The 56775-nt window shown below is 51.0% G+C and carries 45 protein-coding genes; 19 read left to right on the top strand and 26 right to left on the bottom strand.

Translation table 11 applies throughout. The features are described 5' to 3' along the window. On the bottom strand, positions 1 to 259 hold a 259-nt coding region (locus H8L32_RS22780; RefSeq protein ID WP_186949704.1), incomplete at its 3' end, for a DUF4214 domain-containing protein. A gap of 713 nt (positions 260 to 972) precedes the next feature. Further along, positions 973 to 2373, bottom strand: a complete 1401-nt coding sequence (locus tag H8L32_RS22775; RefSeq protein ID WP_186949702.1) for a FecR family protein — start codon at positions 2371 to 2373, stop codon at positions 973 to 975. A 438-nt stretch (positions 2374 to 2811) separates the two neighbouring features. On the opposite strand from H8L32_RS22775, the gene H8L32_RS22770 reads away from it, so the two are divergent. From H8L32_RS22770 to H8L32_RS22745, 6 genes are all read left to right on the top strand, one after another. Continuing rightward, on the top strand, positions 2812 to 4701 hold the full coding sequence (locus H8L32_RS22770; RefSeq protein ID WP_230412371.1) for a CHASE2 domain-containing protein: 1890 nt from the start codon (positions 2812 to 2814) through the stop codon (positions 4699 to 4701). Next, on the top strand, positions 4698 to 5936 hold the full coding sequence (locus tag H8L32_RS22765; RefSeq protein WP_186949700.1) for a tetratricopeptide repeat protein: 1239 nt from the start codon (positions 4698 to 4700) through the stop codon (positions 5934 to 5936). The genes H8L32_RS22770 and H8L32_RS22765 overlap by 4 nt, the downstream gene beginning before the upstream one ends. A gap of 16 nt (positions 5937 to 5952) precedes the next feature. After that, positions 5953 to 6312: a VanZ family protein gene (locus tag H8L32_RS22760; protein ID WP_186949698.1), complete on the top strand. Its 360-nt coding sequence runs from the start codon at positions 5953 to 5955 to the stop codon at positions 6310 to 6312. A 390-nt stretch (positions 6313 to 6702) separates the two neighbouring features. After that, positions 6703 to 7512, top strand: coding sequence for a Crp/Fnr family transcriptional regulator (locus H8L32_RS22755; RefSeq protein WP_186949696.1), 810 nt, complete (start codon positions 6703 to 6705; stop codon positions 7510 to 7512). A 49-nt stretch (positions 7513 to 7561) separates the two neighbouring features. Continuing rightward, positions 7562 to 9085, top strand: a complete 1524-nt coding sequence (locus tag H8L32_RS22750; RefSeq protein WP_186949694.1) for an MBOAT family O-acyltransferase — start codon at positions 7562 to 7564, stop codon at positions 9083 to 9085. A 12-nt stretch (positions 9086 to 9097) separates the two neighbouring features. Continuing rightward, a complete protein-coding gene (locus H8L32_RS22745) occupies positions 9098 to 10072 on the top strand; it encodes a hypothetical protein (RefSeq protein ID WP_186949692.1) in 975 nt (324 codons plus the stop codon). Positions 10073 to 10102: 30 nt separating this feature from the next. Here the strand turns inward: H8L32_RS22745 and H8L32_RS22740 are convergent, their stop codons facing one another. Together H8L32_RS22740 and H8L32_RS22735 are read right to left on the bottom strand one after the other, a co-directional pair. After that, the gene (locus H8L32_RS22740; protein WP_186949690.1) at positions 10103 to 13462 is read right to left on the bottom strand and encodes a glycosyltransferase; all 3360 of its coding nucleotides are present in this window, start codon (positions 13460 to 13462) and stop codon (positions 10103 to 10105) included. A 1-nt stretch (position 13463) separates the two neighbouring features. Next, positions 13464 to 14819: a class I SAM-dependent methyltransferase gene (locus H8L32_RS22735; protein ID WP_186949688.1), complete on the bottom strand. Its 1356-nt coding sequence runs from the start codon at positions 14817 to 14819 to the stop codon at positions 13464 to 13466. 330 nt (positions 14820 to 15149) lie between these two features. Between H8L32_RS22735 and H8L32_RS22730 the strand changes: the two genes are divergently transcribed. From H8L32_RS22730 to H8L32_RS28220, 3 genes are read left to right on the top strand one after another with little or no spacing between them, the layout of a single operon-like run. Further along, on the top strand, positions 15150 to 16604 hold the full coding sequence (locus H8L32_RS22730) for a mannose-1-phosphate guanylyltransferase/mannose-6-phosphate isomerase (RefSeq protein WP_186949686.1): 1455 nt from the start codon (positions 15150 to 15152) through the stop codon (positions 16602 to 16604). A gap of 23 nt (positions 16605 to 16627) precedes the next feature. After that, positions 16628 to 17422 (top strand): ABC transporter permease, encoded by a 795-nt coding sequence (locus H8L32_RS22725; protein WP_186949684.1) that lies wholly within the window; start codon positions 16628 to 16630, stop codon positions 17420 to 17422. Then, on the top strand, positions 17419 to 18663 hold the full coding sequence (locus H8L32_RS28220; protein WP_186949682.1) for an ABC transporter ATP-binding protein: 1245 nt from the start codon (positions 17419 to 17421) through the stop codon (positions 18661 to 18663). The genes H8L32_RS22725 and H8L32_RS28220 overlap by 4 nt, the downstream gene beginning before the upstream one ends. A gap of 60 nt (positions 18664 to 18723) precedes the next feature. On the opposite strand, the gene H8L32_RS22715 is transcribed toward H8L32_RS28220, so the two are convergent. The 7 genes from H8L32_RS22715 to H8L32_RS22685 form a co-directional block, all read right to left on the bottom strand. After that, complete coding sequence (locus tag H8L32_RS22715) at positions 18724 to 19848, bottom strand: glycosyltransferase family 4 protein (RefSeq protein WP_186949680.1); 1125 nt, start codon at positions 19846 to 19848, stop codon at positions 18724 to 18726. 12 nt (positions 19849 to 19860) lie between these two features. After that, a complete protein-coding gene (locus H8L32_RS22710; RefSeq protein WP_186949678.1) occupies positions 19861 to 21051 on the bottom strand; it encodes a glycosyltransferase family 4 protein in 1191 nt (396 codons plus the stop codon). Further along, positions 21048 to 21944: a GDP-mannose 4,6-dehydratase gene (locus tag H8L32_RS22705; protein ID WP_222619465.1), complete on the bottom strand. Its 897-nt coding sequence runs from the start codon at positions 21942 to 21944 to the stop codon at positions 21048 to 21050. The genes H8L32_RS22710 and H8L32_RS22705 overlap by 4 nt, the downstream gene beginning before the upstream one ends. A gap of 8 nt (positions 21945 to 21952) precedes the next feature. Continuing rightward, the gene (gene gmd, locus H8L32_RS22700; RefSeq protein ID WP_186949674.1) at positions 21953 to 22990 is read right to left on the bottom strand and encodes a GDP-mannose 4,6-dehydratase; all 1038 of its coding nucleotides are present in this window, start codon (positions 22988 to 22990) and stop codon (positions 21953 to 21955) included. Positions 22991 to 23232: 242 nt separating this feature from the next. Then, complete coding sequence (gene pyrE, locus H8L32_RS22695) at positions 23233 to 23898, bottom strand: orotate phosphoribosyltransferase (protein ID WP_186949672.1); 666 nt, start codon at positions 23896 to 23898, stop codon at positions 23233 to 23235. 78 nt (positions 23899 to 23976) lie between these two features. Further along, positions 23977 to 26979 (bottom strand): glycosyltransferase, encoded by a 3003-nt coding sequence (locus H8L32_RS22690; RefSeq protein ID WP_186949670.1) that lies wholly within the window; start codon positions 26977 to 26979, stop codon positions 23977 to 23979. A gap of 15 nt (positions 26980 to 26994) precedes the next feature. After that, a complete protein-coding gene (locus tag H8L32_RS22685) occupies positions 26995 to 27276 on the bottom strand; it encodes a hypothetical protein (protein ID WP_186949668.1) in 282 nt (93 codons plus the stop codon). A gap of 135 nt (positions 27277 to 27411) precedes the next feature. On the opposite strand from H8L32_RS22685, the gene H8L32_RS22680 reads away from it, so the two are divergent. Continuing rightward, positions 27412 to 28185, top strand: coding sequence for an exodeoxyribonuclease III (locus H8L32_RS22680; RefSeq protein WP_186949666.1), 774 nt, complete (start codon positions 27412 to 27414; stop codon positions 28183 to 28185). 127 nt (positions 28186 to 28312) lie between these two features. Here the strand turns inward: H8L32_RS22680 and H8L32_RS22675 are convergent, their stop codons facing one another. The 13 genes from H8L32_RS22675 to H8L32_RS22615 all read right to left on the bottom strand — a co-directional run bounded on the left by H8L32_RS22675 (position 28313) and on the right by H8L32_RS22615 (position 43349). Further along, positions 28313 to 30025, bottom strand: a complete 1713-nt coding sequence (locus H8L32_RS22675) for a bifunctional metallophosphatase/5'-nucleotidase (RefSeq protein ID WP_186949664.1) — start codon at positions 30023 to 30025, stop codon at positions 28313 to 28315. Positions 30026 to 30136: 111 nt separating this feature from the next. Continuing rightward, complete coding sequence (locus H8L32_RS22670) at positions 30137 to 32542, bottom strand: TonB-dependent receptor (protein ID WP_186949662.1); 2406 nt, start codon at positions 32540 to 32542, stop codon at positions 30137 to 30139. A 531-nt stretch (positions 32543 to 33073) separates the two neighbouring features. Further along, positions 33074 to 34003, bottom strand: coding sequence for a M48 family metallopeptidase (locus H8L32_RS22665; protein WP_329605222.1), 930 nt, complete (start codon positions 34001 to 34003; stop codon positions 33074 to 33076). 139 nt (positions 34004 to 34142) lie between these two features. Further along, positions 34143 to 34745 (bottom strand): methionine biosynthesis protein MetW, encoded by a 603-nt coding sequence (metW, locus tag H8L32_RS22660; protein WP_186949660.1) that lies wholly within the window; start codon positions 34743 to 34745, stop codon positions 34143 to 34145. Continuing rightward, on the bottom strand, positions 34742 to 35893 hold the full coding sequence (metX, locus tag H8L32_RS22655; protein WP_230412370.1) for a homoserine O-succinyltransferase MetX: 1152 nt from the start codon (positions 35891 to 35893) through the stop codon (positions 34742 to 34744). The genes metW and metX overlap by 4 nt, the downstream gene beginning before the upstream one ends. A 260-nt stretch (positions 35894 to 36153) precedes the next feature. Further along, positions 36154 to 37929 (bottom strand): phosphoenolpyruvate--protein phosphotransferase, encoded by a 1776-nt coding sequence (gene ptsP, locus H8L32_RS22650; protein WP_186949656.1) that lies wholly within the window; start codon positions 37927 to 37929, stop codon positions 36154 to 36156. Between the two features lie 373 nt (positions 37930 to 38302). Next, positions 38303 to 38572 carry an HPr family phosphocarrier protein gene (locus H8L32_RS22645; RefSeq protein ID WP_186949654.1) on the bottom strand — a complete coding sequence of 90 codons (270 nt, stop codon included), beginning with the start codon at positions 38570 to 38572 and terminating at the stop codon, positions 38303 to 38305. Between the two features lie 17 nt (positions 38573 to 38589). Then, positions 38590 to 38997, bottom strand: a complete 408-nt coding sequence (locus H8L32_RS22640) for a PTS sugar transporter subunit IIA (protein ID WP_186949652.1) — start codon at positions 38995 to 38997, stop codon at positions 38590 to 38592. 94 nt (positions 38998 to 39091) lie between these two features. After that, positions 39092 to 40051 (bottom strand): glutathione synthase, encoded by a 960-nt coding sequence (gene gshB / locus H8L32_RS22635; RefSeq protein ID WP_186949650.1) that lies wholly within the window; start codon positions 40049 to 40051, stop codon positions 39092 to 39094. 32 nt (positions 40052 to 40083) lie between these two features. Next, positions 40084 to 41382: a glutamate--cysteine ligase gene (gshA, locus tag H8L32_RS22630; protein ID WP_186949648.1), complete on the bottom strand. Its 1299-nt coding sequence runs from the start codon at positions 41380 to 41382 to the stop codon at positions 40084 to 40086. 206 nt (positions 41383 to 41588) lie between these two features. Then, positions 41589 to 41891: an antibiotic biosynthesis monooxygenase family protein gene (locus H8L32_RS22625; protein ID WP_186949646.1), complete on the bottom strand. Its 303-nt coding sequence runs from the start codon at positions 41889 to 41891 to the stop codon at positions 41589 to 41591. 43 nt (positions 41892 to 41934) lie between these two features. After that, positions 41935 to 42963, bottom strand: coding sequence for an AI-2E family transporter (locus H8L32_RS22620; protein WP_186949644.1), 1029 nt, complete (start codon positions 42961 to 42963; stop codon positions 41935 to 41937). Beyond that, on the bottom strand, positions 42960 to 43349 hold the full coding sequence (locus tag H8L32_RS22615) for an MAPEG family protein (protein WP_186949642.1): 390 nt from the start codon (positions 43347 to 43349) through the stop codon (positions 42960 to 42962). Before H8L32_RS22615 ends, H8L32_RS22620 begins: the two co-directional genes overlap by 4 nt. A 286-nt stretch (positions 43350 to 43635) precedes the next feature. Between H8L32_RS22615 and H8L32_RS22610 the strand changes: the two genes are divergently transcribed. After that, the gene (locus H8L32_RS22610; protein ID WP_186949640.1) at positions 43636 to 44187 is read left to right on the top strand and encodes a glycine zipper 2TM domain-containing protein; all 552 of its coding nucleotides are present in this window, start codon (positions 43636 to 43638) and stop codon (positions 44185 to 44187) included. Positions 44188 to 44631: 444 nt separating this feature from the next. Continuing rightward, complete coding sequence (locus H8L32_RS22605; RefSeq protein ID WP_230412369.1) at positions 44632 to 46092, top strand: sensor domain-containing diguanylate cyclase; 1461 nt, start codon at positions 44632 to 44634, stop codon at positions 46090 to 46092. Here the strand turns inward: H8L32_RS22605 and H8L32_RS22600 are convergent. After that, a complete protein-coding gene (locus tag H8L32_RS22600; RefSeq protein WP_186949636.1) occupies positions 46077 to 46907 on the bottom strand; it encodes a Rossmann-like and DUF2520 domain-containing protein in 831 nt (276 codons plus the stop codon). The two genes, H8L32_RS22605 and H8L32_RS22600, sit on opposite strands and share 16 nt — an antisense overlap. Further along, positions 46904 to 47626 carry a Crp/Fnr family transcriptional regulator gene (locus H8L32_RS22595; protein ID WP_230412368.1) on the bottom strand — a complete coding sequence of 241 codons (723 nt, stop codon included), beginning with the start codon at positions 47624 to 47626 and terminating at the stop codon, positions 46904 to 46906. Before H8L32_RS22595 ends, H8L32_RS22600 begins: the two co-directional genes overlap by 4 nt. 379 nt (positions 47627 to 48005) lie before the next feature. Here H8L32_RS22595 and H8L32_RS22590 point away from each other — a divergent pair, with 379 nt between their 5' ends. The 7 genes from H8L32_RS22590 to H8L32_RS22560 all read left to right on the top strand — a co-directional run bounded on the left by H8L32_RS22590 (position 48006) and on the right by H8L32_RS22560 (position 56769). After that, positions 48006 to 49958, top strand: coding sequence for an AMP-dependent synthetase/ligase (locus H8L32_RS22590; RefSeq protein ID WP_186949632.1), 1953 nt, complete (start codon positions 48006 to 48008; stop codon positions 49956 to 49958). A gap of 9 nt (positions 49959 to 49967) precedes the next feature. Further along, a complete protein-coding gene (locus H8L32_RS22585; RefSeq protein WP_186949630.1) occupies positions 49968 to 50756 on the top strand; it encodes an ABC transporter ATP-binding protein in 789 nt (262 codons plus the stop codon). Positions 50757 to 50944: 188 nt separating this feature from the next. Further along, positions 50945 to 51841 (top strand): branched-chain amino acid ABC transporter permease, encoded by an 897-nt coding sequence (locus tag H8L32_RS22580; protein ID WP_186949727.1) that lies wholly within the window; start codon positions 50945 to 50947, stop codon positions 51839 to 51841. Positions 51842 to 51891: 50 nt separating this feature from the next. After that, positions 51892 to 52950: a branched-chain amino acid ABC transporter permease gene (locus H8L32_RS22575; RefSeq protein WP_186949628.1), complete on the top strand. Its 1059-nt coding sequence runs from the start codon at positions 51892 to 51894 to the stop codon at positions 52948 to 52950. A 138-nt stretch (positions 52951 to 53088) separates the two neighbouring features. Beyond that, the gene (locus tag H8L32_RS22570; protein WP_186949626.1) at positions 53089 to 54390 is read left to right on the top strand and encodes an ABC transporter substrate-binding protein; all 1302 of its coding nucleotides are present in this window, start codon (positions 53089 to 53091) and stop codon (positions 54388 to 54390) included. A gap of 86 nt (positions 54391 to 54476) precedes the next feature. After that, complete coding sequence (locus tag H8L32_RS22565) at positions 54477 to 55328, top strand: ABC transporter ATP-binding protein (RefSeq protein ID WP_186949624.1); 852 nt, start codon at positions 54477 to 54479, stop codon at positions 55326 to 55328. A 193-nt stretch (positions 55329 to 55521) separates the two neighbouring features. Further along, on the top strand, positions 55522 to 56769 hold the full coding sequence (locus tag H8L32_RS22560; protein ID WP_186949622.1) for a phenylacetate--CoA ligase family protein: 1248 nt from the start codon (positions 55522 to 55524) through the stop codon (positions 56767 to 56769). The last annotated feature ends 6 nt before the right edge of the window (positions 56770 to 56775 follow it).

Genomic DNA, 56775 nt, shown 5'->3' with positions numbered 1-56775 from the left:
TGACGATCTGGCCTGCCCAGTAGGTCAGACCTGCTGGATCGGCTTCGTGGCCGAACAGGTTTTTATAGATGGTGTTGACGGTTTGCGCTGTGGTCAGGTTGGCATACGTGTCTGCGTATTCTTTCTGTACGGAGAAGCTTTGCGCGATGTCTTTGAGGGACAGGTTGGACGCTGTCCAATAAGCCAAACCCAGTGGGTCCGCTGGACGGTTGAAATAAGCGATGTAAAGCTTTTGGATATCACTAGCTGCATTAGCCATTTAGAACTCCTAATTTATGATTTAAAAAGTGCGAAGCTTGCTTTTTAGGCACCTACTCGCGTTACGGCAAGCAGATAGTCGCAGATGCACCTTGTCAAGGATGTGACGCAAATCACATTCTCAAAAAAAAGCAAAGCAACACAACATTTGGCGCTCATCTTTCCCGGGTTTTCGATTTGTTCTGCAGAAACAGCTTTCAAATGGAAAATCCGGATGTGACTTTGCCAACCTATTATTATAAGGGGAGCTTCTTGGTAAACCCAAATGAATATTACGTTACAGGAAATGCAGAAATCATTTACCCCTTTGCCATGCAGTAGCAATGAGCAAATCGGGATGATTCTGTATTTTTAACAATTGGGGACGCTTATATAGAGGGAAAATGGTAATACTCACATCTATATAGACGGTACAAGGCCAGCATCAACCTGCTATTGAATGTCCCTGGAGTGATACTTCATCACATATGAAGTTACGTTTGCTCACAAAATTATTTGACGACCATTCATTCATTTAAGCTTCTGACATTCGCCGTAAAAAAATCATGCTTACAATCTCGAAAATTGACTATTTACAAGAGGCATGATGTAACGATGCGAAAAAACAACAAAAAATACCAACAATACCAAAGAAAATTGTTGACGCAAACAAAAAAGCTCCGTTTTATCGGAGCTTTTTCGCAGATTGCTACTAAAAGGACTTACTTTTAGGGCTTACTTTTTATTCCAGTAAGTCACGCCATAAGCGTAACGATTACCTGCATTGTCTAGTCTGGAAGAGAATACATAGGCAGCAGTACCACCTTTTTCTGCGGTGACCGCACCATTCACCTGCATATTATTAGGGTAAGTATTTTGATCTCCCCCAGCCAGAGTCCCGTTAGCACCAACGACTCCTTGCGCCTGCAATGCGAAACGCTCACTACCACTTAACAAATCAAAGCTGGTGGCAAAACTGGATTTTGCAAAATCCAGTTGTAATTTCCCATTCTCAAGCTTGGCGGCAGCTTCCAATCCTTTTTGATCCACGACAACTGCCTGACTATCCATCAGGGAAAATCCCATAGTTCCCGTATTGGGAACCTGCCATTCAGCCCCTTTGCTAACAGATACCTGATACCTGTTATTCAGCCCCACCGTGGTAGCACCGCTTTTTTCAAGTTTGATCACATCAAACTGTGCACTTTGGCCCAGCACATCAATCCAGCGTCCCCATACTATAGTATTAGTAAGTACAGCCCCCGCACCATTACCACTACCCGTCGTGCCATTGCCGGTACCCGTACCACTACCGTTGCCAGTTCCGTTATTCGTAGCTGTGTTGCCGACAGCAACAGTCTGCTTGACTCCACCAACTTTGGCCGGATCGAGGTTGGGATCAACAACAGCAGGAGCAACCGATGACGAAGTACCACTAACAACTGCCTTGACTCCAGGTTCATCTGGACGTGGTGGCGCTACAGCGTCAGGCGCAAGGCCAGCTGCTGCCTGCAGCAGTTGTGGCTTATTCTGGCCTTTGTTAATTTGAAGCAGCAAGCCCTGCTGACGGGCAAATAACTCAGTTGCAGCACCGCCCTCACAAGGACCACGTCCCTGTGGAGAACAGGCTCCATCAAAGCCACTGACCACAACACCGCCCTCAACCACGGCAATACGAGTTGTATCAGCCGTAGTAAATACAGTAAAGTCGGTACCACGCACACCGATTGCAGCTACAGGCGTGTTAAACCGGAAATTCTGTCTTGCCAATTTAACTGCGCTGCCAGAAACACTGCGCGCTACGCCATTCAGCAATTCCAGTTTGATACTGGTATTTGCCGGATCTTTTTTATCCACGTGATAAGTCACTATGCGTGCTTCACTGTTCGGGCGCACGATCAACAGGCCATCATCAATGGTTTTCATATAGATGTAACTGTCAGCTCCTGTCTTGATGCTGGAACCTTCTTGTACAGCACTATCCATTGCCGCAGGTTTGCCGTTAATTTCAACCTTACCCCATATGGCAGTCACCTTCGCGGCTTCGCCGGCGAACGCCATTGCAGGAATCGCCAGCAGTAGTACCAAGCTCCATTTTGCCAACAGGCGCATCACATTTACCGTGTCGCTTTTCATATTTCATCCTTACTTGCCCATGTTCTGGCAAAGTTCTTTCTCACCGGACACCCATTGTTCCAGTCAATATCAGCACTTATTTTGTTATTATCCTCTGATATTCAAATATTATTGTGACGACGGTCACAATTTACGATTTCCAGCTACTATATCATTTTTTAGCTAAGCCATTGAAAATAGAAGGATTATAGTAAAAATCAACATCATGACAGTCTCGAAAAGCCAGGATTGCAGGTGAAAATGAGGCAAAGCCGATTTATGATGGATTTTTCGAATACCTGCTTTCACACAGAATTTATTGTCTTGCACAAAAATGATGCGAAAAATTGACACAATTTAAACATTTCAGATTATCATGCAGCCGAATTAATTTTGATCGGCCCAACAATCAAACGCCTCTTGCACAGTGAATAATTCAACGGCCATTCTTACACTATCATGAGGCATGCGCTTGATTCTTTTTTGCGCATCCCGGCAAAAGCTTATTTATGGCTGATCATCGCGGCAATGGCGGTTGGCTTATGCGCTGTCAATCAATGGTTGCCGGAAAGTCATCGCCTGTTCTCTGGTGATGAATGGCTGCGGGATCACTATGTCCGCTTCAGCGCAAAAGAATTGCCCGAACAACGACTGGCCCTGATCGACATTGATGACCACAGTATTGATGTTCTGGGCGCTGCGCCGTGGCCGCGTACCCGTATTGCGGACCTGATAGAAAAACTGATTGTTGAATTTGACGTGCGTGGCGTTGCGCTGGATATCTATTTTGAAGAACAGAAGGATACCGTCGGCGACCAGAGGCTCGCTATGCTGGCAACCCACGGACCAGTAGTGCTGGCACAGGCCTTTGATTTCAGCAAAGATAAATTCACACCTGCACGCAACGGTCAGTTAATAGGTGGAAAATCGCTGGCTACGGCCAAACCCGGCGCCCCGCCCAGAATGGCGCATGCAACAGGTTATATTGCCAATCATGAAGGGCTGAACAAGGCGCGATTCATCGGCAATATCGGCTTTGTCCCGGACAAGGATGGAACTTTACGACGAATTCCGGTTCAGACCCGCTTTGGCGACAAAGTGTATGACGGCCTGTCGCGGGTCTTGCTTGAATGTTGTTCGAAAATACGATCTGATCAGTTATTCAAGACGAAAAGTCGCTTTTCGGATGTCGATGAAAATGGTTTTTCACGGGTAGAGTACAGCCGCACTTTGTCGTCATATGCCGTGGTGCCTGCTTTAAGCGTTTTGCAGGATACCGTGCCGCTCGAAACTTTACGTGGCAAATACATTATTATTGGCTCATCATCACTGAGTCTGGCAGATCGTGTACCAACGCCGCTGTATCATTTGACCAGCGGCTTTTTGGTGCATGCACAAGCGTTAACCACCCTGCTGGACGAACAAGAAGGGCGCGAGTATGTAAAATGGCCAGGTGGCCTGATTGCCCTGCTGTTCAGCATGCTGACTGCGGGAATTGCGGTGTTCATGTTTCCCCGCTTTTCGGCATTGTCGAATACCCTGATGCTGGCGATAGCATCAGGGCTCTGGATAGTGCTGGCATACAAGGTCGTTCAACATGACATGTGGTTTTCACCTGTCGGCCCACTGATGGCAAACTTTTTTTTACTGGCGGTAGCGGTTCCTTTTGGCTGGCAGGCAGCGCAACGCAAATCGCGCCGGCTGCTGGGAACATTGCAGCAATATGTGGCCAAGGCGGTGGTACAGGAATTATTGCGCAGTGACTTGAAAGATCCTCTGGCACCGCGCCAGCTTCATGTCACGACACTTATTGCTGATATGGAAGGCTATACCAGCCAGGTAGAAAATTTGCCGATGGAACAGGCGGCCAGTCTGACCCGTGAATTTCTGGAGTGCCTGACAGCACCGGTACTGGCCAAGGGTGGCACCCTGGACAAGTACACCGGCGATGGCCTGGTCGCCTTTTGGGGAGCCCCTCTGCCGGTTGAAAACCACGCCGACCTGGCAGTCGATGCGGCAATAGAGATCGTCAGAAATGTCAGGAAATTAAGTGCCCAATATGAGCAACAAGGGAGAAAAAAGATTAGAGTCCGAATTGGCATAGAAAGCGGCATCGCCATCGCAGGAGATTTTGGAAGTTCGTTCCGCAGCATCTACACGGCAGTCGGAGACAGCGTGAATACCGCGTCCCGGCTGGAGGATGCTGCACGCCATTACCCTTATGACATCATCATCGGCAAAGGCACGGTCGATGGTTCAACCAGACACCATTTCCAGTCTTTGGGAGAGCGCTTGCTAAAAGGTAAGGAAAAACCCACTGCTATCTATACGGTAGAGGTTTCTGCATGAGGGGTTTCAAACTGTTGTACCAACTACCATTATGCATATTGATCGCCCTGCTGACACTGCAAGTAGCACATGCCGACGATGGCACAGAAAATGACGCCCTCTACATTGATGCACTGAAAGCCATCAGTGAAAAACGGCATGATGACGCCAAAATCATGCTCGGCAAGCTCATAGAAAAAATGCCACAGCATGGCGGTGCACTGCTGGATCTGGCAATGCTGCAATGCGAACTTGGCAACAAGGAAGAAGCAGATCGTTTGTTCCAAACCATGAAGGCAAGCCTGCCACTGTCTGGTGAGCAATTGCACAAACTGGAATTATTACAGCCGAAAAATTGTATTCCACGCAATCCGGACAGAAAATTCGCGGTAACACTGGAAGCTGGCTATGACAGCAACGTCAACCAGGGCGCCAGCAATCCTAACTTCATTCTGGGCAGCGGCGCGCAGCAAATTGAATTGCAACTCTTGCCCGAATACCAGCCCAAAGCAGACCGTTTTGCGACAGTATCAGCCAATGCTTCGCAAGAATTCGGTCAGGCCAGTACGCTGGGTTATACGCAGTTGCGCTTACGCAACTACGAATCACTGTCGGCATTCAATACTGCAGCCCTTGCGGTTGGACTGGAACAACCCTGGAATTGGCAGGATTATAATTTCCGGGCCACCGGTCTGTTCAGCCTGCTGACCCTGGGTGGTCAGCTGTATCAAAAGCAGGAAATTGTGCAGCTGCGCCTGACACCACCGGCACGCCAATCCAGTCCATGGCGTTTCGGCACGATTGTCAGCTACAGTAATGTCAAGTACCCGACCTTGTCCAATTTTGACGCGCATACCTGGGAGCTACGTGGTCTGCTCTCTTATGAGACTGAAAAATTCCTGTTGCAAGGCGGGCTGGCCTACCTGGCTGATCGCGCCCATGCTGATCGCCAGGGTGGGCACCGTCAGGGTTATTACAGTTTCCTGAACCTCAGAAGGCAGTTATCACAGCGCTACGAGCTTGAGCTGGGCTGGAACCGGCAATTATGGCAAAGCCAGTCCATTTACTCTCCGAATCTGATAGAGGTTGCACGAAGCCAGGACACGCAAACACTGAAAGCGGCACTGAGCTGGGTAATGGCAGACCGGCAGACACTGCAACTGGAATTCAGGGCCACAAATAACAAGGAAAATATATCCATCCTTCAATACAATGGCAAAACTCTGCAATTGAACTGGCAGTGGCAGAATTTTTAGCAAGGATGCGGTATAGATGGAGTTATCAGTTTTTACCAGCGAGGCAGTGCTTTGGCTTTTTGCCCTGTCGGCAATGCTGGTGTGTGTAGGCAGTTTATTGCCGGCCAAATGGATGCCGCCGATCAAGCACGACAAATTTGCACATTTTGTCGCATTTGGCGGCATGGTCCTGATTGCGCGCGTACTCGTGGAAACTCTGCATGAGTTAGCGGTCTGGTCCGTCGGTTTGCTGATCGCCGGATTTTGCATAGAATTATTGCAAGGTTTTGTACCAGGTCGTAATTTTTGCTGGAAAGACCTGCTTGCCAATGCCGCCGGCATCACTTCAGGGATGCTGTTTTGCCTGCTGCTGGAATATGCTCTGGTAGCCAATTAAACAGAAAATACCTGTAGAACAGGCATATTGAAGGGTATAAACATCGCCGAAACCGTGAATAAAGACTGTACACATACGGACTTCAGCCAAAATCACAAAGAATCGGCGAAAATAAGCAAAATAAAGAGCGATTGCTTTGAAATGCAATCATTCATGGCAGAAAATGATGGTGCCCAGGCAGACTTTGCAGACTTGATTTGATATTGTACGCAGTCGTCACCATGTACTACGAAGATCATCATGCGATGCATGGATGCAAAACAGTCAACAGTTGCATGAAGCGAATGACAAATCCATCGTCAAGTCAGACTGCGTGCAGGTACAGCAATCGGTGCTGTAATCAATGCCGTAGTTGACACTGAATAGTTGCCGCTGTAATCGGATTAAGCAATGACAGTATCAAATAATGAAGTCGCTGTAATCAATAGCAAGGCCCCGGCTACGGAGCAGGCTAGTGCGTTGCCCGGGCAGTTGCAGATCAAGATCCCCATACAGACCAAGGTTCAGGTCAAAGTCAATCAAATCACCGTCAACCTGCGGAATATTCCGCTGCTGATGGGCCTGAACGATGAAGACATGAACAAGGTCAAAGTCGATATGCGTGTCCGCCACTTCAACAAACGGGACGTGGTATTGCAAAAAGGAGGGATCGGTGACAGCCTGCTGTTTTTGCTGTCTGGACAGTTACAAGTCGTCGATGTCACGGAAGATGGCCGCGCCATAGGGCTACGCATGCTCAAGGAAGGCGATTTTTTCGGCGAAATTGCCATCATCAACGGCACCCCGAGATCGGCCTCCGTCGTCGCCTTAAGTAATGTACTGGTAGGTTTTTTGCCCAGCGTTACGGCGCTGCATCTGTTCTCCCATTCGCCGGCCATGGCCAACATGATGCTGCGACATCTGGCAGAAAAAATCCAGCGTGATTCAGAATTCCGGGCACTGCTGAGTATCAGCAATACTTCACGGCGGATTTATGCCTTTATCGCCCTGTTCAAGAAGATCATGCCCGGCAATCTTGAAGTCATCGAAAACCTGCCAACCCACCAGGACATTGCGATGATGATCAATACCAGCCGCGAAACCGTGACCCGGGCGTTGTTGCATCTGGCCCAGCAAGGCATTGTCGAAAAAGACCTGCACCGCCTCATCATCCGCAAGCCGGATGAACTACAGAAACTGGCCCTGGGTGCCGGTCTTTGAAACCGTGCATCAGTTGCGCTCTCAGTGACGCTACATCGCCTGGCTGACGATGCTATTTAACTCATTTGGTTTTTTGTTTGCCTTTTTGCCAGTCACACTGGCCGTCTGGCTCTTCCTGCAAAAAAGGGCTGGCCTGCGCATCGCCCTGAGCTGGCTGGTCATCGCTTCCCTGTTTTTTTATGCAGTCTGGGATGTCCGTTATTTGGCAGTATTGCTGACCTCCATCAGTATCAATTTCTGGCTGGGCGGCCGTATTTTACATGCCCGTCAGCAGGCTGCCGAGGCGCGTGCCGGGCTATGGTTAAAGCTTGGCATAGGCTTCAATTTGCTGGTACTCGGGGGTTTCAAATACACGTATTTTCTTGCGGCAAACCTGTTTGGACTGTTTCAGGCGGCACCACCCTTCGACCCTATCGTCCTGCCGCTGGCGATTTCATTCGTGACTTTCCAGAAAATTGCCTATCTGGTCGATTGCCGGCGTGGGCAAGTGCAAAGGCATGACGCACTCGACTACCTGTTCTTTGTTTCCTTTTTCCCGCAATTGATCGCAGGCCCCATCGTGCATCACAAGCCACTGATTGCACAAGCCAATACCGACAGCAATCCCCTGTTTTCACAAAAAGAAGCACTGGTAACCGGCTTTTCTTTTCTGGCACTGGGCTTGTTCAAAAAAACCATCCTGGCCGATAGCCTGGCACGCTATGCCAGCCCGGTATTTGAATTGGCAAAACAAGCTACTCCTGGTGGTGAGGCGGCCTGGCAAGCCATGCTGGCCTATACACTGCAATTGTATTTTGATTTTTCAGCCTACTCGGACATGGCCATTGGTCTGGCCCTGATGTTTGGCTTCAAATTGCCGGTCAATTTCTTTTCTCCCTATAAAGCGACATCCATCATCGATTTCTGGCGCCGCTGGCACATGACACTCTCGAGTTTTTTGCGTGACTATCTGTATATCCCCCTGGGCGGTAATCGCCATGGTGAATTCAAGCGTTATCGGAATCTTTGGCTGACGATGCTGCTGGCAGGCATCTGGCACGGTGCAGGCTGGAACTTCATGTTGTGGGGCGCATTGCATGGCAGCATGCTGCTCATCAATCATTTCTGGCATCATTTGCTGAAAAGCAGACCCACACTGGCAAAAGCATGGCAAACCCTGCCGGATGCCATCATGACCGTCCTGACATTTTTACTGGTCGCATTTGCATGGATACTGTTCAGGGCCAACGACATGAACAGCGCATGGCACATGTATGCCGCCCTGTTACAACCCTTCTCTGGCAATCCCATGCCTGCCCTGCCCTGGCATGCCCCGGCACAACTGGCAGAAGGCTTGCTAAGTGCCTCCCCAGACCTGGCGTGGGCATGGATAGGCATAGGACTGCTGACCGTCTGGTGCCTGCCAAATTCGGTGCAACTGCTTTCTTATGATGCCAATGCCAATGTCCGCCTCAAGACCATAGGTGCAAGAATGCAGATCGCACTAGGCATAGGCTGCGGCACCTGTTTCTGGCTGGCGCTGAAATGGATGGCCGTGCGGCCCGCCACAGAATTTCTCTACTTCAATTTTTGAGGAAGTCAGAGCATGAAAAAATTCTGGATCAGTGCCACAAGCATCTTTCTCATATGGTCGGTTGTATGGATCATAGGCATTAAATACCAGCTAGGTTCAGGCACTTCCAGCTCACGCTGGGTATTCGATGCCTATCAGCACAAAATACACGCAGCACAACAAGCCAGCGGGCCGCGTGTCCTGATCGTGGCTGGCTCAAATGCCATGTTTGGCATCGATTCGGGCATGCTGGAACAAGACTGGCAGCGCCCGGTCATCAATCTTGGCGTCAATGCAGGGCTTGGCCTGCCTTACATACTGGACGTCTCCAAACGGGTGGCCCGCCCGGGTGACATTATTCTGATGCCCATGGAATATGCTTTGTATCTGGATGAAGGTAAAGCCAATGCCCAGGTAATTGACTATGTCATGGGCCGCGATCTTGATTACTGGCGCAGTCTGGACCGTACAGGTCAATTAAAATTTGCAGCGGGCCTGAGTGCAGAGCGTTTGCTGAATGGCTTGCGCCATCTGCCAGACCTGCCCGTCACCAATGGCACTTATGGTGCCCACCATCTGGACGCACGAGGCGATCAGACCCACACCAGCCCGGCTGAGCGGTCACCCGGTGACATCGCCGCTGTCAAGGCAGCCAAAGCCTGGAATTACGGCCGCAGGGCCGATACCGAAACCGGTGGCTGGAGCAGCATCGCAGACTACGCCCTATGGGCAAAGAATCAGCAAATCTGCCTGATTGCCGTACCAACGGTACTGTTACACCATGCGAAATATGATACTGACCCTGAGGACCAGGTGTTCTACACGCAATTGCCAAACCGGCTGAAACAACTTGGCCTGGAATTTCTAGGCAAACCACAAGATTTCATGTACCCGCCAGGCTGGTTTTTCGATACCGATCATCATTTGCAGGATTGGGCCAGAAGCAAACATACTGCCCGGCTGATACAACTATTGCACTCAAGACCACAAACCGCCTGCGGCCACTGACCGCAGGCATAATCGCCAGTATCAAGCGGCTTACAACCTGCCAATTTCGATATCCAGCGTATTTGCCACGCCGTCGATAATATTCAACAAGCGCTGCGACAAAGCCGGCCATTGCCGCGTTGCGGTCCATGCCTGAGCCTGAGCCGCTTTCTCACTCAAGGCCTGCTGGTCATCCAGAATCGCCGTAATGCCGCGTGCAAGATCTTCTGGCTCAGTTCCTGGCAGGATGTGTACCGCCTCTTTCACATCGTCAAAAATTGACAACGGTGTAACCGCGACAGGACACCCGGATGCCAGCCCCATACGCACGGCAGCACTGGAAGACTCCTGTGTTTGCTGGTAAGGATAGACAATCAGGTCGGCCTGCTGTAACCAGGATTGACTTACTTCATCCGTCAGGTAGTCTGTCAGGAAAGTAACGCGGTCCTGTATGTTCAGTTCATGCATCAGGTGACGGCATTGCTGATATTCATGTTGCGAAATACCCCCTGGATACAGGGAAGTCACCAGCAACAAATGATAATCCTCATTGTCCTTTGCCAGCATGGCAAACGCCTTGATCAGGGGCTGTATGCCTTTATGCGGCAACAAGAAGCCATAGGCAGCAACAACCCTCTTACCTTCAAGATGCCGTGCGTCTATCAGTGAAGATGCACGCGCCTGGGCAGGCATCAGTCCCTGCGGAAAGAAAACCAGATTATCTGTTATTCCAAAATCCTTGAGTCTGTTCAAATCACCAATGCCGTGCACGAACAAACGCTCCGCCATTTTCAATTCGGGCACGATATTTCGCAAAGAAATCACTTCCTGTTCATAATTGACATCTGCAGTGGAATGGAAGAAAACATATACCGGAATATGTTCTGCATGCAGACGCGTTATCAGCCTGGCCAAAGCGGATAAAGGAAAGAAACCGAAATTGTATTGAATCACGATGGCTTCGAGCTTTTGTTCCTGAATATTCAGGTAAGCGTATTCCAGTGTCTCTTCCATACTGGCTTCCCAGCAACGAATGACATTATCTGCATCGCGGGCCGTTCTTTCCGGGATATAACTACTCAGGAACATCAGCCTGTCTGCCGGCATGCCGGAAGAAAGAAATGAGGAATAAGAAGCAATACCGCAGCGTGCATTCCAGCTACTGATCCAGCCTATGCGAGGCTCCTTGCGCAATAGTGGCTGCTGTTCAAGTGCGGCAATCGCCTGCCGCGTCCGGTCAGCAACATTCGCCCAGGCATAGTGTTGAGAGATGTAATCATAGGCGGCCCCTGTCCTGGCAGCAATCAGACCGGCGGGGCTGGCATGCACTTCTTTCATCAGGGCAGCCAGATGATCAACATCCGGATCAGCCCAGGACGAATGCGAGGAACTGAAATGCGATGTCGATTTGGCGAAATGATAGTTGCATAGCCAGGCCTTGCCCTCATCGCAGAAATCCATCTGCCCACTCCAGGCCGTGGTGATGACGGGTAATTTCATCAACATGGCTTCTGCTACCGGCAAACCGAAACCTTCACCACGGCTGGGGGCAACGACGGCATCACATGCCTCGTACAGGGCCCGTATCTGTCCCTGGGAATAATCCTCCATAATCACGCACACATGTGGATAGTGAGCATCATCTTGCTGCATTTTAAGCAGTTGTTCAGCGACATCATTGTGCGGATTGGGAAAGGTCTTGATGACCAGACTGACATCATCCGTATCCCGGAAAATCTGGCCATAAGCCGCCAATAAAGCATCCACACCCTTGCGCGGAAAAGCGGAGGAAATATGCAGGAAACGATAGGTCTTCAGCGCAGATAACAGGTCTGGGGCCAGCGGTTCAGCAACGATATTGAGCAAATGATCGACGCCATTGCCAACCGCAGCAATCGGTACCCGTACACCGCTGTCACGCAACACCTTGCCGACAAAGCGCGATACCACCGTAATCAGATCCAGCTTGCGATTGAATTCATTCACAAATCCGGCCGGGAAACCGGTTTCTTCCCATCCATAAGAATGCACTACCCGCACTCTGGCCTGCATGTCATCCAGTGTCGGCGGATAGCAGTTACGCAACACCAGATCGGGCATATCCTTTGCGTTCAGGGTGACCATTTGCATGGCAGCCAAATCGGGGTTGGCTGCGAGAAAACTCTCAGATGCGGCGAAATCACCATACCCTTCACGGCTACGCAGGCCAAGGCGAATCGGTTTTTCCATTTGCGGCGACAATGCACGAGCCAGTTCCGCATTCACAATCGCCAGGCTGTAACTGGAATCAAACGGCCCCTCCATCTGCCATCTGGCAGCAGAACTGGTCGCTGAAACTGCATTCAATTGAGGAATGGACACATCCATTCGCTGCAAGAATGTCTGTAAAGACTGCTTTATCTGCTCTCTGGAAAAACGTTGTATATTTTTTCTTTGGGCTGCGATGATATGGCGGCGCAATGCAGGTTCGCTCAACACCATGTGCACATGCGCGGCACAGGTTGTCGGGCTGACATCCGCATCCAGCAGGATGCCTGCGGCACCCATGGTGGCGCTGACACCGTCCGTAGTACGGGCAATCACGGGCACATCATGCAACATCGCTTCAATCAACGGCATGCCAAAACCTTCATGCTCGCTCAGGCTCACATACACATCGGCACTGCGGTACAAGGCCAGCAAATCAGCCTCATCCACTTTTCCGGTAATCACTACCTGTGCGTTCAGATCCAGTTGCTGGATGCGCTCGCGCACCTGCTGTTCATAAGGCATGCTGGTGACACCACCGGCCAGAATCAGACGTACCGGCTGACGCGAAAAATAGCGCAACTCCTGCAACATCTCGACCAACTGCAGTTGATGCTTGTGCTCACAAAAACGCCCGACAAACAGGATATTGTGCGCGCCACGCAAACTGTTGATCCGTTCAACATGGTAGCTATGCCCCTGCCACCGCGTCACATCCACCAACAAAGGTATGGTCGCAATATTCAGGTAATTGGCATCACGCAGTTCAGCGCAATTGATATCAGAATCTCCAATCGCCGCCTGAAAATCAGGCATCCACAATTTTAGTTGCTCGCGCCCAAGAATACTCAGTTCAGGCAAACCGTTTTCTGGCAAAAACTGAGGCGGGGTAATATTGTGATAGACCAGCACCTTGCGGGCTTTCGTTTCTGCCAGCCATGCGCAGTTTTCATATCCCAGACTGTGATGCACCAGCAAGATATCGCTGCTGTCCAGTTCCAGTTCACTCATGTGCCGGACTTCGTCCCGCACTTCATCCTGCACCAGATCGCAAAAAATATCTGATTCAAATCCCATTTCCCGCAACAGACTGCGGGTAAAAAACATACCATTGCTGACGCCGTCACCTCTCCCGCAGGAAGGGCTGAATTGATGTATTTGCATCTTATTTACGACCTATGACTGCATAATCCTGAGCACCGAACAACTCTTTGTTGATCACTGCTTCTACTGCTGTTCCACCGTGCAACAAGTGGTCATCCGGGTAGGGATGCAAACGCAAAATCTCGGCATGAGAAAATCCACGTTGACGCGCCATGAATTCAGCCACTTGCGGCACAATCGGATGCAAATGCGTAGGATCAAAATAAAAATTGCACGCGCCGACTTTCAGATTTTCCGGATTCGGCGTTTCAAAAATAATGACACCACCAGGACAAAGAGCGTGACGGGCAGCATCAAACAAGGCAATCAATTGCTCAAATGGCAGATGTTCGATAATCTGAAAACCGGTCACGGCACCGATACTGCCTGCCTCCTGTTCGCGCAAGTAAGCGATGGCATCGGCATGACGTACCAGAAAGCCACGATCCAGACAGGCATTGACCATGGAATGATTCATATCCACGCCCATGGCCGGGATGCCGTGTTCGTCCAGCAGTTCCAGCCATTCGCCACGACCACAACCGACATCGATCACCATTTTGCGCTGATCTTTGGGTTCCGCGCTGATATGTGACAGATACGGTAAATACACCTTCAGCCTGCCCTTGATATCTTCGCGTGAACCGCGGAACAAGGCTTCAAATTCCAGATAAAACTGATCCTGATCAAAATCGCTGGCCATGACCGGACTTTGTATCGCTGGTTTTGGCAGTGATACATTTGCTGGAACAGCTGTCAGATCAGGCACCGTATTGCTGATATTGCCGACCTGGTTGCGCTCATTTTGCAGGCTGGTACGCATCATCAGATTGACTGAGCGCAACTGCCGCCCAATTTGCAAACGATCAAACTGCATCAGTCGGTTACCTACGTCCAGTGCATCATACTGATCCATGCGCATCGCAAGCCTGGGGGCTTCGAGTTCCGCAATGCGCTGGCTTTGCACGTGCAGTTGCTGCTGCAAATCAGCATGACGCTGCAATTGCTCATGGATTTGCTGTTGCAAATTATCTATGCGTCCGTGTAATTGTGTTAATGCGACCTCGGTCTGAAATCGCGTCCGGGGAAGCCGCAATAAAGCATTACACCAGGCCAGCGCGTAGCCAAGCCCCGGTATGCGACGGATTTTTTGCCTGAATCCAGAGGAAGAAGGTACTGGTGCCGGTGCTGGCTGCGGATTCTGATTTTCTGCGCTGGCGTCCGGATTCACACTGCCTTCCCTTGCTTTTGATGGTTTCGGTGCCACTTGTGCGGTGATATCTTGCACAGGAGCGCTATGTCTTCTGCGATGCTGTATGACACTGGCCTTTTCAGCCAGTTGCTGCGTTTCGGATTCGGATTTGTTCTGTATCGCCATATAATCAGAGTGTTTTATTCATAATTGGCGGCAAATGATCAGTTTTTGAACCGCAAAAAGGGGTAGAAGTATAAATGATGATGTAAACTGCGACGAATTTATCGACGCCAGCTTTACTTCTACGAAATGTCTGTCGTGCTGCAAGAAATCCTGTTGTGCCAGTGCAGCTATTGCTTAGTCGTGGTTTAGCCGCGCGGATGCCGCCAGTTTAGCTTATTCAGCGCCAGCCCACATCCGCGGTACCCTGAACCACAGGCGCGGGCTTCGTATTGCAAAAGATTTATATTTTATAATTATCTGCCAAACGGCAAAGAACACAAGAAAGTTAACATGTTATTACAGCCTGTCATTCTCTCCGGGGGTTCCGGAACCCGGTTATGGCCGCTATCTCGTGAAAAGCACCCAAAACAATTGCTCGCCCTGATAGGCGAAGAAACCATGCTGCAAGCCACCGCCACGCGTGTGCGCGACTTCGATGGCAGTATAGGTGTTGCCCAGAGAATGATCGTGGTCTGCAATGAAGAATACCGCTTCATCACGGCAGAACAACTGCGTGTAGCCGGCTTCAACAACTGCGCACTGTTACTGGAACCGGCAGGCCGTAACACAGCACCAGCACTGACACTGGCTGCTTTTTCTGCCGTTGCCAGCGATAGCGACGCCGTGTTGCTGGTCATGCCCGCAGACCATGTCATCAATGACAAACCTGGCTTTCATCAGGCAATACAAAACGGCTTGCAGCAGGCGCTGGATGGTGCCATGGTGACTTTCGGGATTGTTCCTGACCGCCCTGAGACTGGTTACGGTTATATCCAGACTGGCGACCAGATGGCAGATACGCAAGTGCGCGAGTTGCAGGCTTTTGTAGAAAAACCGGTGCTCGAAGTCGCCCGGCAATACCTGGAAGGTGGGCGTCACTTATGGAACAGCGGTATCTTCATGATGCGCGCCAGCACCTGGCTGAAAGCCATACAGCACTTCAACCCGGCCATGTACACTGCCTGTCAGGCATCCATGCAGAAGGCCAGCCTGGATTGCGATTTTGTCCGTGTGGACAAAGAAGCCTTCCTGTCCTGCCCCGCCGACTCCATCGACTATGCGGTCATGGAAAAACTCGGTAATGACAAGGACCTGAATATTCCCGGCTATGTCGTGCCATTTGATGCTGGCTGGTCGGATGTAGGCGCATGGGATGCCGTATGGCAAGTATCTGACAAAGATGACAACGGCAATACCGTGCATGGCGACGTCTTGCTGGAAGATTCGCGCAATTGCCTCGTCATCTCGGACAGCCGTCTGGTAGCATGCCTGGGTCTGGAAGATGTGATCGTGATAGAAACACCGGATGCAGTACTGGTCACCAACAAGGCCAATACCCAGAATATCAAGCGTGTCGTGACAAGACTGAAAGAAGAAAACTACACGCAAACAGACAATCACCGCAAAGTCTACCGCCCCTGGGGTCACTATGACTCCGTAGACAGCGGCGAGCACTTCCAGGTGAAACGCATCGTGGTCAAACCGGGTGGTCGCCTGTCAATGCAAATGCACAATCACCGCGCCGAACACTGGATCGTGGTCAGTGGCACTGCCCTGGTAACCCGGGGTGAGGATGTCATGACCCTGGTGGCCAATCAGTCCACTTATATTCCTCTGGGTGTCAAACACCGTCTGGAAAACCCGGGTGACACCGATCTGGAATTGATCGAAGTACAATCTGGCGCCTATCTTGGCGAAGACGACATCGTCCGTTTTGATGATATCTATGGTCGTGTCGCGGGTTAATTACCGCTAAGGAAAGTAACGTTTTGAAAGCTGTACTTATCTCACTGTGGCACTACCGCCACTTTATTCTATCGTCCATCAAGGCCGAATTTTCTGGCCGGTTTGCACGCAGCAAACTGGGTGCCATATGGATGATACTTAATCCACTGGCGCAAGCCACGATCTTCGCCATCGTGTTATCCGAAGTGCTGGCAGCCAAGATGCCAAACATCGACAACAAGTCTGCCTACGCCATTTATCTGATGGCAGGCATGTCTGCCTGGGGCCTGTTTTCGGAAATCATCACACGCTGCACCACGGTCTTTATCGACTATTCCAATACACTGAAAAAGATTGCATTTCCGCGCATGTGTCTGCCCATGATTGTTGGTGGCAGCGCCCTGCTCAATCATCTCTTGCTGCTGGCAGCGATAGCCGTGGTCTTCCTGTTCTTTGGTCATATGCCTACCATGGCCTGGTTAGCCTTACCGATTGGCATGCTGTTGATAGTCATGTTTGCATTTGGCCTGGGAATCTTGCTGGGCTTGCTGAATGTGTTCTCCCGCGATGTCGGCCAGGTCATGGGCATTGTTCTGCAATTGTGGTTCTGGTTCACGCCTGTAGTCTATTTAAGCGATACCCTGCCGAAACAATATGCCGCCATGCTGAGCCTGAATCCCATTACACCGCTGGTCAAAATTTATCAGAATGCGATGTTGTACGGCACACATCCTTCCCTGCATGATCTGCTTACTCCTTTCCTGTTGTCATCAGGTTTGTTTATATTTTCTTTCTGGATTTTCCGGCGTGCCAGCGCAGATCTGGTGGATGCGCTATGAGTCAAATTGTATTGAGTGTCACTGGCGTAGGTAAACGCTATACAAAATTCGGTGGCCTGTTCTCACGCCTGATGCAATGGGCCGGCCTGCCGGTCAAACCGGCCTATGAATACTGGGCCAATCGCGATATCAGCTTCAATGTACCCGCCGGACAGGCCGTGGCCATCATCGGTCAGAACGGTGCCGGTAAAAGTACACTGCTGAAAATGATCACCGGGACGGTACGTCCTACCACAGGCCATATCGCCGTCAGTGGGCGTATCAGCGCCATGCTGGAACTGGGGCTGGGCTTCAACCCTGAATTCTCGGGCCGGCAAAATGCCTATATGGCGGGTGGCCTGATGGGCCTTAGCGGCGAGCAACTGGATCAGTTGATGCCGGGCATAGAAAGCTTTGCTGAAATCGGCGCTTTCTTTGACCAGCCCCTGCGCGTCTATTCGAGCGGCATGCAGGCACGCCTGGCTTTTGCCGTCGCGACGGCAGTACGCCCGGATGTACTGATCGTGGATGAGATCTTGTCGGTGGGCGACAGTTATTTCCAGCACCGCAGTTTTGACCGCATACGCCAGTTCAAGGAACAGGGTACCTCCATCATCCTGGTCACCCATGGCATGAGTGACGTGCGCAGCTTATGTGATCACGTCATCCTGATCGACAAAGGTTGCGTCATCAAGCAGGGTGCGCCTGATGAAGTCGTGGATTTTTACAATGCCATGATTGCACGCAAGGAAAATGAAAAGCTCGACATTGAACAGCAACGCAATGAACAGGGCTGGCTGCAAACCCGTTCAGGCACAGGACAGGCTTCAGTGACCAGGTTGAGTCTGCGTGATCAGGATAGCGATCAGGTTCTGGCCGCAGCCCAGGTCGGCCAAAAAGTGAAACTGGTGGCAGAAGTCCAGTTACGTGCCGATATCCCGGAACTGGTGCTGGGCCTGATGCTGCGCGACAAACAGGGCAGTGTTATCTGGGGTAGCAACACCTGGCATACCGGCCAGGTACAACATGGCTTGCTGGCCGGAGATACCGTAGAATTTGTACTGCCATTTGAATGTACTCTGGGACCGGGGTCTTACTCAGTCACCACGGCACTGACCAAGGCAGAAACCCATCTCGATGAAAACTATGAATGGTCAGATAATCTGCTGGTGTTTGATGTCATCAATGTTGAGCATACGCAATTCATAGGCAGTACCTGGCTGCGCGGTGAATTCCAGATCAATAAGCAGGAAGCTGCCTGAGATTACCCAATTACCCACTTATCCGCCAGCAGTTGGCAACTGCTGGCAGCCAGCATACTTTTATCGGTGACGGTGCTGGTCAATGACCTGTTGATAAAGGCGGGCATAATTGCTCGCCATTTTGTCCGCAGTAAACAATTCGGCATAACGCTGCTGGGCACATTGCCCCATTTGCGCCGCTTCCTGCGGATGATCCAGCAAATATTCCATGGCCTGACGAAAAGCAGCCGGATCACTGGGGGGCACTACCAGCCCGGTCTGGCCTGCCACGTTGATATAAGTCGTGCCGGTGCCGATTTCGCTGGAAATCATGGGCTTGCCGAACATCGCCCCTTCCAGCAGAGAAATACCAAATGCCTCTGAACGCAGGTGGGATGGAAAAGCCAGGGCATAGCACAATGTCAGCAAGGCGACCTTGTCCGGTTCTGGCAAGGCACCCAGGAAATGCACATTCTTCAGATTCAGGCTTTCGGCCTGGCGCTTCAGTTCGATTTCTTCCGGGCCATCACCAACGATGACAATGGGAATATCAGTACCGGCTGCCGCTTCCAGCAAAATATGCAAACCCTTGTAGTAACGCAGCATTCCCACAAACAGGAAGAATTTTTCACCAACTTTCTGACGCCAGTGCGCCAGCAAATCAGGTGCAGGAACCGGATAGATATTCTTGTCCAACCCATAGGTAATGACTTCGGTTTTATCCTTGTACAGCTCCAGTGTCGGGCTGGTGGCAAGATAATTGGGAGAAGTGGCAACGATACGGTCAACATCACGCAAAAACTGATGCTTAAGCGGCGCATACAGCTTCAGCAGATATTTTTGCCGTACGATATCCGAATGATAAGTCACGACGCTGGGTTTTTTGATACGCCCAAGAAAATGGGCGATGTCCATGAATGGCCAGGGGAAGTGATAATGCACCACATCAGCCTGCGCAGCCAGCTCGACAAAGCGAGACAGGGCAGACCATGAAAAACCGGTAGAAGCGATTTCAAAATTCAGGTGGGCTCTATGTACTTTATGCCCTTCAAATTCGATCAGCGGATGGCCCGGCTCGCGCGTTAGCGTCAGCACTTCGTTTTCCACACCCAGCCGCGCCGTCCCTACAGCCATCTGGCGTATGACTTGCTCCACGCCACCAAAGGTGTCGGGGTAGTAGGTGCGGTAGAAGTGCAGAACTTTCACTATGCGCCGTCCTTATCCGGATTGAACCAGTTGATACGCGGCAACCGTGTTGCGTACACAGGCATCCCAGGTCAGCTCTGCGGCACGCTGCAAACCGCGTGCTTTTGCCGTAGCCCGCCAGTCCTCATCTTCCAAAGCCTGACGCAGGCCATTCCGTATGGATTCCACATCTGCCGGATCCACCAGCATGGCCGCGCCACCGGCAACTTCCGGCATGGACGAACAATTTGAGGTCAGTACCGGCACGCCACTGGCCATTGCTTCGGCGATCGGCAAACCAAATCCTTCATACCATGATGGATAGGTAAACAGACGGCAGCCAGCATATAGTATAGGCAGCAATTGCTGATCGACAAAACCCAGGTATTTCAGCCAGCCTTCACGCTGCGCCTTTTCCATCTCGTCGTGTATGGCCTTGCTTTGCCAGCCCTCGCCACCGACCAGTACCAGTGGCCAGCGGTCACGAAGCTGTTGCGGCAGTCCACGATAGGCTGCCAGTAAATGTGTGAGATTTTTGCGCGGCTCTATGGTCGAAACAAAAAAACTGTATCCATCCGGCTGCAAGCCAAATTCTTTCAATATGGGAGCGATATCTGTCGCTGTATATGGATGAAAAACCTCATCCACCCCCAAGGGCACAGCCTGCACCTGTTCTTCTTTCAGGCCAAATTCTTGTAAGACTTCCAGACGGGTTGCCAATGAATCCGTAATCACCAGATCGGCACGTGCGATGGCTTCCGGTATGGCAGTACGCATACGTACTACCCTGGACTTTGGGTGCCAATCCGGATATCGGTACACCGACAGGTCGTGTATGGTCACCAGACTGGGTAAGCGACTTTCGGGAACGAAATAATTCGGGCTGTGAAACAAGCTGTTGGAGGAAACACGATTCAACTGATAACCTGTCAGTACCGGCAGGATTTTCCCGTACAGGCGCGAAAATGCCTCCATTCGCCCCAATTGCTGACGCAGACGATCTTTATATCCAGGTCTGGCGGGCTGGACTGATCTGGCGCTGACAACCGGCAGTTGTGTATGTCCCTGTTCGATACGCGGTAACTCGCGCCAAAAGCCATCCGACAAATATCGCACGGACGTAATGCCAGGTTGTGCAGGCAAACGTGTCGCCAGTTCCCACGCATATCGGCCTATCCCCGCCAGCGGCGGTCGTATGGCTTCAATGGAGAGAACGATGTTCACGCGGCATCCTTTGCCTGAAGCATCCAGGCCAAAGTATCGCGCAAGGCGATCTGCGGCAACTCACCAATGCATTCGCGCAAGCGACGACCATCACCCATCAGTTTATGTACTTCATTGGCACGTACAAATGCAGGGTTGACGTGCACGTTGATGGCATAACCAGCCAGATCCCCCGCCATCTGCAATACTTCCCGCAAACTGTATGCTTTGCCGGAACAGATATTAAAGGTCTGTCCAGCCGGTGCCAGTTCCAGCAAACGCGCATATGCCACGGCAACCGTGCGTACATCAGAGAAATCACGGGCGACATCCAGATTGCCCAGTTCGATATCTGTTGCCTGGCGTCGATAATGCTGAATGATTTTAGGAAGCAGGAAATTTTCCGTCTGGCCGACGCCCGTGTAATTGAAAGGGCGAGTCACAACGATGGGCAATTTATCCATCCATAAACGCGCCACATGCTCCATCGCAAGCTTGCTGACAGCATAATCATTTGCTGGCATTGCTGGCTCGGTTTCTGGAATCACTTCTGTTCTGGTATTGCCATAGATATTGGCACTGCTCGCCACCAGCACAGCGCGTGGCTTTTTGTCGAGTGCCGCCAGACCTTCCAGCAAATTGCGGGTTCCGACTACATTGACGCGATAAATCTCTTCTGCATCACCATGGGCAACAAAAGAAATCGCCGCCAGGTGGGCAACCACATCAGGCTGCACTTCTTCCAGCACATGACGCAAACTTTGTTTATCACACAGATCAACAGAAAAATTGTCTTGCCCTTGCGATTCGGCACCATGGGTGGTGCCAAATACACGATAACCGGCAGCCTGCAATTCCTGTGCGAGATACCGCCCGGTGAAACCTTTAATGCCTGTAATCAGGGCGTGCGGCATCGCAGTCATCAGAATGACGCGCCATTCTGGTTACGACGCACATCAGCCTCCACCATCATCTGGCACAATTCTTCCAGCGTCGTTTTTGGTTCCCAACCCAATACCTGTCTGGCTTTGGCAGGGTCGCCAATCAACAGCTCAACTTCAGCAGGACGATAGAATTTTGGATTGACGCGCACCAGCACCTTGCCGGTTCTGGCGCAACTGGCGATTTCATTTTCAGCTTCGCCTGACCAGGCTAGCTGGATATCTGCGGCCTTGAAAGCCATGGTCACAAAATCACGTACGGTTTCAGTGCGATTGGTCGCCAGCACAAAGGTATCCGGCTTATCAGCCTGCAGCATGCGCCACATACCTTCTACATATTCCTTGGCAAAACCCCAGTCGCGCTTGGCATCCATATTGCCCAATTCCAGCACGTCCAGTTTGCCCAGTTTAATCTTGGCAACGGAGTCAGTAATTTTGCGCGTCACAAATTCACGTCCACGCAACGGCGATTCATGATTGAACAAAATACCGCTGCAGGCAAAAATGCCATATGACTCGCGATAATTGATCGACATCCAGTGCGCATACAGCTTGGCGACACCATACGGGCTGCGCGGATAAAATGGTGTGGATTCCACTTGCGGTACAGCTTGTACCTTGCCAAACATTTCGGACGTCGATGCCTGATAAAAGCGGATCTCGGTATTCACGATACGAATCGCTTCCAGCAAATTCAAAGCGCCGATACCGGTGATTTCTGTCGTTGTCAGCGGCTGTTCAAAAGATACGCCAACAAAACTTTGTGCCGCCAGGTTATATACTTCCGTAACCCCGGTGGTTTGCAACAGACGTATGCTGGCCGACAAATCCGTCAGATCATATTCGACCAGATGCAATGACGGATGCGATGCAATACCCAATTCTTCTATGCGCCAGAAATTAACTGAACTGGTACGGCGGTAAGTGCCATAGACGGTATAGCCTTTTTCCAGCAGCAATTGCGCCAGATAGGCTCCGTCCTGACCAGTAATACCAGTGATTAACGCTTTTTTACTCATTACAAAAAACCTCTTCGCAACCGCGAACATTCAACATTCTTTTTTTAATCAGATAATGGACCGCTCTTTTGAAAACATCTGTGACAGCGGTCACAATTTATCCACAGTTGCCCAGTATACAATGAGTGTTCGCCGCACTGCGGAAAATTAATGCAAGCGCTTGTAAGTGATGTTAAATTTTATCGTTTATACAACTAAAATTTCGACCATCATTGCTTTTAAGACAATTTTCAAATGATCATTCAAGCCGTACCGTAACGCCTGCGGTAATTTTCGACTGCGTCTTTATATACCGACAATTGCTCATTGGCACTGACTGTAGATAAATAATCAAATAAATCGTTTAGATTGGCAATCGCGGTCACCGGCATGCCATATGCCTGACTGACTTCCTGCGCCGCAGAATGGGCAGATAATGCGTCGTCCTTGCCCGAACGCTCCATACGGTCGAGTGCAATCAGTACGGCACATGGGGTGGCACCGGCATGACGAATGATTTCCACGGATTCGCGTACTGAAGTACCGGCAGAAATGACGTCATCAATAATAACAACTTTGCCTTCAAGCTTTGCGCCAACGATGTTACCGCCTTCACCATGGTCTTTGGCTTCCTTGCGGTTATACGCAAATGGGACGTTTCTGCCTTTGCGGGCGAGCGCCACTGCGGTTGCTGAAGCCAGGGTGATGCCTTTGTATGCTGGCCCAAAAAGCATGTCAAATTCTAGGCCTGAATCGAGCAGGGTCTGCGCATAAAAATCAGCAATGCGTCCCAGATTGGTGCCATCATTAAACAAACCGGCATTAAAAAAGTACGGCGACGTACGTCCCGCCTTCGTCACAAATTCGCCAAAGCGTATAACACCGGCCTCAACCGAAAACTGTATGAATTCTTGTCTTAAAGTGCTCAAAATAACCTCTGTTTAGCTGCGTCACCAGGAACCCGGATACCAAGGATATCATGTGACTTTGTTGTTTTAATGTTTGTTTCAGGTGGAAACAGTCCTGGAAAATTCCGCCAATATTGCCTTTATGGCATCCTCATCCACAGATATATCTGTATCCGTTATATCTATGCTGGTCCATGCAAGATTTATCTCAAGCATATGCGTCCTCAGCCTGATTGCGATGTTCTGTAAATCCTTACGTCCACACAAATCCAGATAAAAATCCCCGGCCTGAAATTCAACGATATCGTCAGGCAGGCTCAATTCAGGCAAGTGCAGGAATTTGCACGTCCAGGATCTCGCATAGCGGAAATCGTGATCGTCGTGCAATACAGTCTCTATGCGCAAGTCAGGTCTGCTCAGCATCAAGTGCTCCAGCAAGAACTTCAAACCGGGTGGAACCGGCTCTCCTTGCTGGCACCACGGGCTTACATCCACCATGATCAGGCGTTTGCCAGTGCGTCTTTGCTGCGTCACAAGACAACGGGCAAGTTCAGGCAAGTCATCCTCCAAAGAAGCTGACAAAGGCGTGACTTTGGCAATCGCGTCCAGACTTCTATGCAAGCGGGCAGAAGGCTCATTTTCAGAAAACCATTCTATGGCTTCAAAATACTTTCTCGCAATCAAAGCAGGTGCATGCTGCGTCTGAAGCATGTTGCGCGCCGCTTGTCCCATCGCTTGCCGGCCTGATGCGTCATGGCGGACTTGTTCTATTGCTTTCAACAGTTCAGATGGTACAAAATCATCCGCAATGGATACCACACAGTCTGGCGGCAACTCTGCCATGGAACCATTGCGATTCACGATGACAGGCAATCCATAGGCCATGCATTCAAGCACGGCTGCCGACGTTTCACCACGCGAATAGGTACGCAATTGAACCGCCACGTCAGCCGCCTGCAAATAGTGGCTATACGCGGTTGGCTCAATAAATCCCGTGATACTGATGCGACCCGCTGCCGCACATTTCTGGATATCTTTTTGCAATTTTGCGCCGTAACTGCCCGCATCATTCTTGCCCACGAAAACAAGGTGACAACGGGCATCACCGGCAAATGAAGAAGCCAGCCAGGTCTCCAGCAATACCTGATTCAGTTTGGTGGCACCGAGCATGCCGAAAGAGCAAATGACAAAATCATCTTCCTTCAAGCCCAGAGCTTCTCGCGCCAGGCGCTTGTCCAGCTGTACGGGTATTTTGCGCAACAGCGCAACCTGCTTCCAGTGAGCAGTTTGCTGTGCAGTGCCCCAGAAACGTCCCAATTCCATGGCATGGGCAGAATGTACGATAACACCTTCGGCCATGTCCAGCAAACCGCCGCTACAAGGAAATTTCCGGATCAAGGCAACTTCATCTTTGGCATCACGTCGCTCCAGCAGCCCCGCATAAGCATGCGACAAATACATATGCGAAGTCCAGATACCCGGTATCTGCCTGCTCATTTCCAGATGTGCCAGAGAATCACCCAAAAAGTAATCATGCAATACGATCACGCCTGGATAATCTGAAAACAGGGGATACATGAAAGCATGCGCCGGCGAATTACCAAAATGGTAAACGGTACGGTCAAACTCATCGGCATGACGGACGAACCAGTTGATGTCACGGATACTGAAATTGGCGTTGAGCCAGGGTGAAACAACTTCATCCTGTTCACAAATCAGGCTTATATCGTAGTAGTCAGCCAGTTCTGGCAAGAGATCAGCGCTGTAATTGGCAATCCCTGTAGCCATAGGTGGCAACGGTGAAATATAGGCGAGTCTGGGTTTGGTTCTATGCGAATGCTGCGTGAGCCTGGCGCTGACGGCAGCGTTCTGCCCGGCATGACTGTGCTGTATTGCTTCAATTGCTTTTTTGGCCGATGCATCCCACGAAAATTTCTTTGCCTGCATTAAACCGTGCTGACGCAGGTGTTCAGAAAATGCAGGATTTTGCAGTACCTCAACCATCTTGCTGGCAATGGATTTGATGTCTCTGGGATTAAACAAAGCCTCCGGACAACCAAGCACCTCAGGCAAGCTGCTGGTATTCGACGCGATCACCGGTGCGCCGCAAGACATGGCTTCCAAAGCAGGCAAACCAAAGCCCTCATGCCATGATGGAAATACAAATAATGCACATGCCTGATAGAGCAAGGGCAAGTCTGCATCTGGCACAAAACCCGTCAATACCACATCGTCTTCAGCCAGCCCCAATTTTCGTCCCAATGCACCTAAACGCTGACGCACGGCATCCTGCACGCTGCATACTATCGCCAGTTGATATTGCTGACGCAGGGCGACAGGTAATTCTGCATAGGCAGAGATCAGGCCTTCAATATTTTTGCGTATATCTATACCGCCGGTATACATGATGAAACTGCGCTGCAGACCGTAGCGTTTACGCAAATCTGCCTTTGCACTGAGCGCTTCCTGCGTTCCCATACATAACTGAAAATCCTCGTCCACCGCAGATGAAATATTCACCACACGTTCAGACGGCAGTTGCAGTAACTCAATACCTTCCTGCCTCGAAAAATCAGAGATGGCCAGTAACAGATCTGCCCTTTTCAGGCTGGCCAGCTTGCGGTAATACCATGCGCGTTGAGATGGGTGTTGCAAGTACTGCTTTTCGTACACCAGCGGTATGAGGTCATACAGGGTAACGGCTGTCACCAGACGCTCGTCCGTCAAACCGACACTGGATACGGCGTCATCACCAGAACCTTCAAACAGGCTGGTCACATGGACGAAATCAGGACGTATACTGGCAAGGGCATGCTCCCGGACCAGTTCTGCCGTACGGTTACGCCAATAATTGTCTGGCCCCAATTCTGCAACAGGGGCCGGCGTACGCCAGGTAACTATCTGTTCACTCGGCACCAGGTCTGCAAAAATGTTTCTCAAAGGCTGTATCGTTTCAGGAAACAAACCACTTAGCATCAACCATATGTCATGCTGCCCGGCGTTGTTTGCCACGGCCTTGGCGAGGGCAAGGGAATAGCGGCCTATGCCGCGATCACGGCTACCGGTTGATTGGCATGCCTGTAAATCTATTAGGATACGCATAACGAATGGTGCTCACTATTCCATATGTTTGTTGTGTTTTATTCGATTTTGCAGCTCGATTAATACTTTTCTGCCTTCAGGACCAAGTCGCTCCGTGTCATCACGCTTTACCTCAAGCGGACGGACTTCGACTGGATGAGCCCTGGTTTTTTTGACCAAACGCCTGGTATCCAGATACAGTTTCTGCCAGCCGCCAGACTTGAGCAATTGAGACACCAGCCGTAGCGGAGCAGTGATTCTCCACGAAGAACTGGTATACACTGCCTTCAGCTCTGCACGCAATTGATCTTCATTCATGGTCATAAGCAATCTAAAATCGTACGCAAATAGCTTGCCAGTATAAACCATCAACTACCCGGCTCCACCCAAGTTCACACGCTTGGCTGGCATCTGGTATGCTTTTCCACTTCGTATCCGGAACCCATACTCATCATGACCAAAATCATCTCCGCCAATCTGAACGGCATACGTTCAGCCGCCAAAAAAGGTTTTTTTGAATGGATGGAAAAAGAAAAACCGGATGTCGTCTGCGTGCAGGAACTGAAAGCACAGGAAGCAGACATGACGCCCGACTTTTTGAATCCACATGCTTATCATGGCCATTTTCACTATGCTGAGAAAAAAGGCTATTCAGGCGTAGGCGTCTACAGCAAAAAACAGCCGGATGCAGTCATGATCGGTTTCGGTTGTCAGGAATTCGACGACGAAGGACGTTATGTTCGTTGTGATTTTGGTAATTTATCGGTTATTTCCGTGTATTGCCCGTCCGGTTCTTCATCACCTGAGAGGCAAGAGGCAAAATTTCGCTTCATGGATGCTTTCTTCCCCCATCTGCAAGCATTAATCGCCGAAGGCAGGGAAATCATCATCTGTGGTGACTGGAATATCGCCCACAAGGAAATCGACTTAAAGAACTGGAAGAGCAATCAAAAGAATTCCGGCTTCCTGCCGGAAGAGCGCGCCTGGATGACACGCCTGTTTGACGAACAAGGCTGGCTGGACGTATACCGTCACCTGCACCCTGAAACGACTGGCGATGCCTATACCTGGTGGAGCAATCGTGGCCAGGCCTGGGCAAATAACGTCGGCTGGCGTATCGATTACCACGTTGCCACTGGCGGCATAGGTAAGAAAGCGCACTCGGCATCCATCTATAAAGAGCAACGTTTTTCCGACCACGCGCCCTTGATCATCCATTACAAATGAGCAGACACCAAACATTGGTGTGACCAAAATGTCATTTCCTCAGGGAATTCGCCTGCTGTAAGCCAGATATGAAGATATGACTGCGATCACAGCCCTGTAGATATATCGGGGCTGTGATGCAGCTCACTCAAGGCTTGGCAGTGCTGCCTTCCACACGTTTGACACGATCACGCCTGACTTCACCCAGCTTGCTACCCTGCTCGCGTACATACGATTCAAAAGCTTCCAGGTCGCGGCCGACGATTTCGCGCTCCTTGCCTTGCTTCAGTATGCTGAAGCCATCACCACCATCTGCCAGGAAGCTGTTGACGACAACCAGGTATTGTTGATTCATATCCAGTGGCTTGCCCTTGATCAGCACACTGCTGACACGCTTTTCTGCAGTCGCCTGCGGATCCCAGCTATAGGTGATGGTATGAGATACAAACAGTTTTTTGGGGTCATCAATGCTGCGGCCTTCCCACTGCTGCTGCAACAAACCCAGCACCTGGGCGCCACTGAGGCGCATGCGCACCAGATTGTTCCCAAATGGCTGGGCAGCATACAGGTCCCCATAATTGATGGCGACAGCGCCTTGCGGCTTGCCGGATGGCAGGTCACTGCGTATTCCACCAGCATTCATGAATGCGATATCGCCCCCACCCATATGCTGCGCATGGTGCAACTGTGCATCAGCGATGATGTTACCCAGACTGCTGTCAAATGCGCCACCTTCAGCAGCACGCAGCAAAGGTGCATTCAGATTGACGATCGGGCGCTGGCGCAGGCCGGCAGTCTGGTTTGCTACCAGATCCACCAGCACCTGTGCTGCCGGATCCGGTTTCAGGACTTGCTGATCAATAAGATGATTCACCGCCACAGCCTTGATCACCGTATTGCTGTTGCGATCAATGGTCAGCGTCGATTCTGTCAAAAACGAGCCATAACTGCGCCCCTGTACCACGAGTCGCCCGTCGATCTTGCAGGTATAGCCCTGATGCGAATGCCCGGACACGACCAGACTGATGGCTCTGTCCAGTTTTTTGCTGATCTCTATGATAGGGCCTTGTAAACCCTCGCAACGATAGGTCGGATCATTTTCTGCGCCCTTGTATATGGCACCTTCATGTATCAGTACCACAATCGCGGCCACACCCTGTTTTTGCAGCTCGGGCACATAGCGGTTGATGGCAGTGGCTTCATCTTCAAAGCGCAGGTGCTTGACGGCATCACCTGCCACCAGGTTTGGTACATCTGAAGTCACGGCACCGATGAAACCGACTTTGACATCTCCTACCTGACGGATCACATACGGTGTCAGCCAGGGTGTGCTGCTACCCTGCTCATAGACATTTGCGCCCAGATAGGTAAAGCGGGCACCGCTGAATCCCTGGTAAGCACAGCCTGCAGTCGGGCAGTTACCACTGATCCTGCGCATCAGGTCGGCAGTGCCATTATCAAATTCATGATTACCTACAGCAGTGGCAGACAGATCCAGCCGGTTCATGGCCTCGATCACTGGTTCATCCTTCATCAGTGCTGAGCCCATCGGCGACGCACCGATCAGATCACCACCGCCCACCAGGATACTGTTGGCAACGGCCTTGCGTCGCTCACTCAGCTTGCTCGTGAGATAGGCATAGCCACCAGCCGGTACGGAAATTTTTTCACCGGGCCGTGCCGGGTCCGCCTTGGTCGCCGTATATGGCACGGGCTGGCTGGCCTGCAGATTACCGTGAAAATCATTGATGCTGAAGATAGTGATATCGGTGGTCGCAGATTTGTCGGCGACCTGGTTGCTGGCGCAGGCTGCGAGAAGTGATACCGTCAGCAAGGAGGCGATAATTTTACTTTTTTGCATACATACTTATCTCTAAAACCAAAGAAAAAGGCCTGTAACAACAAGGTTGTTACAGGCCCGGAACCATCTAGCTGCCGTGAGATTGCAGGTTCACGGCGTCATGCCCATCGATTAGAAATCGGCGGACAGTGTGACGGATGTAAAGCGTGGTGCACCCAGGTAGTAGAACGCTGTACTTGCATTAACACCATTGACTGCCTTGGTGTTCAGGATAGTAGCGGAACTTGGATTGCGATATTGCTCGTTCAGGATGTTACTTACGTTCAAGCGAACGGTAGGTTTCTTCATCATGCCCCAATTTGGGAATTGATAACCAGCATCAAAATCCAGCACATGGTAGGAAGGTACCAGTTCATCATTCATCAAACTTGCATACTGCGCGCTAGTGTGTTTGAACTTGAAGCGACCATAGAATGCGCCTGTTTCATATTGCGCGCTCAAACCGTATTTCCAGTTTGGTGTCAGAGAGAATTCATTACCGGATGTCGGCAAGAAAGCTGTCTTGCTGAAAACGATATTGTCTTTGACTTTACTTTGTGTGTAGCTGACCGAACCGTAGAAAGACAAACCATTGATAGGCTTGTTACCCATTTCGATTTCCATACCGCGCATGGAAACTGCACCTACGTTGGTATAGATACTCTTGTCGGCGATAGGATCGTAAGCATTACCCTGACGATTTTTGAAGTCCACGTTGAAAATATCAACTTGCGCTGTCAATTTATCGCTTTGATGACGGTAACCAACGTCCAGATTCCATGCAGTTTCTTCTTTAAGATTGCCGGTAATCGTTGCAACGCCATTCACAAACTGTACGTTATTGCTGGTAGGCGCAAACGCAAAGTTAGGAGGAGCCTTCATGTTTTTAGCCAAACTTGCGTACAGCTGATTGGTATTGTCGATCTGGTATTTGATACCCAGTTGCGGCAACAAATCGCTGTAAGTCTGCTGCACATTGTATGTTGTCGTGTAGGTGGCCAGTGTGCCGCCTTCATTCGCATAGTTAGTGAAGTCGCGTTTGACGTGTGGTGAACGGACACCGATATTGATAGACAGTTTATTGTCCATCAGGCTGATTGTGTCTTGCAGGAAGAACTGCCATGCTGTACTGATGGTTTTCCAGTCACGAGACTCATACGGTGTGCCATCCGGACGCAGGATGATGCCATCACGCAGCCAGACGTCCGTAGAATTGCCGGACGCATCAACCGGTACGATAGGACCAGTTTGACGATGTGTTGCCTGTTCGAACCAGAAACCACCCAACAGAGTGTGGTTGTTCATTGTGTGGCTGATGGATGCAGTGATACCAGGACGCTGTGTACGTGTGACGCTGCTGCCGGCCATGATGATGCGGTCGAGTGTATCGCCGTCACCATTCAGATCGACAGTACCTGTCAATTTGCCAGCATTCAGGAAACCATTTTCAGCAACTACTTTTTGCTGTACACCACCTGTACCGTAGCCATACCAGAAGTAAGGCAATACTTTCAGATCTGTATTTTCAGCAAGGCGGAACTGACCGGTCACCGAAGCAATCACGTTCTGGAACGGATTGGCTGCCAGTTTGTAATATTGTGGGCTAGGACCAACTTCAACCTGGGCTGTACCTTTAACTGGCGTAACGTGGCCAGGTGTGAAGGAAGAGCTGAAGTCGTAGTTGTAACCGAACTGGTTCATCTGCGCCAGGCTGATGGAATTGATGTTGTTGTTAACAGCACTATTAACCAGGATGTTACCGTTGATGTAATTGAAACGGTCAAAGTCAATACGGCCGCCCAGATCTACGTGATTACGTTGAGCCTGGCCTTCGCCCTTCCATTTGTCGGAACGGGCATGGGATGCAGAGATAAAGAAACGGGTTTTGCTGTCGCCAATCAGACCTGTGTCGTAACGCAGGAAAGATTTGTACATTTTCAGGGAACCAAATGTCTGCATGGCGCGGATGCGGCGCTCTTTTTCTGGTTCGCAAGTAGTAATACCAATGTTACCGCCTGTCGCGCCTACGTGAGGAGAGTCAACGTCGGTAGAACCCTGGGTAACGAAGTTGGTACAGGTGTTTTCCTGATCCACGAATTCTTGTGGGAAAACAGAGAAGCTACCAGAATCATTGACTGGCACGCCGTTAACAGTGAAACCGATCTGGTCACTGTTAAAACCGCGCAATGTCAAACCACCACCGAACAGGCCTGTACCATCATAGTTATATGAGTTTACAGCAGGCAACAGATCCAGTGCCTGATAAGCATTGCCGGTTGGACGCTGTTTGATCAGTTCCTCACGGGTAACAGTACTACGTGCTTTTGGCGCATCCTCGTCCACCATCAAACCAGTACCAACCTTACGGCCAGTAATGGTAACGCGCTTGGCGTCAGCACTTTCTGTCGTTTCAGCAGTTTGTTTGACTTCTTCAGTTTGTGCATAGGCGGAGGACATCCCAAGCATTGCCAGTTGGCATGCGATCGCTACCACCGACAAACGCGATGGGAATGCGGACGATTTGTTAGATTGTTTCATTGAAGCTCCCGAATCATTTTACAAATGGAAATAAAAATTAGTGCAAAACCCCGTTCATCATCTCAAGCCATCACAACTGCCTGATGACATCCCCTACACAGCTCGTTTTTATGCCAAATTTTTGGCTTTTTTTTGTAACTGGTTGTAATTCCACAACAAACATCTGCCATTACATGTCACATTAGAAATATCGTACCGCTGCATTTGAGCGCGCAAACGATTGCTATTCTGAAAAAATAAAAATTCCGAACTGCGCAAACGATTGCTATTTCCAAACAAAAAACAGACGGACTTGTTACAGTGCGCCTATCTCCTAATGACATCTTTTAAACTTAAGCAAATGCCTTGGCAAATGTTCGGTTAGTCAGATAATTTTGATATGTGAAAATAGTCTATCACATAAAAATTTGAACTTGCAGAGTGTCACATCCAATTATGAAAGGATGATGACAAAGTGATTTTAGCGACAATAAACTGTCACAATTGCGCCACAAATTATCTTTAAGGCAATATTATTTGCTTATTTTGCGCTTATTTTGCCGAATATATAACGGGCGCGATGCCCTTCACATTGGTTTGATACGGCGGTAGCGAGCTGACGCTGACGCCTTTGGCATGTGCATACAAGGGCATGACTTCGGGGAAATGACGCTGGATTTCAGCTATCCTGTCTTTGCCCGCTGGATGAGTGGATAGCCATGGCGGCGGCGCACCTTTACTGACCATGCCCATTTTTTGCCACAAGGCGACTCCGGCGCGCGGGTCATAGCCAGCGCGTGCCGCAATATCAAGCCCGACGACGTCCGCCTCGGTTTCATCCCCACGCGAAAATGCCAGCATACTGAACTTGGCAACACCACCGGCAACCCCACCCGCCAGGTTGGGGTCGTAGCCTTTGGCACCGGCCCACATTTCAAACAGGCGCACGCCAACATTGGCTACATTGGCCTTGCCAGCTCTTTCGGCACCATGTTCACGCAGTGCATGGGCGATTTCATGCCCCATGACGATGGCGACTTCATCATCGGTGAGCTTCAGGGTATCGAGGATGCCTGTGTAAAACGCGATCTTCCCGCCCGGCATGCAATATGCATTGATTTGCTTGGAGCCGATCAGATTGATTTCCCATTTCCATTGCTGGGAACGTTCATTCCATTTCAGCGCATAAGGGATCAATTTCTTGGCAATGGCACGCAGGCGCATGACCTGGGGATTGTCATCCGGTCCAAGTGCACGCTGCTTTTGCGCCTGTTGCATGGTCTGCGCATACTGGGCAGCCGCCTGGCTTTCCAGCGCACCCGTCGGCGCAAACTTGCGCATGATGGACATGTCACCCACCTTGACACCGTCCTGGCTGGCATTGTTTTGTGCATACCCTAGGCTGGCAAACCCGAACAGGCTGGAAAATACAAGGGCAAGGCAAGTCAGTTTCATGGCAGCAGGCAGTCGTTGAAGGTACACAATCTCATGGCCGAAATGGTAGCAGTTGCGTCCATTTAAAGGGGTAAAGTTTGAAAAAGATTCTTTCATCACATCCGCCGCGCTTTTATAAACACCCTTATAAACACCCTTACAAACGCTGCTACAAACACTTTTGCTGTCACTTTTTGCGCAAGCGGAATACCGCCAGGCTGCCACGCCAGTTGGGTAACCATGTCACCAGCTTGCCTTCGTGCAGGGCGACACATTCCAGCACTTCCAGTCCGACTTCATTGGCCAGGTCATAAAAGTCATAAATCGTTGCACAGCGCACATTGGGCGTGTCATACCACTGGTATGGCAAGGATTTCGACACCGGCATCTTGCCCTGCAACAGCGCAGTACGATGTGGCCAGTAACCAAAATTGGGGAAAGAAACGATCGCTTCACGCCCTACCCTGGCAATATCCCTGAGCAGCGGTTCCACATGCTTCATCATTTGCAGCGAAGACAGACACAGCACGGTATCAAAGGCATTGTCGCCAAACATGTCGAGACCGTTTTCCATATCCTGCTGGATTACATTCACGCCACGCGTGGCACAGGCGAGTACCTTGTCATCGGCGATTTCTATGCCATAACCAGTGCACTGCTTGTCGGATTGCAGATAGTCGAGCATGACGCCATCGCCACAACCAACATCCAGCACTTGTGCGTTTTTGTTAATCCAGTGTGCGATAAAGGCCAGGTCAGGGCGCAGATGACTCAGTTCGGAAAAATTCATGCTGCCACTCCCTGCAATTCAGCGTCAATGCGCTGGTAATAGGCGGCTACCAGATTCAGGTAGCGCGGGTCGTCCAGCAAGAAGGCATCATGGCCATGCGGCGCATCAATTTCTGCATAGCTGACTGTTCTTTTGTTGCTGACCAGTGCCTTGACAATTTCGCGGCTGCGCTCCGGTGAAAAACGCCAGTCCGTCGTGAAAGAAGCCAGCAGAAATTTGGCCCTGGTATTAGCCAGTGCCTTACCCAGATCGCCGCCGGTGTGCCGGGCCGGATCAAAATAATCGAGCGCCTTGGTGATCAGCAAATAGGTATTGGCGTCAAAATAATCCGAGAATTTATCGCCCTGATAACGCAGGTAAGATTCAATTTCAAAATCCACACCGTAACCGAACTGGTAATCACCACCCTTTAAGTCACGACCAAATTTTTCAGCCATGTCATCATCAGACAGATAGGTGATATGCCCTATCATGCGAGCAACCCGCAAGCCACGACGCGGCACCACGCCATGGGCATAAAAATCACCACCATGAAAATCGGGGTCAGTCAGAATCGCCTGACGTGCCACATCATTGAAGGCGATATTCTGTGCCGACAATTTTGGAGTAGACGCCACGACTACGCAATGGCGCAAGCGGTCAGGGTACAAGATACTCCAGGCCAGCGCCTGCATGCCACCGAGTGAGCCGCCCATGACTGCTGCAAACTGTGTGATGCCAAGACGCTCTGCCAGCCTGGCCTGGGCATTGACCCAGTCTTCCACCGTCACTACCGGAAAATCTGCGCCATATGGTTTGCCAGTCGCAGGATTGGTGTGCATCGGGCCGGTAGAACCAAAACACGAACCCAGGTTATTGACACCGATAACAAAAAAACGGTTGGTATCGACTGGTTTGCCTGGCCCCACCATGTTGTCCCACCAGCCTACATTTTTGGGTTCATCTGCATACACGCCGGCCACATGGTGCGAGGCATTCAGGGCATGGCAGATCAGAACGGCATTGGACTTGTCGGCATTCAGACTGCCATAGGTTTCCACCATCAGGGTATAGCCGGCAATCGAGGTACCGTTTTGCAAGGCCAAAGCTTCGTCGAAATGAAACGCCTGTGGCGTGACGATTCCGACTGATCCAGGTGAGGATGACATACACTCTTCCATCGGGACTTAACCCGTTATTCAAAAACTCAGGAAGGCTAAAAGAAGGGCTGAATGAGAGGAGGGGAAAGCTGCATTCAAGCTCGCTTTAGCCGTATTTATAATCCAGGAAATTTCCCGAAACGCGCCCGCAAGCTGATTTTCAAATCGGCGCAATACCCAAAGGATAACCAAGTCCGGCGCTGACGTCAAACCTTCAGCGCCACCCTGGCGGTAGTCTGGGTGCAACTTAGTGCAAGCTCAGTGCACGCTCAATGCAAGGTTGGCAAGACTGGCGTAATGCTACCCATCACCGCCAGGGTTTCACGAATGGTGGCAGAATCATAGCTGCGCAATATCTTCTTCACATGCCCTTGCAAGGCATCCAGCCGGGTATTCAGTATCTCTTGCTTAATTTCTGGCAACAAGGCGGCTGGCATGGACAATTCGCGGAAGCCCATGCCGGTCAGCAAACGCGTCAGCCTTATATCACCCGCCATGCCACCGCAGATGGATACCGGGATACCAGCCCGTTCACCAGCTGTGATAATCATCTGCAACAATTGCAGAATGGCCGGATGCAGGTCGTCATACAAGTGGGCAACTTCATGGTCAGCCCGGTCTATCGCCAGTGTATATTGAATCAGATCATTCGTTCCCACCGACAGGAAATCCAGTTTCTTTACAAACATCGGCAGCGACAAGGCCGCCGCCGGAATTTCTATCATGGCACCGACAGCGATATTGGCATCGAAGTCCTTACCTTCCTTGCGCAGCTCGGCCTTTGCCTGTTCTATCATGGCCAGTGACTGGTCAATTTCAAAACCATGCGCCATCATAGGTATCAGTATCTTGACCGATCCAAAGGCAGAAGCGCGCAAGATCGCCCGCAATTGCGTCAGGAATAACTGCGGCTCGGCCAGGCAATAACGTATTGCCCGCAAACCCAGTGCCGGGTTGAGGATATTGTGTTCGGTGGTATCCAAAGGTTTGTCGGCCCCGACATCCAGCGTACGGATGGTCACGGGGCGGCCTTTCATGGCGGTGACTGCCGTGCGATAGGCTTCGAACTGTTCTTCTTCGGTCGGCAGTTTATGCTCCTGACCGCTACTTTCCATGAACAGGAATTCAGAACGGAACAGGCCGACACCACTGGCCCCGGCTTCCAGTGCCGGTGCTGCATCCTGCGGTAATTCGATATTCGCCAGCAGGGTAATTTCCACACCGTCCTGTGTAATGGCTGGTGTCTTTTTCAGCTTGCCCAATTTCTTCCGGGCTTTCATCAATACGGTCTGACGCTCACGGTATTGTTCCAGCACCAGGGTACTGGGGGCGACGATGACCACACCGGCATCACTGTCGATAATCAGCCAGTCATCCTGCTCAATCAGGTGTGACGCATTGCCCATACCCACCACTGCCGGTATCCCCAGGCTGCGCGAAACGATGGCTGTGTGCGAGTTATGTCCACCCTCATCCGTGACAAAACCGGTGAACGCCACATCACGGAATTGCATCATGTCTGCCGGTGAAATATCACGTGCAACCACAATCATGTTGGCACTGCGTTCATCAATACCGTCAGAACGCATGGCATTGCCTGCCGTGCCGGTCAATACCTTGAGTACCCGTTCTGCCACCTGCTGAATATCGGCCTTGCGTTCACGCAGATAATCATCTTCGATTTCATCAAACTGGGCCGACAGTTCATCGATCTGACTTACCAGTGCCCATTCGGCGTTGTAATGACGGGTACGGATGATATCCAGCGGCGCTTCGGAAATCATGGGATCAGACAGAATCAATACATGAACGTCGATGAAGGCACCGAGTTCGGTAGGCGCATCTTGCGGCAAATCTGACCAGATGGCCTGTAATTCCTTGTGAACCTGGATGATGGCTGCCTGCAGTCTCTGCACTTCGGCTTCGACCTGCTCTTGCCCCACCAGATAATGTTGTACATCAAGGGCCGCTGGCCGCAGTAAATGCGCGCGCCCGATAGCAATACCGCGTGAAACGGGGATGCCTTGCAATGTAAAAGATGCCATGCCTTGTCCCCCAAAATTGCAATAATCCAGGGTGCCTACCACCATGCAACCCTGTTGTCATTTCTTGTGTGCCTCAAAGGATGAGACATCCGCTTATAGGTCTATTCAAGAATGAACAACTTAACAGAATATAGCTAAAGCAACAATGTAGAATATGTTGCCATTTGTTTCATCTACAGCAGTTTCTTCACTGTTCAACCCGGCCTGATTACTGCAAGAATCAGGTGCCCGTAAAACCACCACTACTGCTCAAAATCCGGAGCCCGCTTATTGGTTAAGATGGGCTGATATGGGCTGATACAGATTGATGCTGGCCGGTTGATGCTGACATGCTTTGTTTCAAATCTGGCAGAGCATCTGCAGCGTCATCGCTTTATTCGCCTTCACCAAACTTGTCGTTGACCAGGCCGACTATCGCATCGAAACATGCCTGCTCATCGGCCCCGTCGGTTTCCAGCAATACTTTGCTACCCTTACCTGCCGCCAGCATCATCACACCCATGATGGATTTGCCGTTCACACGACGATTGTTGCGCGTCAGCCAGACTTCGGCTTTGAACTTGCTGGCAGTTTGTGTGAACTTGGCTGAAGCACGTGCATGCAGGCCCAGTTTGTTCACAATTTCGATTTCCTGTTGAATCATGCTTTACTTTCTTTCAATTAGTTCTGTGAAAGGCGAACGCGGTTATCCAGACGGATGGCACCATTCTGACCACCAGCCAGTGCCATTTCCACTACCACGTCCAGCGCATCACTACGATAGGTAATCGCCCGCAGCAACATGGGCAGACTGATGCCGGCAATGATGGCGACCCGGTCCGGATCACCCAGTTGACGGCAACAATTCGACGGAGTTCCCCCCATGACATCCGTAATCACCAGCACACCGGAACCATCATCCAGACGCTGCACGGCTTCCCGTGCCAGACGGTTGACTTCATCGATATTCTGGTCGGCTATCACATCGATCGCTTCAAAGCGCTCGGGCATGCCACGAAAAACATGGGCTGCGGCCTGCATAAAGGCAGTACCCAGCGGTGCATGCGTCATCAAAAGTATGCCAACCATATCTATTCAGTTCTTACGGGGGAAAGTGGTGATCATGTTTGTCGGGAAATCTTGTTTATTCAGGCGGCACTGAACAAAATAACATCAGCTTTCATTAATCGTTACCAACATGCTCATCCACTGCGGCTTCCAGTGCATCAATGAACATTGCAGCAACATTGAATCCCTTTTGCTGGGTAATTTCCTGGAAACAGGTTGGGCTGGTCACGTTGACTTCAGTCAGCTTACTGCCAATTACATCTAATCCTACCAGCAACAAGCCTCTTTGATAAAGTTCGGGCGCCAAAGTCTGTGCAATCTCAAGGTCACTTGCTGACAATTCCTGCGCCACGCCCAGGCCACCAGCGGCCAGATTGCCACGCACCTCGCCATTTTGCGGAATACGTGCAAGTGAAAACGGTACCACTTTGCCACCGATCAGCAATATCCTTTTGTCACCATGAACAATTTCCGGAATATAGCGCTGCACCATGATGGTACGGCTGCCGTTTACGGTCAAAGTCTCAATGACAGAACCCAGGTTCATGCCATCTTCACGAATACGGAAAATACCTGTGCCGCCCATGCCATCCAGCGGTTTCAGGATGATGTCCTGATGTTCACGGTGGAATGCGCGAATTCTTTGCTCGTCACGTGTTACCAGCGTCGGTGCAGTGAACTGACTGAACTGGGCAATGCTGAGTTTTTCATTATGATTGCGTATCGCTGCCGGCTTGTTGAATACCCTGGCACCCTGCTGCTCTGCCAGTTCCAGCAGATAGGTCGAGTAGATATATTCCATGTCGAAAGGCGGGTCCTTGCGTTGCAGGATCGCATCGAAGGCACTCAGCGGCAGGGATTCTGCGGCTTCCAGGCGATACCAGTCATGGCTGTCACCAGTGAGGATAACGCGGCTGATATTCGCCACCACCTTGCCGCTTTCCAGCGCCATGTCATCCGGGCCAAATGCATACACCGCATAACCGCGCTTGCCCGCCTCCACCATCATGGCGTAAGTGGAATCTTTATATGTCTTGAACTGCGACAGCGGATCAGTCAGGAAAGCGATTTTCATGGCGATATTCAATAATGGTGACGAATCGGAAATTAGTACACTTCTGGGTTGGGATCAGTTTTTTCCAGCTCCAGCGACGCAGCCAGCAATGCCAGGCGCGCAACGACACCATACATGTAAAAACGATTTGGTGCTGCCGTACCCGGCTTGGCCTTCATGTCCGGCACTGCATGTTGCTGGGCAAATGCCAGTGGTACAAAATGCATGCCAGGGGTATTCAGGTTTTCATCGACGCCACGATCTTCATGCACGCGGTAAAAACCGCCAACCACATAGCGATCTATCATGTAGACCACTGGTTCGGCTACCGATTCATTGATCTGTTCAAAGGTATAGACACCTTCCTGCACGATGACATCACGGACTTCCATGCCATCCTTGACGACCGACATCTTGTTACGCTGTTTGCGATTGAGGTCACGCACTTCGCTGGAATCATGCACAGTCATGATGCCCATGCCATAGGTGCCGGCATCCGCCTTGACGATGACGAAAGGTTTTTCCTTGATGCCGTATTCCTTGTATTTCTTGCGTATCTTGGCCAGGATGGTATCCACGGTCGCCACCAGCGCATCTTCACCGGTGCGTTCCTGGAAATTCACGTCCTTGCACTTGGCAAAATAGGGGTTCAGCATCCAGGGATCGATATCCACCATCTTGGCGAATTTCTTGACCACTTCGTCGTAGGCATGGAAGTGATTGCTCTTGCGACGCAAAGCCCAGCCCGCATGCAGGGGCGGCAGCAAGGTTTGTTCGTTGATATCTTCCAGTATCGCCGGGATGCCTGCCGACAGATCGTTGTTCAGCAAGATCGTGCATGGGTCGAAATTCTTCAGGCCTAAACGACGGCCATTGGCAGAACGCTCCAGCGGTTCCAGCACCAGTTGGCTGCCATCGGGCAAATCAATCGGGGTTGGTTCGGTAATATCCGCCGACAGGGAACCCAGGCGCACGTTCAGACCGGTCTGACGGAAAATCTGCATCATGCGCGCGATGTTTTGCAAATAAAACACGTTGCGCGTATGGCTTTCGGGGATCACCAGCAAATTTTTGGCATCCGGACAATATTTCTCTATCGCCGCCATGGCAGCCTGCACCGCCAGCGGTAACATTTCTGATGCCAGATTATTAAAACCACCTGGAAATAAATTGGTGTCTACCGGTGCCAGTTTGAAACCGGCATTGCGCAGATCGACGGAACAATAGAAAGGCGGTGTATGTTCCTGCCATTCAAGGCGAAACCAGCGTTCAATCGCGGGAGTAGCTTCGAGTATCTTCTTTTCGAGATCGAGCAGGGGACCGTTGAGAGCGGTAACGAGATGCGGAACCATAATGACCTTTTTGTAGTGCAGGTTTTTTGCCAAATTGACTTGCTTCCATGGTCATGCATCCCGGACAACGCACGCAGGTGACAACAAAAGCAGACGACACCGCGCCACGCTGGAGCACGGTATCGCTGCCTAAGCTTGGGATGAAATGCCCAGAATCAAGTCAGGCTCGCCAAATACTACTTACTACCAGAAAAAAACCGTCAGCTTCAGCTTGACTCTGCCAGCAGATCAAAATGCTCGACCACAGGTGCCGCCGCAAAATAAGGACCGACGATGGCACGCCACTGCTGGAAGGCTTCCGAACCACGAAAATCGATCGTATGGTTTTCCAGTGTTGCCCAATGGATCATCAGGACATAACGTTCTGGCGACTCTATGCTTTTATTGACTTTAAAACCAAGAAAGCCCTGGGCATGCTGTATCACTTCTGCCAGACCACGCTGTATGGCAGCATCAAATTCAGCCTGTTGACCAGCATGAATACGAATGTCGGCGATTTCCAATATCATCATTTACCTTTTCATCATTAAAATTAATAAAATTCTGGCAACATCAAACCAGCCCTCGATCACTGAGTTCTTTCTTGATGTAGGCATAAAACACGGGGGCCGCCACCACACCTGGCACGCCGAACAGGGTTTCCATGACCAGAATGGCTGTCAGCAATTCCCAGGCCCGGGCATTTACCTGGGCACCGATAATGCGCGCATTCAGAAAGTATTCTGCTTTATGTATCACGATCATGAATACCAGAGAGGCGATAGCCACATTCAGTGAATGAGACAAGGCAACAATCACGATCACGGTATTTGAAATGATATTACCGGCTACCGGTATCAGCCCAGCCACAAAGGTAATGGCGATCATGGTCTTGGTCAGCGGCAGGTGTATGCCCGCCATCGGCAAGATCGCGAACAGGTAGATTGCTGTCATTACCGTATTGATCAAGGATATCTGCACCTGCGCAAACACGATTTTATGGAAAATCTGCCCCAGGTTGCTGACCCTTTGCAGCATGGCAGCAGCAAAAGGTTTGTTATTGCGGTCACCACTGGCATCACGCAGGGCAACCATGCTGCCTATGATCATACCCAGCAACAAATGCACGATCAGGTGACCTGCTTCCGGCACCAGTTGCTTGGCTTCGCCAGCATGTTCACGCAACCAGTCTGTCATGATGCTTCTTAAATCATCGACATCTTCCGGCAAGTTGGTACTTACCCACTCGGGCAACTGACTGCGCGAGGCTTCGATAATGTCGGCGAGTCTTTGCAGCAAATTATGCAAATTTCCTGCATCGCTGCGCAAGAACACATGTACACCCCAGATGACCACGATGACGGCGATTATCATCACAAAGGATAAAAATGCCACGGCAATCATACGCGGCTGGCGGTGTTTGAAGCGCCTTTCTATGGCGGGTGCCATGACGTGTATCAAAGAAAAAACCAGTAAGCCAGAAAACAGCGCCACCACCAGGCCCGCTTTCAATACCAGCAACAAAGCAATGGCCGCCAACACATAAGATGCCCATACCGAGGCAGATAACTGGCTGGATTCCAGCAAAGACTTGCCTTTCATTTCAGCACCCCGCTCATTCCAGTCATCGCCGCCAACAACAGACCCAGGGCCGCCAAAAGGGAAATCATGAAGCCCATGGACCGTTTGCTGGCATCGCTGTAATACGCAACGGCATACATGAAACGGCCTACCAGCCAGACCAGGCCCAGGGCTGCGGCCAGTTTATCGCCCGTCCAGAGCGCGCATAACCATAGCGCCGGAAAAAACAGGACCATTTGCTCTACGGTATTGGCATGCACACGCAAAACACGCAAAAACTCTGGCGGGCCATCGACGGCAGGTGCCTTGATCTGAAACGTGGCACGGGCATTGCCGACCTTGTAGATAATCCATAAATAAAGCCCCAGCACTGCGACAGTCAGCCAGGAAGTCCAAAGCAATTGCATAGAGTCTCCAATCCGGTTTAATACCAATGAGCATACGGACGCACTGCCGCACAACCACACGAAAGCTGAATATGAGGGTAATTAATTAAAGTACAAGAAGCTCTTTGAAACACACACTTACACTTTTATGTCTTCTTTTTTTGAGTTCAGACGTTAAATAGAGACTATCACAGGACCAAAGCAAAATCGCCATGACTGTGAATCAGCCCCGGCTGCCCATGTGATCAGCCTGAACAAGGGCAAATACAGCGGTTTTGCGTACAATCCACGTCAAAAGAGGTAAAACATGACTATTTCCTTCAATACTCTGTCCAAAATGGCTTCCGTAGTGACATTGGGCATTGCACTTCCTGTTGCCCATGCCGCTGACTTTGATGATTTTGCGCGTGTCGTCAGCGTTACGCCACAAATTGAGCAAGTCAATGTACCACGCCAGGAATGCCGTACCGAATACGAAACCAGCCAGCGTCAGGTTCCGCAAAGACAGGCTGAACGCAGCAATGGTGGTGCCATCATTGGCGGTATCGCCGGTGGTTTGCTGGGTAGCCAGGTCGGCGGCGGGAATGGCCGTATTGCCGCAGCTGCGGCAGGTGCATTGACGGGCGCAATTGTCGGCGATCGTGTTGACAATAATGACAATAACAATAATTACAACAATAGCCAGCCTGTGTATGAAAGCCGTCCGGTACGTCAATGTCGCAACATAGACCACTGGGAATCACGCACCAATGGCTATGCCGTCACCTATGAATACCAAAACCGTACTTACACATCCGTCATGCCATATGATCCGGGTTCACGCCTGCGCCTGCATGTTTCACTGACGCCACGTCCTTAGAACCTGTTTGCGATCTTACTGCGCGAGCGTGATCGGGGCTCATGTGCTGCTCAAAATGCTCATGTACCGAAGTACATTCCGCTTTTTGCGCTGCTCTTCACCCCGCTGACGCCCGCTCGCTACAGATCGTAAACAGGTTCTTAAGCTAGCCGAGGGGATAGGAAAATGCCGCAATCTGCGGCATTTTTTTCGTGCGTCATGCACCTGAAGGCATGTGCAGGTATTTCAACAGCATGAAAAAGCCCACAAATCGCAACTACCACCAAAAATTGCAAATAATCGGGAATAATCGATAACAATCAACTTAAATTTCATCGTATCTGGCATCAAAGTGATGATTTTAGGCAATGATGGGTGAGCAAATACCCCTGAAAATGCATGGGTTTATAGTATTATCTTGCGGCAAACCTCACGCTTACGCTCCGTCTATCATTCATGCAAACAATGTTAAAAAAATACGGTCTGCTGGTATGGCTATCCCTGATCCTGATTGCAGGTTTTGTCTCCACCACCGTAACGTCGTTTATCGTATCCCGTGATGTCATACAGCAGGGTATATCCGAACAGACCCTGCCCATCACCGGCGACAATGTCTATTCCGAAATTCAAAAAGATATCTTGCGTCCCGTATTTGTTTCATCACAAATGGCGCATGACACGTTTTTGCGTGACTGGATCATCAATGGCGAAGAGGACAAGGATCTGATCGCCAAATACCTGAAAGAAATCAAACTCAAGAATCACGCTATTTCCAGCTTTCTGGTATCCGAACAAAGTCACCAGTATTACACCGCAGATGGGGTGCTGAAAGCTGTCAGCGAAACCGAGCCACGCGATCAATGGTTTTTTCGCATCCGTAATCAGAAAGCAGACTACGAAACCAATGTCGATGCCGACATGGCCAATCGTGACACCATGACCATCTTCATCAATTACAGGATTGTCGATTATTCCGGCAAGTTTATTGGTGCCACCGGTATAGGCATGACGCTTGATACCATGAAGACCCTGATCGACAGTTATCAGGCGCGTTTTCGCAGGAATATCTTTTTCGTCGACCAGAAAGGCAATATCGCTCTGGCTGGCAACAACATGAAAAAGATACGCAGCAATCTGAGCAACATGCCCGGCATCAGTGGCCTGGCGCAACAGATACTGGGCAACCGCAAAAGCGAATCCCAGCACCTGGAATATAAGTCAGATAATGAAACCATCCTGGTTAATTCCCGCTTCATTCCTGAACTGGGCTGGCATTTGCTGGTAGAGCAGGAAACCAGCAATGAAATCAAACCGCTGCAAAATGTCTTCCTCATCAACATAGCAGTGAGTGCAGGGATCACGATCCTGGTGCTGATCATTTTGCTGGTGACGGTAAGACGCTATCAAAAACGTCTGGAAAAATCAGCCTCTACCGATACTCTGACCAATCTGTTGAACCGTCAGGCTTTTGACTTCGTCTTTCAGCAGGCCCTGCTGGATGGTGAACGCTCACGCCAGCCCATGTGCGTGGTCTTGCTGGATATCGATTTTTTCAAGAAAATCAATGACAAGCAGGGACATCTGGTCGGCGACCATGTACTCAAGGAAATTTCACTGATCGCCAAGCGTTCACTGCGTGAAAGCGACATCATCTGCCGCTGGGGTGGAGAAGAATTCCTGATCCTGTTGAAAAACTGTACGCTGGAAAAAGCCACGTCGATAGCCGAAAACCTGCGCAATACCATCGCCAACAATGATTTTTCGCGCACCACCGACCTGACCCGCACCCGCCTGTCCATCACGGTCAGCATGGGGGTGGCAGAATGCCGCGACAAGGATACTGAAGACAGTGTGTTTGAACGCGCTGATCAGGCCCTGTACCAGGCCAAGGAAAATGGCCGCAACAGTGTTTATTTTTCTGAATGACGGCGGGCCGCCACCGCCTGAGTCAGTGGTGTGAAAGCCTGATATAAATCTCCCGCTGCCTGGTCCCAGGCAGCCACCATTTTTTGTTGCAAGGCTACGGTCTGCATGTCACCACGGGCAATCGGCCCGGTCAGCGCCTTCGCGGTTCCCATGGCAAATACATTGTCCAGTGTTTGCCTCGCCAGCGGTGCAGCCATCTGCTGTGCCACAGCGGCGGGTATACCGGCCGCCTGATAGCTGCGCAAGGCAGTTTCCATCAGTGTGACCAGATAATTGCTGGCAAACACTGACCCGGCGTGATACAGCAATTTGCTGTCAGCGCTGATCTCTACCGTTTGCGCACCTATCGCCTGCAAGGCCGGCAACAGCACAGCCAATGCATGGGCATCACCTTCCACACTACAGATGGTACCGGCAAACTGCGAGGCAATGGCCTTGCCATCGGCAAAACTGCGCACCGGATGAACACTGGCAACCGCCGCCCCGGCTGCTATGGCCGCCTGCAATTCAGTCGATGCCTTGGCACCGCTGCAATGAAACACAATACTGCCGGCATGCAGCAGGCCGGCCTCTGCCATTGCAGCACACAGCGGGACGATCTGGTCATCCGTCACCGTCAGCATGGTGACATCGGCAGGCTGCATGTGATGCAGATCATCCACAGCAGCCCCTGCACCCAGCCAGTCCACTGCCGCCTGGCTGCTGGGCAGGGAACGGTTCATGACTTGTTGACCACTGAAAACCTGCCGCTCAATAAAATTTTTTGCCAGTACGGTACCGACCTTGCCAGCACCGATCACATTCAGGGTCTTCATACTGGCGGCTCTTTTGCAGACACATCTGCAGACTCTTCAGGAAAGCGACGCAGACCATCCAGATCAAGTATGGTGATGCCACCATAATCGACACTCAATAATTTTTTCTTTTCCAGCAATTGCAGCGCCTGATTGGCACGCTGGCGCGACACGCTGGAGATATAGCCTATTTCTTCCTGGGAAATCTGTACCTGCATGCTGCTGCCAGGGTTCAGATAAGAGTTGAACATCGCCGCCAGACAACGCGCCACGCGGGTATCCGGATCAAGCATGCGGTCATATTCAACCAGGGAAATAAACATCCCCAGTCTTTCATTCAACTGATGCAAGAGAAAGCGGTTAAAGGGAATGCTGTTATCCAGCAGATACGTGAAAGTGGAACGCGGCATATAGACCACACGGGTGTCGCGCAAGGCCACGACATCATAGCGACGCAGCTCGGTCTTCAGTAACGAGCCTTCGCCAAACCAGCCACCGGCCAGCATGCAACTGAAGGTGACAGTCTTGCCATCCGGTGAGATGCTGCTCATTTTCAGGAAGCCTTCTACGACGCCCATCCAGTATTCCACCGCATCCCCTTTGCGGCAGACATAACCACCAGCAGGAATGAAGCGTTCCACCACTTCGTCTTCCACCTTTTGCATATGTTCTGGTGCCAGCATGCTGGCCCACATAGTTTTGCTAAAACGCTCTTTTGGGTCGCCGATCTGTTTAGTCATATTTGTGCAACGCACCACCGATAATTGGTTCATTCTTCGAGATTGTCCGTCGAATGACAACCCTGCATTCGTGAAGAGACTACTATCCCATCAACAAAAAGAAATACGGAGTCATTGTAAGCGAGGTTTTCCTCCTACAGCTAACACTGCGGGAAGGTTCACGTCCAAATCATTCAATCTCGCCACAACAGGCGTTCCGTAATAATTACTCCAGACAAACTATCCGTTGATGCGTAAAGTGGATGCGTAAGTATGTCGTAAGGGGAAGTGAGGAAACTCACAGGACAACAAGCCCATAAAAATCAAGCAAATAGGACTTGCATAAAACTGTTCCGTTTTATGTAAGCCCCAAATATGAATGAAGGCTAGTGGTGGAGACATGATTCAAAAAGAAGCAGCAAATTCGACCTTCCCGCGACTGTTGTTACAGCACGGAAAAACACGGCCAGCCCATCCGGCTTTCCGCGAAAAGGATCTGGGTATCTGGCAGACCTGGAACTGGCAACAGGTGAATGCCGAAGTGCGCGCGCTTGCCTGTGGCCTGGCTGCGCAGGGTTTCAAACGTGGCATGAACCTGGCCATCATCGGTGACAATCGCCCACGCCTGTACTGGGCCATGGCAGCCGCCCAGTGCCTGGGCGGCATACCGGTACCGCTGTATCAGGATGCACCCGCTGCTGACATGGCCTATGTGCTGGAAAATGCAGAAATTGTCTTCGCTGTCGTTGAGGACCAGGAACAGGTCGACAAGCTGCTGGAAATCAAACAACACTATGCAGGCATACAGCACATTGCCTTTGATGATGACCGTGGCATGCGCCACTATCATCAGTCTGAACTGACTTCCTATGCCGCGCTGCAAGAGTTGGGACGCGCTTACGATCAGGCACATCCCGATTTCTTCATGCAACAGGTGGAAATGGGGCAGCCCGATGACACCGCCGTCATGCTGTATACATCAGGCACCACGGGCAAGCCGAAAGGTGTGTGTCAGTCGCACCGTTCTTTCATGACCGCTGCCGTTGGCGGCATGCAGTTTGACCAGTTGACGGCAAACGAAGATATTCTTTCCTACCTGCCTATGGCATGGGTTGGTGACCACCTGTTTTCATTCGCACAGGCCATGGCTGCAGGTTTCACGGTGAACTGCCCGGAATCCAGCGAAACCGTATTGACAGATTTGCGCGAAGTCGGCCCTACCTATTATTTTGCACCACCCCGCGTGTTCGAAAACATGCTGACCACGGTCATGATACGCATGGAAGATGCAGGTGCCATCAAGCGTCATCTGTTTGCTCACTTCATGGAAGTGGCACGTCGTGTCGGTGCCGATATTCTGGATAAAAAACCGGTCGCCCTTATCGATAAAATCCGTTATGGCCTGGGCAAAGTGCTGGTGTACGGGCCACTTAAAAATGTATTGGGTTTATCCCGCGTCCGGGTTGCCTATACCGCTGGCGCCGCCATCGGCCCTGATCTGTTTCGTTTCTACCGTTCTATCGGAGTCAATTTAAAACAGCTGTATGGCTCCACCGAAACCTGCGCCTATGTCTGTCTGCAACCCGATGGCAAAATCAAGTTTGACAGCGTCGGTTCGGCAGCTCCCGGTGTCGAAGTCAAGCTGGCCGCAAATGGAGAAGTACTGGTGAAGTCAGACGCCATGCTAAGTGGCTATTACAAACGACCGGATGCCACCGCAGAAGTGATGGATGCAGAAGGTTATTTCCATACCGGTGATGCCGGCATTTTTGACCAGGACGGTCACCTGAAAATCATAGATCGCGCAGCCGATGTCGGCAAGCTTCTTCAGGGTGACATCTTCGCCCCCAACTATATCGAAAACAAACTCAAGTTTTTCCCCTTCATCAAGGAAGCTGTCGCCTTTGGCAATGAGCGTGACATGGTATGCGCTTTCATCAACATTGATATGGAAGCCGTAGGCAACTGGTCAGAACGACGCGGCATTGCCTATTCAGGCTATACCGACCTGGCGGCCAAGGCCGAGACTTATCAGTTGATCATGTCCTGCGTAGAAAAAGTGAATGCCGACCTGGCCAGCGAAGACTTGATGGCTGGCACGCAAATCCACCGTTTCCTGGTGCTGCACAAGGAACTCGATCCGGATGATGATGAATTGACGCGTACCCGCAAAGTCAGGCGTAGTTTCATTTCACAAAAATATGCCGTGCTGATTGATGCCCTGTATTCCGGGAAGCGTTCACAGTTCATAGAAACCCTGGTCAAATTTGAAGATGGCCGCCAGGGCAAGGTGAGTGCCGATTTGCATATCAGCGATGTCAAAACATTTTCTGCCCAAAAGCTGGCGGCGTGAGGAAAAGCAATGGCAGATAACAGGAAAATCGGCGACGTGATTCTGGACATGCAAGGCATCTCGCTGTCTTTTGGCGGCGTCAAGGCATTGACCAATATCTCCTTCAATGTGAAGGAGCATGAAATACGCGCCATCATCGGCCCTAATGGGGCTGGCAAAAGCTCGATGTTGAACGTCATCAATGGCGTCTACCGGCCACAGCAGGGTGACATCACCTATCGCGGCAAGCATCGCAAGGACATGAATACGTATGCGGCAGCCAAGAGTGGTATCGCCCGCACCTTCCAGAACATTGCGCTGTTCAAAGGCATGAGTGTGCTCGACAACATCATGACCGGGCGCAATCTGAAGATGAAATGCAATTTCCTCATGCAGGCATTTTACCTGGGACCGGCGCGCAAGGAAGAAATTGCCCACCGTGAGAAAGTCGAAGAAATCATCGACTTTCTGGAAATCCAGCACATACGCAAGATACCGGTAGGCCGTCTTTCCTACGGTTTGCAAAAACGGGTGGAACTGGGCCGGGCGCTGGCAGCCGAGCCGGAAATTTTATTGCTGGATGAACCCATGGCCGGCATGAACGTAGAAGAAAAACAGGACATGAGCCGCTTTATCCTGGACGTCAATGATCAGCTCGGTACCACCATTGTGCTGATAGAACATGACATGGGTGTGGTGATGGACATTTCTGACCGTGTGGTGGTGCTTGATTACGGCAAAAAAATCGGCGATGGCACCCCTGCCGAAGTGCTGGCGAATCAGGAAGTGATCAATGCCTATCTGGGTGTGGCGCATTAGGTATGAAAATGAAAAATCTTAAGACCACTCAACACAGAGGCACAGAGACACAGAGGAAAAACCAGAGAAAATCTGTTTTTCTCTCATCTTGTCTTTCTCTGTGTCTCTGTGCCTCTGTGGTGAGAGGTCTTTGTCAACACCCCACAAATCCGTGTTCGCTGACCGTAAGCTGAGAGCGTGAAATGAATATCAGTTTTTTCTTTGAAGTGTTTATTGGCGGCCTGTTGTCCGGGGTCATGTATGCACTGGTTGCGCTGGGTTTTGTGTTGATCTACAAGGCGTCTGGCGTATTCAATTTTGCCCAGGGGGCCATGGTATTTTTTGCGGCCCTGACCTGTGTTGGCCTGACCGAAAAATTTGAACTGCCACTATGGCTGGCGATACCGCTGACCATGCTGGTGATGGTGGCACTGGGCCTGGCGATAGAACGCATCGTCTTGCGTCCTTTGGTCAATCAGCCTGAAATCACCCTGTTCATGGCTACCATAGGCCTGACTTTTTTTATCGAGGGCCTGGCGCAATTGCTGTGGGGTTCGCAACCGCACAAGCTGACATTGCCGATTGAAGACGTACCTATCGAATTCCTGATGGAGAAATTCAATATCCTGGTATCCCAATTTGATGTCATCGCCGCCCTGATCTGCGCCATGCTGGTGACCGGCCTGGCCCTGTTGTTTTCCAAAACCAAGATAGGCCGGGCCCTGCGCGCCGTAGCGGATGACCATCAGGCGGCGCTGGCAGTCGGCATTCCCCTGCAACAAATCTGGGGCATAGTCTGGGCGGTGGCCGGTTTTGTGGCACTGGTAGCCGGCTTGCTGTGGGGTGCCCGTAATGGCGTGCAGTTTGCGCTGACCTTTGTCGCGCTGAAAGCTTTGCCGGTCTTGATACTGGGTGGATTTACATCGGTACCGGGAGCGATTGTCGGCGGCCTGATCATCGGCGCATCAGAAAAACTGGCGGAAGTGTATATAGGCCCGCTGGTAGGTGGCGGCATAGAGGGCTGGTTCCCGTATGTACTGGCGCTGCTGTTTTTGCTGGTACGGCCAGAAGGCTTGTTTGGCGAAAAAATAATACGCAGGATTTAAGAAAAAATAGCGGCCAATACCAAAACGCATTTCAAGATCAGAGGTCAAGCATGTTCTACCGTGAAGCAGGTCAGTTCAAAACAAGTTATCAGGCGGATAATCAGATCTTCCCGATAAGACAGGACCGCATCGCCATTGTGATTATCCTGGCGGTGGCATTTTTCGGCGTGCCCTGGCTGGCATCCGATTATGCCTTTTCTGCCATCTTCATTCCTTTCCTGATTTTTTCGCTGGCAGCACTGGGACTGAATATCCTGACGGGCTATGCGGGACAGTTGTCGCTGGGTTCTGCTGCCTTCATGGCGGTGGGTGCTTTTGCTTCGTATAATTTCGTACTCAGGATACCGGGCATCCCGGTGCTGCTGGCCTTTGTGCTGGGCGGTCTGTCGGCTGCCATGGTGGGTATTGCCTTTGGCTTGCCATCACTGCGCATACGCGGTTTTTATCTGGCAGCGGCGACCCTGGCGACCCAGTTCTTTGTAGTCTGGTGTCTGACCAAGATACAGTGGTTCACCAACTACAGTTCTTCCGGTGTCATTACTGCGCAAGAAATGGTGATCATGGGCATGAGCTTCAATACCCCGGTCAAGAAATACCTGCTGACGCTGACTGTCGTTTCTGTACTGGCCCTGCTGGCGAAAAACATGGTGCGATCCAACGTTGGCCGCTCATGGATGGCAGTGCGGGACATGGATGTGGCGGCAGAGGTGATCGGCTTTCGCCTGATGCGTACCAAGTTGCTGGCCTTTGCCGTGTCCTCATTCTATTGCGGCATTGCCGGTGCTCTGTATGCCTATGCCTACCTCGGTACGGTAGAGCCGGAAGCGTATAACCTGGATCTGTCTTTCCGCATCCTGTTCATGATCATCATCGGTGGTGTCGGTTCCATTCTTGGTTCCTTCCTTGGGTCGGCTTTTATTATCCTGCTGCCCATCGTATTGAACCTGCTGGCCCATGGCCTGTCGTTGCCGACCAATGTGGCATCAAATCTGGAGTTGATGGTGTTTGGTGCCCTGATCATTTTCTTTTTGATCGTTGAACCGCATGGTCTGGCAAGGCTGTGGCAGATCACCAAAGAGAAATTGCGACTCTGGCCTTTCCCGCATTAATGATGAGCAGCATACGATGTAGATAAGCAAAAAAAACCAGTAAAGAACAGTAAAAACAGAGTTCATTAAAAAAGGCGCGGCATCCTAAATAGGATAGACAAGCGTCAGGTAATACCCATCCAACCACAAGGAGACACCATGAAACTGCTTCAATCCCTGCTACTGGCATCGGCAATATTCGGTGCAGTCAGCGCAGCCCAGGCGAATGATCAATTCATTCCCATCCTGTCTTATCGCGTCGGCCCGTATGCGGCTGGTGGCTCCGGTTTTTACGGTGGAGCCATCGATTATTTCAATCTGGTCAATGCCAAAGGCGGCTTGAACGGTGTCAAGATTTCATGGGAAGAATGCGAGACTGAATACAATGCATCACGCGGTATCGAGTGCTATGAACGTCTGAAAAAAAGCCAGGGCGGTGCCTCACTGGTAGAACCACTGTCCACAGGTATCGCCTATGGCATCCTGGACCGCGTTGCGGAAGACAAGATTCCATTGACCACGCTGGGCTATGGCCGTTCTGATGCTGCCAACGGCAAGGTGTTTCCGTATGTCTTCCCGCTGATTACCAGTTACTGGAATCAGGCAGCAGCCATGACCAAATACCTGGGTGACAAATCCGGTGGCATGGATAAACTCAAGGGCAAGAAGATTGTGCATCTGTACCATGATTCGGCTTTCGGCAAGGAACCTATCCCGGTATTGGAAGCCCAGGCCAAACAATACGGTTTTGAACTGATCAAGATCCCGGTCGCCCATCCAGGCAATGAACAACAATCACAATGGCTGCAAATCCGTCAGGCCAATCCTGATTATGTGATCCTGTGGGGCTGGGGTGTCATGAATGCAGTGGCGATCAAAACAGCGCAGCGCAATGGCTATTCACGCGAAAAAATGCTGGGTGTCTGGTGGGCAGGTTCAGAAGAAGATGCGATTCCGGCTGGTGATGCCGCAAAAGGCTATACCGCGATGACCTTCAATACACCAGGCAATTATCCGGTACTGGATGAAATCCGCAGCAAGGTATATGCCGCAGGCAAAGGCAATCTGGGTGACAAATCCCGCATCGGTACTGTGTATCACATGCGTGGTGTGACGGCCGCTATCCTGTGGACAGAAGCCATCCTGAAAGCCCAGGAAAAATTCGGCAAGGGCAAGCTCATGACGTCTGAGCAGATACGCTGGGGTTTTGAAAACCTGAACGTAGATGAAGCCCGTCAAAAAGCTTTGGGTGCCATGGGCATGTTCCCACCGGTCAAAACTTCTTGCGAAGACCATGAAGGTTCCGGTGCTGTCAAAGTACAGCAATGGACAGGCGACAAATGGAAAGCCATCACACCGAACTGGGTCACAGGTGACAAGGCCTTGACACGCGCCATGCTGGAAGAGTCGTCCAACAAATATGCGGCAGAGAAAAAAATCACGCCTGCCTGTTTGAAATAAGCGAAGAACTGGTGGAGGTCGCCTTTTGCCTCCACCATTTTGACAACACCAGTTTGATCATACCAACCTCATAGCCAATCCAGATCATGAGTATCCAGAGTATTCAGAGTGCCAGGGCAGATGCGGCGATAGCCGATGTGGCCTATCTCAGCGTCAATAATATTGAAGTCATTTACGATCATGTGATCCTGGTGTTGAAGGGTATTTCCTTGCAGGTACCACAAGGCAAGATCGTGGCCCTGCTGGGTGCCAATGGTGCTGGGAAATCGACTACCCTGAAAGCCATATCGACCCTGTTGAAAAATGAACGTGGCGACATCACCAAGGGCGATATCAGCTTTCGCGGGCAGCGCGTCGATCACCTGACACCGAATGAACTGGTGAAACGTGGCCTGTCGCAGGTGATGGAAGGACGCCACTGTTTTGGTCATCTGACAGTGGAAGAAAATCTGCTGACCGGGGCGTATACACGCAGCCTGTCACGCGCCGGACTGAAAGAAGCGCTGGAGAAGGTGTATCACTATTTTCCACGTCTGCGCGAACGCCGCAATTCCCAGGCTGGCTACACTTCCGGCGGTGAGCAACAGATGTGCGCCATCGGTCGCGCACTGATGGCCAAACCTTCGATGATTTTGCTGGATGAACCTTCTATGGGTATTGCTCCGCAACTGGTGGAAGAAATTTTTGAAATCGTCAAAAGCCTGAACAGCCAGGAAAACGTGTCTTTCCTGCTGGCCGAACAAAACACCAATATCGCACTGCGCTATGCCGATTTTGGCTACATCCTGGAAAACGGCCGGGTTGTCATGGAAGGCGATGCGAAAGACCTCAGTACAAATGAAGACGTCAAGGAATTTTATCTTGGGGTATCGGGTGCAGGTCGCAAGAGTTTCAAGGATATGAAGTTTTATCGCAGGCGCAAGCGCTGGCTGGCATGATCTTACTGCGCGGGCACAATCGGAGTCGACGCGGGACTCATGCGCTGCTCAAAATGCTCATGTACTTAGAGTACATTCCGCTTTTTGCGCTGCGCTTGGTTACCCTGACCCCGCTGACGCCCGCTCGCTAAAGATCATAAACAGCTTAAGAACAAAGCAAAACAAGACAAATCAACCACTATAGAGCACGCTCATGAGTGATTATCTGGACGCACTGGAAACCCGTAATCCACAAAGCCGGGAACAAGCACTGATGAACAGGTTGCCGCAACTGATTGCGCATGCGCAAACGGCTGGCGGGTGGGCAAGCATACTGGCTGGCGTCAACGCCACCGACATCCACAGCCGCAGCAGTCTGGCGCAATTGCCGGTCACACGTAAATCAGATCTCAAGGATTTACAGAAAAAAGCATCGCCCTTCGGCGGGTTGAACACGACGCCGTCACGACAACTGGGGCGTATCTTCATGTCACCTGGCCCGATATTTGATCCGGAAGGACGCGGGCCGGACTGGTGGCGCTTTGCCCGTCCCTTGCATGCGGTGGGCTTGCGTAGTGGGCATGTGCTGCAAAACTGTTTTTCTTACCATTTCACACCGGCAGCCTTCATGGTGGAAAGCGCCGCTGCCCGCCTAGGTTGCACTGTCATTCCCGCTGGCATAGGCCAGACTGAAATGCAGGTACAGGCCATGGCAGAACTGCGCCCCGATGCGTATATCGGAACGCCCAGCTTCCTGAAAATCATTATCGAAAAAGCCCTGGACATGGGTGCAGATATTTCCAGTGTACAGCGTGCCATCGTCGGTGCTGAAGCCTTGCCGCCTTCGCTGCGAAAATGGCTGCAAGACCATGGTGTAGCGCAGGTACTGCAAATCTATGCCACCGCAGACATCGGCAATATCGCCTACGAAAGCATGACCGAAGGCCAGGTCAATCCGGGCATGATACTGGATGAAGACCTGATACTGGAAATCGTGCGGCCCGGTACCGGTGATCTGGTGGCCGAAGGCGAAGTTGGTGAAATCGTCATTACTTCATTTAACCCGGATTACCCGCTGATACGCTTTGGCACTGGCGACATGTCGGCAATCTTGCCCGGCATTTCACCCTGTGGCCGCAGCAATCAGCGCATCAGGGGCTGGCTGGGGCGTGCAGACCAGACGACAAAGGTCAAGGGCATGTTCGTGCACCCTTCGCAAGTGGCAGAAGTGGTCAAACGACATCCGGAAATCGGCAAGGCGCGCTTGGTGGTCACAGGCGAAATGGCGAATGATGTCATGACCCTGCACTGCGAAAGCCACGACCACAGTCCCGCATTGAAGGCGGCAATTATCGACAGCCTGCGCGATGTCACCAAACTACGCGCGGATGCTTTATTTGTGGCCGAAGCGAGTTTGCCGAATGATGGCAAGGTGATCGACGACGCCCGCAAATACGAATAAAGGATC

The sequence above is a fragment of the Undibacterium hunanense genome, assembly GCF_014284335.1.
Lineage (GTDB): Bacteria > Pseudomonadota > Gammaproteobacteria > Burkholderiales > Burkholderiaceae_D > Undibacterium > Undibacterium hunanense.
The sequence above is the reverse complement of the archived record's forward strand: the minus strand, read 5'-3'. Positions and strand labels throughout refer to the sequence as shown.

Excerpts from the sequence above, each read along its gene's own strand:
- H8L32_RS22775 (WP_186949702.1), bottom strand. The coding sequence starts at position 2,373 with ATGAAAAGCGACACGGTAAATGTGATGCGCCTGTTGGCAAAATGGAGC.
- H8L32_RS22770 (WP_230412371.1), top strand. The coding sequence starts at position 2,812 with ATGAGGCATGCGCTTGATTCTTTTTTGCGCATCCCGGCAAAAGCTTAT.
- H8L32_RS22765 (WP_186949700.1), top strand. The coding sequence starts at position 4,698 with ATGAGGGGTTTCAAACTGTTGTACCAACTACCATTATGCATATTGATC.
- H8L32_RS22760 (WP_186949698.1), top strand. The coding sequence starts at position 5,953 with ATGGAGTTATCAGTTTTTACCAGCGAGGCAGTGCTTTGGCTTTTTGCC.
- H8L32_RS22755 (WP_186949696.1), top strand. The coding sequence starts at position 6,703 with ATGACAGTATCAAATAATGAAGTCGCTGTAATCAATAGCAAGGCCCCG.
- H8L32_RS22750 (WP_186949694.1), top strand. The coding sequence starts at position 7,562 with ATGCTATTTAACTCATTTGGTTTTTTGTTTGCCTTTTTGCCAGTCACA.
- H8L32_RS22745 (WP_186949692.1), top strand. The coding sequence starts at position 9,098 with ATGAAAAAATTCTGGATCAGTGCCACAAGCATCTTTCTCATATGGTCG.
- H8L32_RS22740 (WP_186949690.1), bottom strand. The coding sequence starts at position 13,462 with ATGCAAATACATCAATTCAGCCCTTCCTGCGGGAGAGGTGACGGCGTC.
- H8L32_RS22735 (WP_186949688.1), bottom strand. The coding sequence starts at position 14,819 with ATGGCGATACAGAACAAATCCGAATCCGAAACGCAGCAACTGGCTGAA.
- H8L32_RS22730 (WP_186949686.1), top strand. The coding sequence starts at position 15,150 with ATGTTATTACAGCCTGTCATTCTCTCCGGGGGTTCCGGAACCCGGTTA.
- H8L32_RS28220 (WP_186949682.1), top strand. The coding sequence starts at position 17,419 with ATGAGTCAAATTGTATTGAGTGTCACTGGCGTAGGTAAACGCTATACA.
- H8L32_RS22705 (WP_222619465.1), bottom strand. The coding sequence starts at position 21,944 with ATGCCGCACGCCCTGATTACAGGCATTAAAGGTTTCACCGGGCGGTAT.
- gmd (WP_186949674.1), bottom strand. The coding sequence starts at position 22,990 with ATGAGTAAAAAAGCGTTAATCACTGGTATTACTGGTCAGGACGGAGCC.
- H8L32_RS22690 (WP_186949670.1), bottom strand. The coding sequence starts at position 26,979 with ATGCGTATCCTAATAGATTTACAGGCATGCCAATCAACCGGTAGCCGT.
- H8L32_RS22685 (WP_186949668.1), bottom strand. The coding sequence starts at position 27,276 with ATGAATGAAGATCAATTGCGTGCAGAGCTGAAGGCAGTGTATACCAGT.
- H8L32_RS22680 (WP_186949666.1), top strand. The coding sequence starts at position 27,412 with ATGACCAAAATCATCTCCGCCAATCTGAACGGCATACGTTCAGCCGCC.
- H8L32_RS22675 (WP_186949664.1), bottom strand. The coding sequence starts at position 30,025 with ATGCAAAAAAGTAAAATTATCGCCTCCTTGCTGACGGTATCACTTCTC.
- H8L32_RS22670 (WP_186949662.1), bottom strand. The coding sequence starts at position 32,542 with ATGAAACAATCTAACAAATCGTCCGCATTCCCATCGCGTTTGTCGGTG.
- metW (WP_186949660.1), bottom strand. The coding sequence starts at position 34,745 with ATGAATTTTTCCGAACTGAGTCATCTGCGCCCTGACCTGGCCTTTATC.
- metX (WP_230412370.1), bottom strand. The coding sequence starts at position 35,893 with ATGTCATCCTCACCTGGATCAGTCGGAATCGTCACGCCACAGGCGTTT.
- ptsP (WP_186949656.1), bottom strand. The coding sequence starts at position 37,929 with ATGGCATCTTTTACATTGCAAGGCATCCCCGTTTCACGCGGTATTGCT.
- H8L32_RS22645 (WP_186949654.1), bottom strand. The coding sequence starts at position 38,572 with ATGATTCAACAGGAAATCGAAATTGTGAACAAACTGGGCCTGCATGCA.
- H8L32_RS22640 (WP_186949652.1), bottom strand. The coding sequence starts at position 38,997 with ATGGTTGGCATACTTTTGATGACGCATGCACCGCTGGGTACTGCCTTT.
- gshB (WP_186949650.1), bottom strand. The coding sequence starts at position 40,051 with ATGAAAATCGCTTTCCTGACTGATCCGCTGTCGCAGTTCAAGACATAT.
- gshA (WP_186949648.1), bottom strand. The coding sequence starts at position 41,382 with ATGGTTCCGCATCTCGTTACCGCTCTCAACGGTCCCCTGCTCGATCTC.
- H8L32_RS22625 (WP_186949646.1), bottom strand. The coding sequence starts at position 41,891 with ATGATATTGGAAATCGCCGACATTCGTATTCATGCTGGTCAACAGGCT.
- H8L32_RS22620 (WP_186949644.1), bottom strand. The coding sequence starts at position 42,963 with ATGAAAGGCAAGTCTTTGCTGGAATCCAGCCAGTTATCTGCCTCGGTA.
- H8L32_RS22615 (WP_186949642.1), bottom strand. The coding sequence starts at position 43,349 with ATGCAATTGCTTTGGACTTCCTGGCTGACTGTCGCAGTGCTGGGGCTT.
- H8L32_RS22610 (WP_186949640.1), top strand. The coding sequence starts at position 43,636 with ATGACTATTTCCTTCAATACTCTGTCCAAAATGGCTTCCGTAGTGACA.
- H8L32_RS22605 (WP_230412369.1), top strand. The coding sequence starts at position 44,632 with ATGTTAAAAAAATACGGTCTGCTGGTATGGCTATCCCTGATCCTGATT.
- H8L32_RS22600 (WP_186949636.1), bottom strand. The coding sequence starts at position 46,907 with ATGAAGACCCTGAATGTGATCGGTGCTGGCAAGGTCGGTACCGTACTG.
- H8L32_RS22595 (WP_230412368.1), bottom strand. The coding sequence starts at position 47,626 with ATGACTAAACAGATCGGCGACCCAAAAGAGCGTTTTAGCAAAACTATG.
- H8L32_RS22590 (WP_186949632.1), top strand. The coding sequence starts at position 48,006 with ATGATTCAAAAAGAAGCAGCAAATTCGACCTTCCCGCGACTGTTGTTA.
- H8L32_RS22585 (WP_186949630.1), top strand. The coding sequence starts at position 49,968 with ATGGCAGATAACAGGAAAATCGGCGACGTGATTCTGGACATGCAAGGC.
- H8L32_RS22575 (WP_186949628.1), top strand. The coding sequence starts at position 51,892 with ATGTTCTACCGTGAAGCAGGTCAGTTCAAAACAAGTTATCAGGCGGAT.
- H8L32_RS22570 (WP_186949626.1), top strand. The coding sequence starts at position 53,089 with ATGAAACTGCTTCAATCCCTGCTACTGGCATCGGCAATATTCGGTGCA.
- H8L32_RS22565 (WP_186949624.1), top strand. The coding sequence starts at position 54,477 with ATGAGTATCCAGAGTATTCAGAGTGCCAGGGCAGATGCGGCGATAGCC.
- H8L32_RS22560 (WP_186949622.1), top strand. The coding sequence starts at position 55,522 with ATGAGTGATTATCTGGACGCACTGGAAACCCGTAATCCACAAAGCCGG.